Genomic DNA, 55,819 nt, shown 5'->3' with positions numbered 1-55,819 from the left:
AGCACCTTCTTATTTGACTCCTCCGGGAATCTGGTTAAAGAGTGGCGTGGTCTTAAAGTTCCTGGTCATGTGACAGAAGTATTACAAGCAGCCCAAGCAACCAAATAATTTTTACAATAATTTGTTCTGAGGTGCTTGCAAACCCCAAAATTTGGGGTAAAGTAATTCATATGCACCGTAAACGACGGGAAAGTCTGACAATCCGTTTGAATCAGAAACCTGAATATTTCAGATCAGGTGCGGAGAGTAACCCCCTCCGTTTTTCAGTCTTCACTACAAACAGTTTCGCAATAAACCGTCAATGCAATCCGCTTGGCGGTTTTTTCTTTTAGGAGAGTCCATGCCACTGCCCCCAATCCCCACTCAAATTGCTGATCAAGTGAAGCTCAGTCGCAAAGATACTCCCGACTTAAAGAAGCGTCCTGCTCCAGCAAAACCGGTGGTAGTAGAAGCAGTGGATTGGACTAATGATGTAGAAGAAGATTTAACCGAGGCGGAAGTAGCCCTCGAGAAAATTAAGTTAGATCGCAACCCAATACGTAGCGAAGCCAAAGCCCCTACGCCTGCAAAACCAAAACGTGTAATACGTACCGGACCTCCAAGTTTGTTTGTTTTGGATACCAACGTCTTAATGCACGATCCAAGCTCCCTATTCCGCTTCTCAGAGCATGATCTGTATCTGCCGATGACCACTCTAGAAGAGTTGGATAACCACAAGAAGGGGATGACCGAGGTAGCGCGCAATGCGCGTACCGTCAGCAGATCCCTGGACCAGCTTATTGCTGGCACTAGCGGCACCTTGGATGATGGTATCCCACTCAATAAACTTGGGAATCAAGATGTCACAGGCCGTCTATTCTTTCAAACCAAATTAACAACACAAGCACTACCTGAAGGTCTACCTGAGGGCAAAGGTGATAACTTGATTCTGGCAGTAGTGAGTGAGCTACAAAAAACTCGCAAGGGCCAGGAAGTCGTACTGGTATCCAAAGATATCAATATGCGCATTAAAGCACGCGCATTGGGATTGCCTGCTGAAGATTATTTTAATGACCAGGTTTTAGAAGATCGCGACTTGATGTATGCCGGCGTGATGACATTGCCAGCAGATTTTTGGCCTAAGCATGGTAAGGATATGGAGAGCTGGGCGGACTCCAAATCTGGCACGATGTTCTATCGAGTGACCGGCCCTTCTGTTAATAGCATGTTGGTAAACCAATTTGTGTATCAAGAAAATCCTGATGGCTCAACACCGTTCTATGCCCAAGTAAAAGAAATTAATGGCAAGACTGCCCTCCTACAGACATTAAGAGACTTCTCTCACCAGAAAAATAATGTGTGGAGCGTGACAGCCCGTAATCGTGAGCAAAACTTTGCCATGAATTTACTCATGAACCCAGATGTGGACTTTGTAACCTTGCTAGGCCAAGCAGGAACAGGTAAAACCTTGCTGGCCTTAGCAGCTGGCCTTGAGCAGGTTCTCGATAGTAAGCGTTACAACGAGATCATCATCACACGCGCTACAGTGCCTGTTGGTGAAGACATTGGCTTCCTCCCGGGTACCGAAGAAGAAAAGATGCAACCCTGGATGGGCGCATTTGATGACAACCTCGAAGTCTTACAACGCAATGATGATGGCGCTGGTGAGTGGGGTCGTGCTGCTACCCAGGAATTAATTCGTTCGCGCATCAAAGTAAAGAGCATGAACTTTATGCGTGGCAGAACATTTGTTAGCAAGTTTGTCATCATTGATGAAGCTCAAAACCTCACACCAAAGCAAATGAAAACCCTGGTTACTCGCGCAGGACCAGGAACCAAAATTGTTTGCTTAGGAAACATTGCTCAGATCGACACTCCATACTTAACCGAGGGCTCCTCTGGCTTAACGTATGTAGTTGATCGCTTTAAGGGCTGGCGTCATGGTGGTCACGTGACTCTGGCTCGAGGTGAGCGCTCCCGTCTTGCGGATCATGCTGCTGACGCACTCTAAGCAAACTCTCTCATGCCGCACTCTTCTGGGGTGCGGCATTTTTATTTGCAGCTTACTCATCCTAAGCGGATGCAGCACGTTCAGCGGTAAATCAGGGTCCTCCTCCAGAGTCTCTCAATTCAAGCAAGACACTAGTGTTGGTACTGAAGATATCTCCATTGCAGCAGTAGGCTTAGTGGATGTGCCTTACCGCTATGGGGGCAATACACCAAAAGGTGGTTTTGATTGCAGCGGTCTGATTGTTTATGTCTATAGCAAAGCGGCTGGCATCAAACTGCCTCGCACTATTCAGCTAATGAGTACCAAAGGCAAAAGCATAGAAGGACAACCTCCCGCTCCAGGCGACTTGGTATTCTTTAACACTACTGGTGAAAAATATTCCCATGCGGGGATCTACGTGGGACAAGGCAGATTTGTTCATGCCCCAAGCGCAGGTGGAACCGTGCGCCTCGATTACATTACCTCGCCATATTGGGCGGCGAAGTTTACTGAAGCACGCCGTATGGCGCCTCAGTAAACCAAGTAGAGCGCCATCTATTTAGAAACGGGTCTGCAGACCAATTCTGCCTGAATAGGCTTGATAAGTTCCCACCAAAGAGTTATCAACAGCCAAGTTCAGGAACAGATTAGTGTCTTTTGTAATACGCGCGTTTACTTCAGCATCTACCGTCATCCAGCGTGAGTTTGCTTGTGATTGGAATGTAATTGGGTTGACACCATATAGCGAAGCCATTGTGGTACTTGTACCGGCATTAAAAATACTCCAATAACTTGCACGTAAATACGCGAAAACTGGAGTGCTACCAATCACATCTTTATGACCTGCTAATAAACCCAAACGACCACGAGTCATCTCACTCTTATTAAAGTTCACCTGACCATAAGCATCAGTTGCGTTATTCATACCAATGGCGTCATAAACAATTTGTGCTTGCGGAGAAATCAAAAACTTATCTACGTTCCAACGACCACCACCCTCAAGTGAACCAGTAAATCCTGTGCCTTGCGTTCTCAGCTGAGCACCTTGCACTGAACTGGCTCCAGCATTTAGGTAGCGAGTACCTTGAGCAAGAGCATCCACATATAAGCCGTTGCTTGCAAAATGGGTGCCATATAAACCTAATGAATAGGCCTGCATGCCGTTGATGCTGCCGGTAGAGATGCCGCCACTCTGGCTGGAGGTATTTGCATTAGCACTACCAATAGTGACATAAGGACCCACATAGGATCTTGAGCCACCCTGCTCTTCATTCTGATAAACATCTACGCCAAGCTGTAATGCGTAGGCATTGAAATTCATCTTCGGACCTTCGCTTACGCTAGATGGAGTGGATGTACCTGTCTTGCCAATAATGCGTGCCCAATCAATTGAATTCTTCTTAGCACCGCCTTGAGGATCAACTAAATTCAGATCACCACGACGTTGATCTAATGTATCCACAGCGGTTTGTGCGTATAGCTGCACCAATGAAGGTACTGCTGGATAGACAGCAACCTCAATACGCTCGCCAGCAGCCGGGGTTAAAACTGGAGCAGGAGGCGCATCAGTCGTTGGTGTGGATGAGCCGCTAGAAGAGCCTGATCCAGATGATCCCGAAGTTGTCGCTGGCGCTGGCGCCTGAGTTGATAAGTACCAAGAATTGCCAGCACCACTTGCGCCACCTTTATATAGCTTGTACTCATAGGCACCAGCTGCAACGCGCTGATTTAAGGCAAAAGCGCTAGCTGTGGAAGTGCCATTCACAATCACCACAGGAATACCATTGCCAGTAGTGCGATTACCAAGACCGCCTTTATCAGTAATCGTCAGCCCAGTAGAACCAGAGGTATTTCCAGAAACAGTCAATGTATCGGCTACAGGTGAAGCCGCAGGAGCATACACACCACCAACAAAGTTACCGCTGTTGCCGATGTAGTTACCATTGATCGTTAAGTTAGTTGGAGCACCATTAAATGAAGGCGTGATAGAGCCTGAGTTAATCACATTGCCGTTAATAACGCCGCTACCTTGTAAGTTCGCGCCAGCAGCGATAGAAGTATTGGATGTTGTTGAACCAGTCAAAATGAGACTACCTGCATTAATACTTGTATCACCCGTATAGGTATTGGTATTTGAAATAGTTACTGCACCAGCACCATCCTTAACCATAGAACCAGAACCACTCATTACGCCTGCATAAGCTCCATTAGTAGACTGACTGAAATTAACTATCGCATTGTTAACTACATTGCCTTGAATACTTGATGTTGTTCCTGCCAAGGCACCAGCTGAAACAGTTGTGCCACCGCTATAACTATTGGCACCGGATAGTGTCAGTGTTCCATCACCTGTTTTTGCAAAGCCACCATTACCCGTTATATTTCCGGACAAGCCCATATTGTTGCCGTTGGTGCTGATGGTGCTATTACCTGTTAAACCAACATTATTTGCAAGATTTACTGGAGCATTTGCTTGTAATGTAGTGCCGTTAGCCATTGCTAAGGAACCCGTTCCCAATGCAGCATTATTCGCCACCGCAATAGTTCCCGCATTTAATACTGTGCCACCCGTGTAGGTATTGGAGCCTGACAAAACTAAAGTGCCTACGCCATTTTTCTCGATGCTAGAAGCAACGGCACTTGGGCTGGCCTGATCTTTAATGACACCAGAGATAGCAAGGCTAGACGTACCGTCAACTGCAACTTTTCCAGAAACCAATTCATAACCTGAGGTGCTGTTCATCACAACGTTAGCACCATTAGTAGCATTAATAAGGTTTAAACCAGTTACAGCATTATTAAAGTTTGAATTTGAAAGGCCATTAAAGCTCAAGGTTTCTTGAGTGTTTCCCTTATTAAAACTAATTCCGCCCAACAAAGTAGAGCCGCCATATAAGGTCACCGTGTTATTGGATCCACCTGTCGTTGCACCTACAAAATTAATTGCAGTAGCAGAAGCATTGGCGGCATTAATTTTTCCGTAGTTATAAATATCTACGCCAGGTTGCTGCGCACTATAAATTGCATAATTGGCTGTTGTGGGTGCGCCAATCAAGCCTGACGAAGTGTTGGTGATTGTCGTACGATTGGAATTGGCATTGTTATCGATCTGAATACCATTGCCACTACCAGCTCCACTTGCAGCACATACCCCTCCAACTACGGTTGATGGGCATATTGTTCCTGAATTGGTAATATTTGCTGCACCTGTTACTTGAATTCCATTCGAATTAGCGCCTTGAGCGGATATAACTCCTGAGTTATTTATAGCAGCAATAGCCCCGCCATTGACAACCTGAATACCATTTGCACCAGAGCCCGCTGTTGTTATTGATCCAGTATTGGTAATCGTGTTTGCTGCAGATCCCGCATTGGTAGCGCTGATGTAAATACCGGAAGCATTGGTGCCGCCTGTATAAATAGTGCCATTATTGGTAATTCTGCTGTCGCCAGCCTGTGATCTTCCGTTTGCACCCGATGAAATGCCGTAGCCATAATAAAAAGCACTGGTATTTAAATTGCCATCATTCACCACAGTTGCCGCACTACCTATACCTACAGTCGAGCCATTAATGATTAATGAGGTACCAGAGTTGATATTGACGGTTACGCTATTACCCGCTGTTGTATTTGATTGAGATGAAATAACGCCAGCAGATGTGCTTCCAACGCCGGTACAAGTTACCGTAGTTCCATTCACATCCGGAGTGTAGTTATCACAACTGCCTGCCGCCATCAAAGGCGAAGAAAAACTGAGGAGGGTATACGTAATCCCAAAACTCAGGAGGCTGCGAAATAAAAACTTACTTTTCATTGAATTGGCTCTAGCGGATTTACAGGGAAAATATGTGGCTAAGCCACTGATATCAATAGGGATAATGATAATTACCCGCATGGTTAATATCTATTAACTCTAGGGCTAATACTTCCACCCCACATAATCATCAATAATAGTTTTGAGAACTAAAGTAAGCTTGAATCAAACCAAATCACCCACCTGGAGAATGAGCATGAAAAAAATCATCGTCGCTTTAAGCATTGCATTGAGTTTTGCAATCCCTACTTATGCATTTGCTGATCAAGCAGCCTGTGAAGCTAAAGCAGTCAGCAAGGAAGGCAAGCCACTGTATGGCGCTGCTAAAGATGCCTCTATTAAGAAATGTATGGGTGATGCTAAGCCGAATGATTGCGAAGCTAAGGCAGTAAGCAAAGATGGTAAGCCACTGTATGGTGCAGCTAAAGATGCTTCCATCAAAAAATGCATGGGTGGTAAATAAGATTACTTTTACGATCTAATTTTTAATCCATTAAAAAAGCCTCACACTGTGAGGCTTTTTCTTTATCTACTTATCTTTCAGTTTATTTTTTTATTATTTCTTTACTTAGAACGGCTCGTAACCGCCAGAAGAGTAACCGATTGATCCCATCGCCAAATTATCAAACTTGGTATACGGACCTTGCCAACTTAGTCTTATCGTACCGATAGGGCCGTTACGTTGCTTACCAATGATGATCTCAGCCACACCTTTGTCGGTTGTAGTGTCTGGGTGATAAACCTCATCACGATAGATGAACATAATTAAGTCGGCATCTTGCTCAATAGCGCCTGACTCACGCAAGTCAGACATAATCGGACGCTTGTTAGGGCGCTGCTCAAGACCACGATTTAACTGGGAGAGCGCAACAACAGGACACTGCAATTCTTTTGCAAGAGACTTCAGTGAGCGAGAGATTTCTGAAATTTCTGTTGCGCGGTTTTCTGATCCAGAACCACTCATAAGCTGTAAGTAATCAATCACCACCAAACCAAGAGTTCCGCCAAAGTTTCTAGCAATGCGACGTGCACGTGCACGCAACTCTAGACTTGATAAAGAGCCAGTCTCATCAATCAAAATTTGGGTATTACTTAAACGCGCAATTGCATCAGTAACACGTGGCCACTCATCGTCTTGCAACTTGCCAGTACGCATACGGCCTTGGTCTACGCGCCCAACTGAACCGAGTAAACGAGCAGCCAATTGCTCACCGGACATCTCCATTGAGAACACGACGACTGGCAATCCTTCAGCAAGCGCAACGTTCTCAGCGATGTTCAATGCAAAAGCGGTTTTACCCATAGAAGGACGACCAGCAACAATCACGAGGTCGCCTTTTTGTAGGCCGCTAGTTTGCTTATCTAAATCTAAGAATCCAGTTGCAATGCCAGTAATGTCGCTACCGCCTTGGCGGTTATAGAGCTCATCAATGCGGGCTACAACAGCCTTGAGTAGAGGCTCAATCTCGAGGTAATCCGCTTTGCGGCTACCCTCTTCGCCAATTTGCAAAATGCGTGACTCAGCTTCATCCAAAAGCGTTCTAACAGTGCGCCCCTCTGGAACGAATGCTGAATTAACAATGCTGTCTGAAACTTCAATCAAGCGACGCAGAATACTGCGGTCACGAACAATGTCGGCGTAGCCTTTAATGTTCGCTGCACTTGGTGTGTTTTGCGCTAATGAATTGAGATAGTCAATGCTGACCAAGTCTCCACCCTGTTCGGACTTCACTGCATCATAGACAGTGATCACGTCAGCAGGATGATTGTCACCAACCAAACGTGCAATGACCTTGTAGATCAAAGCATGTTCAGGGCGATAGAAATCTTTATCGTTTAATACTCCACCAAGATTATCCCAAGAGGAGTTATCGATAAGTAGACCGCCGAGCAGTGATTGCTCGGCTTCTACTGAATGCGGCGGGACTTTTAAAGCCTGCACGACTGCATCCCCAGAACCCATCATGCCGGGATTCAGCGTAACGGAACGTGAACGGGATTCAGCCATGAGGCTAGTTTACAGAGTTAAAGCTTAAGCTTGCTCGCCAACTACACGAATAGTGATGTCTGCAACTACGTCGGTATGAACAGCAACCGCTACAGGGTGATCACCAACCATTTTCAATGGGCCAGTAGGCATGCGAACTGAAGACTTCTCAATTGTGAAACCTTTAGCTTTCAAAGCATCAGCGATGTCGTGATTGGTTACAGAACCAAACAAACGACCGTCAACACCCGCTTTTTGACCGATTTCGAGAACCATGTCTTTGAGCTTGATGCCAACAGCTTCAGCAGCAGCCAATTTCTCAGCAGCTAATTTTTCCAACTCAGCACGACGAACTGCAAAGTCAGCAATCGCCGCTTCAGTTGCACGACGAGCTTTACGTTGTGGGATTAAGAAGTTACGAGCGAAACCGTCTTTAACGCGAACGATGTCGCCGAGGTTGCCCAGGTTTGTTACTTTTTCTAAAAGAATGATTTGCATTGAGGGCTCCCAATTATTTCTTATGTTGATCAGAGAATGGCAATAAAGCCAAGTAACGAGCACGCTTGATAGCAGTGTCTAACTGACGCTGATATTTAGCTTTAGTGCCTGTCAAACGAGCAGGAGTGATCTTGGCGTTTTCGCCAATGAAGTCCTTCAATGTATCTACATCTTTGTAGTCAATCTGTTCTACGCCAGCAACAGTGAAACGGCAATAACGCTTACGCTTGAACAATGGGTTCTGAGCTGGTTTCTTTTTGAAATCGGGTTTCTTTCCAAACGCCATGATGATTTCCTCTTTAATTTTTCAATTGAATATGGGTAATATGGAAAACAAGTCTTTGATTACGTAGAGTCTTGGGTGCTAAGAATCCTTCAAACACTGCCTCAGCTCCTAAATCCATTCGCTCTAAATCCTTTTGTATCGGACCGATTGTGATGGCTTCAACGTTCATCTGAATTTTCCTTGCCACTCCTACCTCGTTTGCTTGGCCGCTATGTTCTAGCTGGCAATGCATCACCGGTATTCCTGCAGGTGTAAATCGAATCGCGTCTTTAGATACCAAGATCGCAGTGAGGGTGAAATGATTCAACGCCGCTCCGCTTCTCTGATACGTTTTCTAGTCTGTGTATTCCTCTTCAAATTTCTAACTTAGGCTGCCGCTACAGGAGCGTCAGATTGAGCAGATTTACGCGCTTCTTCACGTTGCACTTCTTTCATCATGATTGAAGGCTCTGTTTCAGCTTTCTTAGTCTTGATGATGAGGTGACGCAAAACTGCATCGTTAAATTTGAACGCATGCTCGAGCTCTTCCAGAGTTTTCTGGTCGCACTCAATGTTCATGCAAACGTAATGGGCTTTAGCAAGCTTGTCGATCATGTAAGCCATCTGACGACGACCCCAGTCTTCCATACGATGAATTTTGCCGCCCGCAGCTGCTAATGTAGCTTTGTAACGATCGATCATCGCTGGCACTTGCTCGCTTTGGTCCGGATGGACGATAAAGACGATTTCATAATGACGCATCAAACACTCCTTAAGGATTGAGTCACCTGGGCGTCTTGCTAAGTTCTGATGGTTGTGAACTCAGCGCCAGTGTGACAAGGTAGTAACAAATTGTAGGTACTGCTTACAACACTTTTACAGCCGCTTTGCAGCGCTTACCGAATTACTGGCAAGACCGCTATTCTAGCAAAAAAATCCTGCCAAGTCAGGGATTTACCTGCTGCTTGCGCTTGTTTCTCGGCATTGAGGGACAACTGAAGAGCAATTCTGGCCCTAGGCGCAGAAAGACTCCCTGAGGCCAAGCATCCGCCAATATCCTTCTCAGGAAGGTCGGGCAAGGTTTCTCCCGCCCCTGTTCTGGTAGTTCTAACCAAGGCAATGCCATGTTTTACCGCAGCCACCAAGGAATCGCGCCAAGCATCATGAAATCCACCCATACCCGTACCAGCAAGGACTAAACCCTTCACTTTGGAGTTCAGCCAATGGGTAATTGTTTCTGGGCGCGCCCCAGCATGACTGGTCAATATCTCCACCCAAGGCCATTCATTCTCCTTAGGAATCGGCAAATCCTCAGTCCAGAGCTCCTGAACCGCCTTTACGCCTGAAAGCCAAGAGGGATTGATGAGTCCAACCGAGCTGCTTGGAGAGGTCTGAATGGGTGCATTGAGGGCGCTGCCGTGGCGCTTAGCCAAATCCATAGCCAAACAGCCTCTGCCATCCATTACGGCATAAATCCCGCCTGGACAGTTATCAATTGGGGTGGAGGCCCAACGAATCGCATCCAAAAGGTTTGATGGGCCATCAGACTTAGGCGCATTTGAGGGCAACATAGCGCCAGTCAGGATGACTCTTTTGCCTAAATTTTGAGCATATTTGCCACAAGTCATCTGTAAAAAGACGCCCGTTTCTTCAATCGTGTCAGTTCCGTGAGTGACCACTACGCCTTGAACCAAGGAATTAGCAAGGGCCTCTCTCACAGCCTCGCCCAAAAGCGTCAATAAAGACTCTGTGAGGTTACGGCTATTAATGTTGGCAACCTGCTTTGAAACCAGACTAATGCCTTCGGGGATAGCAGATCGAACATGAGCCAGCAAAGAAGCAACTTCGACTTGGCCCGCCTCATATTGCAGCGGCTTATCGGCAGGACTGGGCGCTAAACCAGCGATTGTGCCGCCCATACCCAAAACTAGGATGTGAGGTGAATTTTCTGAAAGATTTTCAATTGTGCTCATACCCCCATTATCCCCTCTAAATCGCTTGATCTATCAAAAAAAGCTGTATACAATCCCAGTATGGACATAAACACAGTCGATTTTCCGGAGGAGCTGACTGCCCTCCCCAAGCTCACTCCACGTCAGAATGAGATTTTGGAGTTGATTACTAAAGCCATCGATGAGAGCGGTCTTCCGCCAACTCGCGCAGAGATTGCTACGCAACTGGGATTTGCTTCTGCCAATGCGGCGGAAGAACATCTTCGTGCACTAGCTAAAAAAGGTTATATCGAATTAACGCCAGGAACCTCACGCGGGATTCGCATTCCACAGCGATTTAATCAAACACACAATAGCAATAAATATCGCCAGCTCTCTTTACCATCAGGTGCATTACAGCAACTTACATTGCCATTAATTGGGCGAGTTGCTGCTGGATCACCAATCATGGCTGTTGAGCATATTGAGAAACATGTTCCGATTGATCCAAGTTTGTTCAGTAAGGGTGCTGATTACTTATTAAAAGTAAAAGGTATGAGCATGCGCGATGCTGGAATTTTGGATGGCGATTATTTAGCCGTAAGAAAAACAACTGAAGTACGTAATGGCGATATCGTAGTTGCTCGACTTGATGATGAAGTGACAGTAAAACGTTGGCAACAAAAGAAAACTGCCAATGGCATGGTGATTGAACTTCAAGCAGAAAATCCAGACTTCAAAAACATTTTGGTAGACGATCGTCAACCTAACTTTGCAGTTGAAGGTCAAGCCGTTGGCTTGATTAGGGCTGAAGGGCTATAAGCTCAGCCCCTAAAGCAAAAGGCCTCTTGTAAGAGGCCTTTTTTATTGAATTCGATTAAGCAATCAAATTAATTGCTGAGCTTACTTGCGTGTTGGAGCAACCACGTTGGCATTCTTCGGTGAAGAGGTCACGATGATGACCGACTTAGGTCCACCAAGAGATCCATCAACAATTTCAACGGTAGCAGTTCTATCACCTTTAGTGAAAACCAAGATGCTGGTTTTTGCTTTCACAGCAGTAACAGTTGTCCAGCCACCTTTTGGATATTCTGATTGGAAGAAAGCGTAAACATCAGTTGCACCTTGCAGCGCATTCACTACCGCTCTACCAACCCACTCATTGCCGCGACCGATAATGATAGAGTCGCCACCAGATAGACGTGCACCCTGAGGCAAAGGCATATCACCTAAAAGTTGACTCTGAATTTCTTGAATCTCTTCTGCAGAACCAGTTGGAGAATCTCCAGAGCTTGCACAGGCACCTAAGAGCGCAGCTAAAAATAGTGCGAGAGCGCTAACTTTAAGAGTTTGAATTTTGATCATGTGTTTTATTTGATTAAGGTGGTTGACGCTTTTTTACTTACATTAGTTAAAAGTATTTTAGGTGATGCACCTAATACGTCAAGATAAATTACTGGAGGCGCGTGAGGGAATCGAACCCCCGTACGAAGCTTTGCAGGCTCCTGCCTAACCACTCGGCCAACGCGCCAAACACTTGAATCAAAAATGGGAAGCTTTTTAGGGCTTCCCATCGAACTTGGAGCGGGAAAGGAGGTTCGAACTCCCGACCTATACCTTGGCAAGGTATCGCTCTACCAGCTGAGCTATTCCCGCATAACAGGGCAGTAGTTTAACAAACAATCGCGAAGAAAGCATTATTCCTTGTAAAGCCTAAAAAATAGAGGATTGAAACTACCTTGAAAGCCTTAACTGGCTGGGCTTTTGCATGCCTAGTCGATTTTTCCAACCAACTGCGGCAAAGCCTTTTTCATGTAATAGAACATCGACCAAAGCGTTAAAAAGGATGCAATCCAAATTAACCAGGTACCCACTTGCGCACAATTTAGCCAACCAAATAAGGTGTCATTAAGCAATAAAAATGGAATAGCTACTAGTTGAGCAGTCGTTTTAAGCTTTCCAACCATGTGAACTGCCACACTTTTTCCAGCACCTAATAAAGCCATCCACTCTCTCAGCGCAGAGATTGTGATTTCTCTGCCAATAATGATGAGAGCTACCCAAACTTGCACGCGATCCATATTGAGCAAAACCAATAGCGCAGCAGCAACAATTAACTTATCAGCCACAGGATCCAGAAACTGCCCAAATGCAGACTCTTGTTTTAAGCGACGTGCTAAAAAACCATCTAACCAATCTGTAATAGCAGCAGAGATAAAGATAATTGCTGCAAATAAATTCTTTTCAAATGGGGTGAGCCAAGAATTGGGGAGGTAAAAGATTGCAACTAACAGCGGGATTGCTGCAACACGCAACCAGGTTAGGGCAATAGGTAAATTGAAAGGCATTCGTTAAGCATAAACCAAGTAGCTTCGCCCTAGTGAAGCTGGCGATATATTTGTTCGGCTAATGTCATAGAAACACCCTCTACGCTGGCTATCTCCTCAATACTGGCATTAGCAACCCCTTTAAGACCACCAAAACGTGCCAGCAGCTTTTGACGGCGCTTGGCACCAATGCCCTCGATCTCCTCAAGGCGAGAAATCGTTCTAGCCTTAGCGCGCTTAGCGCGCATACCAGTAATTGCAAAGCGGTGTGCCTCATCCCGTATCTGCGCCACCAATAACAATGCTGCGCTATCAATGCCCAACTCAAGAGGCTCACGTCCATCCGCAAAAATAAGCGTCTCAAGCCCTACCTTGCGTCCCTCACCCTTAGCGACACCAACAATTAAGCCTACGTCCATACCAAATTCAGACAAGACTTGGCGCGCCATCTCCACCTGCCCCTTGCCACCGTCAATCAAAATCACTTGCGGAATTTTTTCTACCGGTAACTCCTGAAAATTAGCATAGCGTCTTTGCAAAACTTGACGCATTGCTGCGTAATCGTCGCCCGGCGTAATGTCATTGATATTGAATCGTCGGTATTCACTAGACTGCATTGCATTCTTGGCATAGACAACGCACGATGCTTGTGTTGCTTCACCGGATGTGTGGCTAATATCAAAACACTCGATACGTAATTGCTCGAGGCTTTCTAATTCAAGACTGAGAATATCTGCCAAGGCACGCGCCCTTGCCAGCTGCCCACCCGTCTCAACCAAACGTTTTGTCAATGCGATCTTGGCATTGCCTTCAGCCATAGCAAGCCAATGACGTCTTTGACCTTGAGGTTGATGCAGGAAGGTGATTTTTCTTCCTGCCTGTGTATTTAATAACTCATGCAAATCTTCAGGTGGAGATTCATCCAATTGAGTAAGGTCATCACCGGCTGACTGCAGGGCGTGGTTTAAAACCAATACCGGCGGAATCAAATTGGTTGTCGTCTCCTCAATATGCTCCTCTAAATAATGCTGCGTAATAAAGGCTTCCAATATCTCTGCGGGAGACGGCAACTCGCCAGAAGTAGTGCGCAGGCCCTTAGGAAAATATGCTCTGTCACCAAGATGACGACCACCACGAACCATGGCTAGGTTCACACAAACCATACCTTCCATTTGCGCAACAGCGATGATGTCTACATCACCTTCACCCTCCGCCACCACATCCATAGATTGCTGCTGCAAAACACTGGATAAATCTGCAATGCGATCACGCAAGACGGCAGCCATTTCAAATTCCATCGCCTCGCTATGTTTGTGCATTTCTTTTTCAAGCTCAGATAAAACACGACTGTGATCGCCCTCTAAAAAACGGGTTGCTTGAGCAACATCTTGGCCGTATTGCTCAACACTGAGACGGCCCACACACGGAGCGCTACATCGATGAATCTGATGTAATAAACAAGGGCGACTGCGATTCTTAAATACTGAATCCTCACAAGTCCTCAAGCGAAATACCTTCTGCAGAATCTGCACGCTATTACGCACTGCCCAACTATTTGGGAATGGCCCAAAGTAATGATTGCGCTTGTCCACTTTTCCGCGATATGAAGCTAACCTTGGGAACTGATGGCCCGTTAGCATCACATATGGGTAGGACTTATCATCACGAAACAAGATGTTAAATGGGGGTGCCAACTCTTTAATGAGATTGTTCTCTAGAATGAGGGCTTCAGTTTCAGTCCGTGTTACCGTTGTCTCGTAACGGGCAATTTTGCCCACCATCAGCTCGATACGCGGTGACAGTTGTGTGCGCTGAAAATAACTTGAGACACGCTTTTTAAGGTTGCGAGCTTTGCCTACATACAGAATATGCCCCGCTTCATCAAAGAAGCGATATACCCCCGGCAATCCGGGTAGCCGTTTAACATCCTGCTGAAGGGTTTCAAAAAGCGAATTACTCATGCGTTGGGATATTTTCTGTCAAATCGTCGATAACTATGGTGATGCCGGTGTTTGCTGGCGTCTAGCCCGAAGCTTAGCAAGCATTCATGGGCAAGAGGTGCGTATTTTTTGCGATGATCTGCCAACCCTTAATTTACTCGCTTCGGGTGTAGATCCCGCCATAAAGCAAAAAATTGATACGCAACCATGGGATACCAGTCATAACAATGCCAGACACCCTGTACAACCGCCCGATGTGGTGATTGAAGCATTTGGCTGCGAACTACCTGAGCGTTATCTTGCCGGTTTGTTTATAGCCTCCATCAAGCCCATCATCATTAACCTGGAATACCTCAGCGCTGAACCCTGGATAACGGAGTTCCACGGCAAAGCATCACCCCAGTCTCACGGCATTCCCAAGTATTTTTTCTTTCCTGGATTTCAAGAGGAAGTTGGCGGGCTATTGCTAGATCCTATTCCAGCAGAGGGTCATCTCACCGACAACAACATTCCGAATGATCTCAAAACTGTCTGGTCTAACTTACGGCCTGGAGCAAAGCGAATCAGTGTTTTTTGCTACCCAGGGGCGCCGCTAAAAAAATGGCTAGAGGACTTAGGAAGCCTTGGTGAAGAGGTTGATATCCTGCTGGCCCATGGTCATGCGGAGCAACTCAACTTATATGGCGAACAACCTATCTCGCTACCTAAGAATCTACAACTTCTCTCTATGCCATTCGTTTCTCAGGACGAATACGATTGGGTGCTTTCACAGTGTGATTTCAACATTGTGCGTGGAGAAGATTCTTTTGTACGTGCACAACTGGCAGGCAAACCATTTATTTGGCATATCTATCCCCAAGAAGATCGCGCTCATGAAGTGAAATTAGCTGCCTTTTTGGATCTCTATCTTGAGGAAGCTAGCCAAGAATTAAGGCTGGCCACTATTGCCGCAATGACCTGGGCAATGCCAAGTGAATGGTTTGGCAAGCTAGGAGTCTGGGATGCGCATGCTAAGCGCTGGCGCACCCATTTACTCGAAAAACAAGCGGATGGCGGCTTGCCAGCACGTTTAATCCGCTTTGTCGCCTAATCCCAAGCAATAAAGGCTTGCGGGCGGTTACAATCTTGTTTTTGATAAAAACCGCAGAAAAATAGCTCTGCCCCCAGGAATAGCAAGATGAAAACAGCACAAGAACTCCGCGTTGGTAACGTAGTAATGATCGGCACTGATGCCCAGGTCGTTTTAAAAGCCGAATATAGCCGCTCTGGCCGCAACTCCTCTGTTGTGAAAATGAAATTTAAAAACTTGTTAACTGGCGCGCCGAACGAAGGCGTTTACAAAGCCGATGACAAATTTGATGTTGTGATTCTCGACAAGAAAGAGTGCACTTACTCTTACTTCGCAGATCCAATGTATGTATTTATGGATGGCGACTACAACCAATATGAAGTTGAAGCTGAGTTCATGGGTGATGCATTGAATTACCTCGAAGAAAGCATGCCATGTGAAGTGGTGTTCTACGAAGGTAAAGCGCTTTCAGTAGCAATGCCAAACTCATTGGTTCGTGAAATCATTTACACAGAGCCAGCAGTTAAAGGTGATACCAGCTCAGGCAAGGTATTGAAGAACGCAAAATTGGCAACTGGCTATGAATTGCAAGTTCCATTGTTCTGCAACACTGGCGACAAGATTGAAATCGATACTCGCACCGGTGAATACCGTAGCCGTGCTAACTAATTTGTAATTAGCTAGCTACGAAGTAAAAAGCCCGGCATGCCGGGCTTTTTTATTTCTACGAATTAATTGAACTTACTCAGCAATCAAGCCTAACTGTGCAAGCAAGCCTTTAGCATGCTGGTACTGAGCCTCGTTTTGCAATTCACCCCATGTCGGCGCTGCCGACAATGGCATGAGACGGTTTAAACGTGTTGCAGATTCTGCTTGCTTTGCTTTGGAGACCTTGAGCTTAGAGAGTAGTTGATCAGCAAGATCAGGGCGATTACAGATCAGCACTGCGTCACAACCAGCCTCTAAGGCCATTTCAGCGCCCTTCACTACTGAGCCAGCAACACTGGCGCCTTCCATCGAAAGGTCATCACTAAAGATCACGCCTTCAAAGCCCAACTCTTGACGCAAGATAGAGTGGAGCCAGACTTTAGAAAAGCCGGCTGGGTTCTGATCTACCTTTGGATAAATAACGTGTGCCGGCATTACTGAAGCCAGGCTAAGATCAAGCCACTCATAAGGCTTGGCATCATCATTCAAGATCTCTTTTAAGTTACGCTCATCCACTGGAATTGCCACATGAGAATCAGCTTCAGCCCAACCATGACCTGGAAAGTGTTTGCCACAGTTAGCCATCCCAGCAAGGCGCAAACCTTCATTCAAACTTTTCGCTAGAGCAAAAACAATTTGTGGATCACGACTAAAAGACCGATCACCGATCACACCGCTTCTACCAAAATCTAAATCCAGAACCGGCGTAAAACTGAAATCTACACCACAGGCACGTAATTCAGCTGCCAACACATAGCCACAGGCAGTGGCTGCAGCCATAGCGATCGCAGCGGATTCCGCAGGATGAGTGGACTTACTTTTTGCACCCCATAACTCACCTAGTTTGCGCATTGCAGGCAGGTGAGTAAACCCATCAGTCCTAGCGCGCTGCACTCTGCCGCCCTCATGATCAATCGAAATCAAGACATCAGGACGTAGTTTTTTAATAGCGGCGGTAAGTTTTGTGAGCTGCTGACGATTAGCAAAGTTACGACCAAACAAAATGACGCCGCCAGTCAGTGGATGCAAAATGCGTCGACGATCTTCAGCATTTAATTCCAAACCAACTACATCTAAGGTGATTGGGCCTGGGGCCATCTTTGACTTACTCATCTCTTCCTCTTATTTTTGAGTAACAATTACATGCGCAATTGCCATATCTTGCTCATCACTCACAGTCACGTGAGCTTCCCAATTTTTTTCTTGCATGAATTGCGCCAGCGCACCTAAATAGCTCGTTACCGGCTTGCCGCTCGGCTCATTCAAAGTTTGAAGCGAGCGCCAAGTCATCGGCATTCTCATGCCAAGCCCGATTGCTTTTGAAAAAGCTTCTTTGGCGGCAAAACGTGTAGCCAGGAAAGCAATGCCCCGCTTATGATTTCTGGCGAGACGATGCTGAAATACCAGCATCTCATCTGGACCCAGAATTTTTTCGGCTAAGCGACCATTCGTGCGGTCGTAAGCCGCTTGTAAGCGCTCAATCTGCAGAATGTCTGTGCCGATACCAATGATCATTTTTTATTTTGTAGCGATTGATTATTCTTAAGCGAGCGCTCTACCCTGAGCCATCAAGGTTTTCATATCGATGATTGCCTTTTGCCAGCCTTTGAACAGGGCCTCAGCAACAATAGCATGGCCAATATTGAGCTCTGATAATTCAGCTATTGCTGCGATAGGTTTCACATTGCCTTCGTGCAAACCATGACCGGCATTGACTCTTAGCCCGATACTTTTTCCAAAGACTGCAGCCTTCCGAATGCGCTCCAATTCTTTCGCCTGATCGGCACCCGATAAATCAGCGTAACGACCAGTATGCAATTCAACTACAGTCGCGCCCACATCTTTAGCCGCCTGAATTTGCTTCTCTTCGGGATCAATAAATAATGACACCCGAATGCCGGCATCGACCAATTTCTTTGTGGCTGCTTTTACTGCATCGAAATGACCTAAGACATCCAATCCACCTTCAGTTGTCACTTCTGCACGCTTTTCTGGGACTAAGCAGACATCATGCGGCTTTACTTGGCAGGCAATGTCAATCATCTCAGGAGTGACTGCGCATTCGAGATTCATGCGGGTTTTAATGAGTGGGCGTAAAGCCAATAGGTCGGCATCTTTAATGTGACGACGATCTTCACGCAAATGAAGAGTGATGAGATCTGCGCCTGCTTCTTCAGCCAAAGCAGCTGCCCTTAATGGATCGGGATAGATCGTGCCACGCGCATTACGCAAGGTGGCGACGTGGTCAATATTGATGCCTAGTTCAAGGCTTGGATGGCTGCTCATCTCTGTAGATTACTAGATTTTCTTCAGATCAATCAAAATTTGACGCGTGGTGAGAACTTGATCCTGCAAATGTAGGCCCAACAGAAAACGCATTAACTGCTTACTTTCGGAAAGTGTCTCTGAATCGGAAAAATCACCAACTGCAATCGCCAATAAGGATTTTCCAGTCAGGACTGGCCAGTGTCCCGGATCATCGACCTGGACGGGACGAACACCACGCTCAGGCTGATAAACATATTGCTCATGAGCCAAAGGAACTTCATTAGTCTCAACACAGCGATCTAATGCTGCAGCATAACCAGTCTCTTGCAAGAGTGATAACTCAAAAGGACGTAGGATTTCTTCTAAACCTTTGGACTCAAACTCTAAATTTGATAAGGCGTTAATCGTTTCTGCATAGCGGTCATAAAGCTTTTCGTAATCATCTTCACGCGCTAAAAACTTTACAAGCAATTCATTCAAATAGAAGCCGCAGAGTAAGGCATCGCCAACCAAAGAAGGCATGCCACCTACCCACTCTGACTTCGTTAAGGTACGTAGCTCAGATTTACCACTCCAAGAAACCAGCAATGGCTGAAAGCGCTGCAATACAGGTCTTAGCGTCGAATGCGGACGTTTAGCACCTTTGGCAATTAAAGCCATGCGGCCATATTGCCGTGTAAATACATCCAGAATTAAGCTAGTCTCTTTATAGGGGATGCTGTGCAATACAAAAGCAGGTTCGTCAGCAACTCGAATCGAGGCCATTGAATTTATTCCAACCCTTGCGCCCGCAATTCAGCGCGATCATCAGCCCAGCCACGCTTGACCTTAACCCAGGTCTCCAAGAAGACCTTGCCATCAAAGAGCTTTTCCATGTCGATACGGGCATCAGTAGAAATCTTTTTAAGGCGCTCGCCCTTTTGACCAATGATCATGGCCTTATGACTATCGCGATCAACCAAAATGGTTGCCGCAATACGGCGCATCTTACCGTCCATCTTGAACTGATCGATCACTACCGTGCTGGTGTAAGGCAACTCCTCGCCAGTAAAGCGGAATACTTTTTCTCGCAAAATCTCAGCAGCCAAGAATCGCTCACTGCGATCAGTGATGGTATCGCCATCGTATACAGCTGGCGCTTCAGGCAAATAACCCTCAAGCACATCTAGCAATCTTTCAATATCCCCTGGGCTTTTAGCGCTCATCGGTACAATTTCAGCAAACTCGCATTTTTGGTCTTCGTGACCGCCTAACTCACACCAAGGGCGAGCCATATCTTTAATGAAGTTCAGCAAAGCCTGATCGCGCTCTGATGGAGTCTGAAAGCGACTATTAAATAAGTCCAACTTATTAAGTACAAGCACTACCGGCAAATCATCTGGGAGCAACTTCAAAACTTTTTTGTCATCCTCACCAAAGTAACCAGCCTCAACTACAAAGCAAGCCACATTCACATCCTGCAATGCAGTCGTTACCGTGCGATTAAGCGCTTTGTTTAGGGTATTCATCAAACGCGTCTGAAAACCTGGCGTATCAATAAAAATAAACTGAGCTTCTTCACGATTCTGGATTCCCAAAATACGATGGCGTGTAGTTTGAGCCTTGCGTGAAGTAATACTGATCTTTTGACCAACCAAAGCGTTGAGCAAGGTTGATTTACCCATATTAGGACGCCCAACAATGGCGATGGTGCCGCATCTAAACACGATTAGCCCTTCAGCTTAAGATTGAACTGCTCTTCGGCCACTTCTTTTTTTGCTGCTTTCTTTTTCGCTGACCGAGTTTTCTTGGGTTTACGAGATTCTTGTGGCAAAGCTTTTAACATCGCAATCAAAGCCAACTTAGCTGCAGCCTGCTCAGCAGCGCGACGTGATGCGCCTTCGCCTTTGACCGCCACCTTATGACTAGGAATTAAACATTCCACCTCAAATTGCTGGTTATGCGCTGCGCCAGTAGTGCCAGTAACGTTATATGCTGGTAAAGGCAACTGATAGCTCTGCAAACATTCTTGTAAAAGTGTTTTATCGTCTTTGCCCAAAGTTTTTGGATCAACATGCTCCAAGATGATGGAGTAGAGCTTGCGCAAGCTTGCCTTGGCCGCTTCAAATCCACCATCCATAAAGATAGCGCCAGTAACCGCCTCTAGGGTATCTGCCAAGATTGAGGGGCGACGAAATCCACCGCTCTTCAACTCACCCTCACCTAGACGCAAGTAGTCTGACAAGGAAAGGGTTTGGGCGATTTCATATAAAGCTTGTTGCTTTACCAAATTCGCACGCACGCGAGACAAATCACCTTCATCCAAATCGGAATAGCGCTCATAAAGCATCTCTGCTACTACGCAATTGAGAATAGAGTCACCCAGAAACTCCAAACGCTCATTATTTTTCTTGCTATGACTACGATGAGTTAAAGCTTGATTCAGTAGCTCGGGCTTCTTGAAGGTGTAGCCGAGGCGCTCTTGCAGCGGTCCAGTTTCGATAACGGCGCGCGCATTCATGATATTTACTCGAATCCGCCTATGCGACCAAGATTACCGAGATTAAGCCATACAAAGAAAGCTTTACCTACAATGTTTTTATCTGGCACAAAGCCCCAGTAACGAGAGTCTGCGCTGTTATCGCGGTTATCACCCATCGCAAAGTAATGGCCTGCTGGCACTTTACAAGTCATACCTGACTGTTGATATTGGCAGAATTCAGATCCTGGAAAACGCTCGGTCGGGAACACAGTAGCCGGACGATCTGGGTCATTCAGGATCTCATGACGATTGCCGCCCAAGTCTGCGGGGAAAGTTTCCGTGAAACGTTTGGCATAGCGCATATTCTCTGGATCGAGATAAGACTCGCCACCACTGTATTGCAATGGTTGGCCATTTATGGTCAGGCGCTTATTTTCATAAGTGATTTCATCACCTGGCAGGGCCACTACGCGCTTAATGTAATCCACTGACTCATCGCGTGGGTAGCGAAACACCACGACATCGCCACGCTTAGGCGTGCCTAGGTCGACTACTTTTTGATTGAGCACTGGTAGACGAATTCCATAGGTAAATTTATTTACCAAAATGAAATCCCCAATTTGTAAAGTCGGAATCATTGAGCCCGATGGAATCTTGAATGGCTCAGCAATGAAAGAACGCAATACAAATACAGCACATATAACCGGGAAGAAGCCTGCGGTGTATTCAAGCCATAAAGGCATGCGGTCATTGCCTGCCAAACGTCTTTGCGGAGCAAAGTGCAATTTATCAGCGACCCAGGCGATGCCAGAAATAATCACCAGGATAAAAAGGACTAGAGCAAAGTTCATTAATCTTCCACCTGCAAAATAGCTAAGAAGGCCTCTTGTGGAATCTCCACATTACCCACCTGCTTCATACGCTTCTTACCTTCTTTTTGCTTCTCTAATAACTTGCGCTTACGGGAGATATCACCGCCATAGCACTTAGCCAGAACGTTCTTGCGTAATGCTTTGACGTTTTCACGAGCAACAATATTGCTACCGATCGCCGCCTGAATAGCCACATCAAACATTTGACGAGGAATGATGCCGCGCATCTTCGCCACAACCTCACGACCACGATGTTGACTATTACTACGGTGAACAATTACGGAGAGCGCATCTACCCGCTCGCTATTAATCAGGATATCGACTTTCACTACGTCAGCGGGACGATATTCCTTGAACTCGTAATCCATCGAGGCATAGCCACGTGAGATTGACTTCATTTTGTCAAAGAAGTCTAAAACGATTTCAGCCATTGGTAGCTCATAAGTAAGCTTGACCTGGCGACCTAGGTAATTCATATCCATCTGAATGCCGCGCTTACCAACGCACAAAGTAATAATCGCACCCACATACTCTTGGGGCATGTATAAATTGACTGTCACGATAGGCTCAAGAATCGTATTGATCTTGCTAGCCTCAGGCATCTTCGACGGGTTATCTACAGAGATAATTGAACCGTCCGATTGCTCTACCTGGTACACCACCGTTGGAGCGGTAGTGATGAGATTCATGCCGTACTGACGCTCTAAACGTTCTTGCACAATCTCCATGTGCAACAAACCCAAGAAGCCGCAACGGAAGCCAAATCCAAGCGCTTGTGATACCTCTGGCTCATACAAGAGCGAAGCATCGTTGAGTTGTAACTTTTCTAAAGACTCGCGTAGCTGATCGTATTCACTCGATTCAACTGGATATAAACCCGCGAACACTTGCGGTTTAACTTCTTTGAATCCAGGTAATGGCTCAGACGCAGGAACACGACCTTGTTGTCCAGGAGAATGCGTGACGGTGTCACCAACCTTAGCAGCCTTTAATTCTTTAATGCCGGCAATCACAAAGCCTACTTGACCAGCAGATAGCTCAGGGCGATCTACCGACTTCGGACTAAACACGCCTACGTGCTCAACTAAATGGCTTGAACCGTTGGCCATTAAAGTAATTTTTTCTTTTGGTTTTAAAGTGCCGTTCACAACGCGCACCAGCATGACAACACCAACATAGTTATCAAACCAAGAGTCAATAATCAAAGCTTGTAGTGGATCTGCTGCGTTGCCTTTTGGCGGAGGCACTCTAGCAATCATTTCTTCGATCACATCCTGAACACCTAGACCTGTCTTGGCTGAACAGGTTACGGCCTCTGAAGCATCTATACCAATCACATCTTCAATTTCTTTTTTCGCGCGCTCAGGATCAGCCTGCGGCAAATCAATCTTATTGAGAACCGGAACAACCTCAACGCCTAACTCAAGAGCCATGTAACAGTTAGCAACTGTTTGCGCTTCAACGCCCTGGCTAGCATCAACAACTAATAAAGCACCTTCACAGGCAGATAAAGAACGGCTAACCTCGTAGGAGAAGTCGACGTGGCCCGGGGTATCAATCAGGTTAATGTTGTAAATCTTGCCGTCTTTGGCTTTGTAATTCAAAGCAGCGGTTTGCGCCTTAATCGTGATGCCACGCTCACGCTCAATATCCATTGAGTCGAGTACCTGAGCTTCCATTTCGCGATCAGAAAGACCGCCACACAGTTGAATAATGCGATCAGCAAGCGTCGATTTGCCGTGATCGATATGGGCGATGATAGAAAAATTGCGGATTAAATCCATAGCGTCTTAATAGGTCATTCAAAAAACGCCTTGTCAGAACGCACCACAATGATGCGCTGCAAAAAGTCGTCTTAAAGTGATTGTAATGGGTGGCGCCCAAAAGGCGCCAAACCCCATTTCTAGACCCAAAATAGGGTTATTTGGGCCTTACAGGGACTACCAAAGTGCTATCAGCACGGCGTATAAAGACCGGGACGGCCTTGTTAGCATCTAGGCCCTTAACCAAGGCCTCAAACTGCTTAACGCCCGTAATATCAGCATCAGCAACCCGAATAATGACATCTCCAGGGCGAATTCCGGCTCTGGCCAAGGGACCTTCACCTAAGCCGGTCACTTCAACCCCGCCCTTGATATTCAAATCCTTCTTTTTACTATCGGATAACTCACTCACAGCCACACCTAGAGCATTTGCGCTATTGGTATTTGGAGCTGGGGCATCCGACTTCTTATTTGCCGCCTGAGTAGACTCGGCATCAGTTACGGTCACCGTTAAATCTCGAGTACCACCCTTGCGCCAAACTTGCACTGGAGCTGAAGTACCCGGCTTTGTTTCGCCAACCACTCTTGGTAAGTCAGTTGATTTAGCAATATCGCGCCCGTTGAAACTCAGAATCACATCGCCGGACTCAATTCCACCTGCAGCAGCTGGTCCACCTGGCTCAACGTTACGAACGTATGCGCCACGCGGTTTACCCAAACCTAAACTCTCAGCAACATCTTTGGTCATCTCGCCCAAAGCAACACCAATACGACCACGCGTCATCTTGCCATTGGTACGCAATTGATCAGCAACACGCATTGCCTCATCAATCGGAATAGCAAATGAAATTCCCATATAGCCACCAGAGCGACTAAAGATTTGTGAGTTGATGCCAATCACCTGACCGGCGGTATTTAATAAAGGGCCGCCAGAGTTGCCTGGATTAACCGCCACGTCCGTCTGGATGAAAGGCAAGTAGTCGCCAGTATCACGACTCTTAGCAGACACAATCCCTGCGGTGACCGTATTCTCAAGGCCAAACGGGGAACCAATTGCTAGAACCCACTCACCCACACGCACTCTTGAAGAATCGCCCAAAGGCAACTTAGGTAAATCGCGAGCATCAATTTTGACAACAGCAACATCAGTACGTTTATCCATACCGAGTAACTTTGCTTTGAACTCGCGCTTATCAGTCAAGGTCACATAGATAGTTGTAGCACCCTCAACCACATGCGCGTTTGTCAAAATTAATCCATTGGATTCAATAATGAAACCAGAGCCAACACCACGATCTGCTTCTTGCGGCTTACCGGGATTTGGTTGCGCTTGTTTTGGGCCATTTGGCATTCCGGGAATGGGCACCCCAAAGAAACGACGGAAGAATTCTGCTTGATCCTCAGGCATTCCAGGAATACCGCCTTGAGCTTGCTGCACCACCACTTTTTCAGTGGTGCGAATATTCACGACCGCTGGACTGGCACGCTCAACCAAATCAGCAAAATCAGGAATCGTTACCCGAGGATTTTGTGCGGAGACAGGTTGAATAAATGCAAACTGCCCAAGACTAAAAATAGTCATGAGCGCAATTAAGTACTTTTTCATAATGCTATAGACCTACTTGGTAAAGACCAACAATGGAGATACTTAGAATATTAGGTCAGTTTGCCAAAAATCAAGGTACCGTTAGTACCCCCAAAGCCAAAATTGTTTTTGACTGCATGGTCTATCTTCACATCCCTAGCGGTATTGGCGCAGTAGTCCAAATCACACTCAGGGTCTTGATTAAAGATATTGATAGTAGGTGGCGACTTCTGGTTATGGAGGGCCAGGATCGTAAATACAGACTCTAAGCCGCCAGCGCCGCCCAAAAGGTGGCCGGTCATCGACTTAGTGGAATTAATTAAAGCCTTTTTGGCGTGATCGCCTAAAGCTGCCTTGATCGCCTCAGTTTCATTCTTATCACCTAGCGGTGTAGAAGTTCCGTGAGCATTTAAGTATTGAATTTGATCTGGGTTGAGTTTGGCATCGCGCATTGCATTGACCATGCAACGACGTGGACCATCCATATTTGGAGCAGTCATGTGATACGCATCACCACTCATACCGAAGCCGAGTAGCTCACAATAAATTTTTGCGCCACGTGCTTTTGCGTGCTCGTATTCTTCAAGCACTACAACACCAGCACCTTCGCCAAGAACAAAACCATCGCGGTCTTTATCCCAAGGACGTGATGCAGTTGCAGGATCATCATTGCGTGTGGAGAGTGCTCTCGCAGAAGCAAAACCACCAACACCCAAAGCAGAGATAGTAGATTCAGCACCGCCGGCAACCATCACATCAGCATCGCCGTACTGAATTAAACGTGCGGCCAAACCAATGCTGTGTAAACCCGTTGTACAAGCAGTCACCGCAGCCACGTTTGGACCTTTGAGACCAAACAAAATACTGAGATGACCAGAAATCATATTGATGATTGAGCCTGGAACAAAGAAAGGTGAAATACGACGAGGGCCGCGAGCCAAGAGCTCAGCGCCTGTTTCCTCAATCATTGGGAGGCCACCAATACCGGAGCCAACCATGACACCAACGCGCTCGGCGTTTTGTTCTGTGATCTCTAAACCACTGTCGCGAAGAGCTTGCGTACCAGCAGCGATACCGTAATGGATAAAGGTATCCATATGGCGCGCCTCTTTGGCAGAAACATATTCTTCAACGTTGAAATCTTTCACCTCTCCAGCGAAATGAACGCTAAGCGGAGTGTGGTCAAACTTGGTGATGGTAGCAATGCCTGATTTGCCCGCGAGCAAATTAGACCAAGCTACATCAACTGAATTACCAACAGGTGAGATGAGACCAAGGCCGGTGACTACTACCCGGCGTCGGCCATTTGATGCTGACACAGTAATACCTAGGCTAGGGAATTAACCCTGAGCTTTTGATTTAGCGAAGTCGATCGCGAGCTGAACTGTGGTGATCTTCTCAGCTTCCTCGTCAGGAATTTCGATGCCGAATTCATCTTCCAAAGCCATAACCAGCTCAACAGTGTCAAGAGAGTCAGCGCCCAAGTCGTTCACAAAAGAAGATTCATTTTTGATCTCTGCTTCTGCGACGCCTAATTGCTCAGCGACGATTTTCTTAACGCGTTGTTCGATGTTGTCCATTAATTTCCCCAGGGGTTGTAAAAAACGATGAAAAGGATTTTATCAGTTTGGCGGACCGAATTAGCAAATTCGCCTAAAAATGATCAAATCCTTGCTTTGCCGTTAGGCTAAATATAGTCCGCCATTGACGTGTAGGGTATTACCCGTAATGTAACCAGCCGCCGGAGAGGCCAAAAATGCCACTGCCTGGGCTACATCCTCAGGACTACCCAATCTAGCCAAAGGAATGTTCACTTTTAGGGCATTTTGCTGCTCTTCGCTCAAAGCGCGGGTCATATCAGTATCAATAAATCCAGGAGCCACGCAATTCACGGTGATGTTACGGCTACCGATTTCGCGAGCTAAGGCACGAGTCATGCCAGAAACGCCTGCTTTTGCAGCTGCGTAATTTGCCTGACCAGGATTTCCCATATGACCAACAATAGAGGTGATATTGATAATGCGGCCGCCACGAGCCTTCATCATCGGACGCATCACCGCTTGAGAAAGGCGGAAGACTGAACTTAAGTTGGTATCAATCACATCGGTCCACTCATCGGACTTCATACGCATCGCCAAGTTATCGCGCGTAATGCCAGCGTTGTTCACCAAAATATTGATGCCGCCATATTCTTTAACGATCAAATCAATAATTTCTTCGCAAGCATTTGGTGCGGTGACATTCAATACCTCACCTGCACCACCAGAAGCTTTCAGACGCTCATCAATGGCTTTAGCACCACTCTCCGAAGTAGCAGTGCCAATGACTTTGGCGCCGCACTTTACTAACTCATCCGCAATTGCTTGACCAATACCGCGTGAGGCGCCAGTTACTAAGGCAATTTGTCCGCTTAAGTCGAGATTCATATTTGTCTTCCGCTGTCTTATTTATTTCTGTAATCTGGATTTTATTTAAGGCTTGCAAGAACTTCAGTCAAGCTAGCTTCATCAAACACTGGCACGCCAGTAACTTGATCATTAATCCGCTTGGTAAGGCCAGCCAATACTTTGCCAGGGCCGCACTCCACCACTTGAGTGATGCCTTGACCAGCCATCGCCTGAATCGTTTCTTGCCAACGCACAGGCTTAGCTGCTTGACGCACCAAAGCATCTTTAATGACAACCGGATCATTCAAGATTTCAACATCCACGTTATTGATAACAGGAATGTTCGGTGCTTTAAATTCGATATTCGCTAAGTAGCCTTGAAGCTTTTCTGAAGCAGGCTGCAATAAAGAAGAATGAAATGGTGCGGATACTGGCAACGGCAAAGCACGTTTAGCACCGGCCGCTTTTAATAACTCGCATGCTTTGGTAACGGCATCACTTGCACCAGCAATCACGACTTGTCCAGGCGCATTGAAATTCACTGCCTCAACTACGCCACCAGAAGCAGCGCTTGCCTCAGCACAAACCTTAATCACGGTTGCATCATCTAAACCCAAAATAGCAGCCATACCGCCAGTACCGACTGGAACGGCGCTTTGCATTGCTTCAGCACGAAAACGTACCAAAGGCACAGCATCTTTAAACGAGATTACGCCGGACGCAACCAAAGCAGAATACTCACCAAGACTATGACCCGCCATGACCTTAGGGGCAGCGCCACCGGCAGCTAACCAGGCGCGATAAAAGGCAACGCCTGCGGTCAACATCACAGGCTGAGTATTGGTTGTTAAAGACAATGCTTCAGCAGGACCTTCAGCAATAAGCTTTGTGACATCCTCACTCAAGGCATCAGATGCCTCTTGCAATGTTGTACGTACTTCTGGACGCTGCGCAATGGAGTTGAGCATGCCAACAGATTGAGAACCTTGACCGGGGAATACGAATGCAAATGTCATGTGATTAATTCGCTAATGAAAGAAATTAAAGGGATAGATAAATAAAAGTAAATTATTCTTAGTATTTAATGGCTACCGCGCCCCAAGCAAAGCCACCACCAACACCTTCTAATAAAAGATGTTGGCCACGCTTAATTTGTCCGGAACGCACACCAGAATCTAATGCCAACGGAATCGATGCGGCGGAAGTATTGCCGTGCTCGTGCACAGTCACAATCACTTTATCCATGGACATGCCCATCTTCTTGGCAGTGCCTTCCATGATGCGAATGTTTGCTTGATGCGGAACTAGCCAGTCAATTTGCTCAGGCTTGAGGTTGGCTTTATCAAGCGCCTCGTGAGCGACTTGCTCTAAAACTTTCACGGCCAACTTAAATACTGCTTGACCATCCATCGTCATAAACGGTGAACCGTGCACCTCTCCGTTGCCTGCACGACCAGGAACACACAAGATATCGCGCTGACTACCATCAGCATGCAATGCGGTAGAAAGAATGCCAGCTTCTTTGGAAGCCTCGAGTACAACCGCTCCAGCGCCATCACCGAACAAAACGCATGTGCCGCGATCTTGGAAATTCAGAATACGCGAGAAGGTTTCAGCACCAATCACCAAAACTTTTTTGTATGAGCCAGAACGAATAAAAGCATCTGCAATTGCAAGCGCATAAGTAAAGCCGGCACAAACCGCCTGCACATCAAATGCTGCACAAGAAGTATGCGCACCTAATTTATCTTGAACTACACAAGCAGTGCTTGGAAATCCACCCAAATGATCTGGTGTAGAAGTGGCCAAAATAATGAGATCTAAATCTTCAGAGGTAATCCCAGCGCTACTGATTGCGGCCTCTGCAGCCTTTACCGCTAGATCGCTTGTGAGCTCATTCTCGGCCGCAAAGTGACGTGCAGAAATTCCGCTACGCGTCTTAATCCATTCATCGCTTGTCTCCAGGCCAGTTTTGGCGAGGCGCTCTACCAAGTCCTGATTAGTTAGACGCAGCTCAGGAAGATAGCTTCCAGTGCCAGCTACTCTTGCAAAGATACTCATACTTTTGTCTCCACTACAAAGGCTGCGGCAATGCGCTCTACCATGCGATTTTTAGCTGCTTCATAAGCACGGTCCAAAGCAAAGCCAAATGCATAACTGTCCGCGGAACCATGACTCTTAATCACGCAGCCGCGCAACCCTAACAATACCGCACCGTTATAACGACGATGATCAACGCGCTTACGCACTCTGAGCAAAGGGACCATTGCGCAAACAGCCATAATCTTAGTCATCAATGAGCGATTAAATTCTTCACGAATCATTCCACTCATCATCTTAGCCAAGCCTTCGCTAGCCTTTAATACAACGTTACCCACAAAGCCATCACACACCACAATATCGGTAGTGCCCTTAAAGATGTCATTGCCTTCTACGTTGCCATAAAAGTTTAAGGAAGTTTGACGCAGTAGCTCGCTGGTTTGCTTAACCACTTCATTACCCTTAATCACTTCTTCACCAATATTGAGAAGACCGATCGAAGGGTTTTGTTTGCCATCCACCACTTGCACCATCACGTTTGCCATTTGAGCGAACTGAACCAAGTGCATTGGCTCACAGTCAGCATTCGCGCCCAAATCCAGCATAGTCGTGCCACGCCCCAATTCATTGGGAATAGCAGTAGCAATTGCAGGACGATCAACGCCCTCAAGGGTTTTTAAGATGTAGCGAGAAATCGCCATGAGCGCGCCCGTATTACCGGAAGAGATGACTGCATCAGCAGCACCCTCTTTCACTTGCTCAATAGCAACACGCATTGAAGAATCTTTTTTGCGACGCAAAGCAACCTCAATGGGATCATCCATCAAGACAACTTCACTAGCGGGAATAATTTGAATTCGCTCCATCGGAGCTTTAGGAGATTTACTCAAGACTTGCTTGATTAAATCGGGATCACCTACCAAGGCAATCTTCACATCTGCATGTTTTTCTAGAAAATCGCAGGCAGCTGGAACCGTCACGACGACTCCATGATCTCCGCCCATGGCATCAATAGCAAGAGTAACGCTCATAAACTCATTGATTGCTGCAAGTGATTTATCCAAGAAAAAAGCGGCTTTTACTGGAGCCGCTTCTATCTGTTTAGACTAAAAAATTAGTCGTTTTTAGTTTTAACAACTTTACGACCACGATAGTAGCCGTTAGGTGAAATGTGGTGGCGCAAATGAGCCTCACCAGTTGTGGCTTCAACAGCCGTAGCAGGTGCGGTCAAAAAGTCGTGCGCACGATGCATGCCACGTTTGGAAGGTGATTTTTTGTTTTGTTGAACGGCCATATTGAACTCCTAAGCAAGGCGACATTCTAGCATGGAAAAGCACCTAAATGCTTGATTCATTGACAAAACATACTCAAAACAACAATTGAAATAAAGCTACTGATTTCAGTTTTTCTTCATATTTTTCAATATGTTAAAGGGATTTTCACGTTCATTTGACGTCTCTTCATCACCCTCATCCCCGAAAGTAGAGGCATGAGGCTCACAAAAACCTTCTGGATGCTTGGGAATGAGGGGTAAAGACAGCAAAACCTCGTCCTCAATGGTTTCCAGGAGGTTGAAATGCTGGCTCACAACCAGGGGCTCCTGTTCTTCATCCTCCAAGGGATAGGCGTCAGCCTCTTCGTCAGTGGCCACAAGAACAAAACGCCGCTTTTCCTCCAAATCCACCGCGCAATCCTGTAAACAGCGCTGGCAGACTAGGTGCAGACGGCCTTTTAGGCCTAATTCGAGGATTTGATGCGACTCACTACCGGGTGAGTCTTCAAAATGCGTTTGAACCGACCAGTTAAACCCGTCGCCCGGATTGATGGTTGAAGCCTCCTCAGCCACTCTTGGCAGATCCGGGATGCTTAAAAAACCAGCACCCTTATAAGATTGAGGGGCACAAAAATCTATCCTCTTTAAGGCGCTAGGCTCAGAAGATAGTTCGACTTGAGGTAAAACTTGATTACGATTCATAGCATCAGTCTAAATGAAGCGGCACTAGAAAGCATAGAACACGATGAGTAGTTTCCAAAACCCACCCTTGATTCTGGGGTCTACCTCCAAATATCGCCGCGAACTCTTAGAGCGTCTGCGGATTCCTTTTGAAGTCATTTCACCCAAGGCAGATGAAACACCTCTCACTAGTGAGAGCACTCTCGATTTAGCAATGCGTCTAGCATATGCAAAAGCAGCTGCAGTTGCCAAAGAGCATCCTGATGCTTGGGTGATTGGATCTGATCAAGTTGCAGATCTTTGTGGCGCAGCAATTGGTAAGCCGGGTAATTTCGAACGAGCGTTAGCGCAATTGCAACTCATGCGTGGTCAAACAGTCATTTTCCACACTGCTCTATGCCTGATGAAGGGCGATACCCAAACTACTTTATGCATTCCTACCGAAGTCACCTTTCGTAAACTTCCAGACAATGTCTTAGAGGCCTACTTGCTGGCCGAAGAACCATATGATTGCGCTGGTAGCGCCAAGTCTGAAGGCCTTGGTATTAGTCTGCTGGAATCCATTAAGAGCGATGATCCTACGGCACTCATTGGTCTACCTCTCATTGCATTAACAGGCCTACTGCGCGATGCAGGCTTTGCAATTCCATCAAAAAACTAAGTAAAAAATAAAAGAAGTTATTTATGAGCAAACTCGGCACTCTGTATTTGGTTCCAAACACCTTGGGCGATGACGGCCGCGCTGAACAACTACCTTGGGTGCTTCCTGCGGAAACGATTGCGCAATCAGCCAAGCTCAAACATTGGATTGTGGAAGACGCTAAAACAGCACGCGCCTTATTAAAAGCAATTGATTCTGTTTCACCATTAGCCTGCACTATTCAAGAAATGCAGATGAGCGAATGGCGCGGTGCAGCGCGCAATGCAAAGTATGGCGATTCAGTAAAACCTGCTGATTTACTCAAACCCTTACTTGCCGGAAACGATATGGGCCTCATGTCAGAAGCGGGAGTACCTGGCGTGGCCGATCCAGGCGCGGAATTAGTTCTAGCAGCACATAAGTTAGGCGCACAAGTTAAGCCATTGGTTGGGCCAAGCTCAATTTTGCTAGGACTAATGGCTAGCGGGCTCAATGGCCAGCGCTTTGCATTTCAGGGGTATTTGCCTCATGACGCTCATGAACGCACAGCAAAACTGAAGCAGCTAGAAGTTGAGTCTCGCAAATTGCAACAAACCCAAATTTGGATTGAGACGCCCTATCGCAATACTGCGATGCTGATGGCATGTATCAATTCACTGGCACCGCAAAGCCTGCTGTGTCTTGGTGTAGACCTGAGTCTTCCATCAGAAATGATTACCACTCTATCAATTGCAGACTGGCGTAAACGCTATCCGAATGAAGCCGCATGCGCCTCATTACAAAATAGGCCAACAGTATTTCTACTATTGGCCTAAGTCTTTAATGCGTTAGTTTTGCTTTTTGCTTTTTGCTTTTTGCTTTTTGCTTTTTGCTTCTTTTATTTCAAATCAGGCGTCTTAACCAGCGCTTTGCCAGCAGCGGCTCCAGCTTCTGCGCCAAAGCGCTTAGCAACACGTTCAGCAAAATTCTCTTTCATGGTGTAGTCCAGAATATCTGGCGCTTTAAATACATCGCGCGCAACGGTATCAACTGTGCCATAACCATCAACTAAACCAATCTTGACTGCTTGCTCGCCATTCCAAATACGTCCAGAAAATAAATCCGGAACATCTTTTAAGCGATCGCCTCGGCCCTCTTTAACCACCGCAATAAATTGTTGATGAATTTCATCAATCATGGTTCTGACCATTTCCACTTGCTTTGGATCCTCTTTGCTAAATGGATCAAGCATGCCTTTATTAGAGCCAGAAGTAATCATGCGGCGAGTCACGCCTAACTTATCCATTAAGCCTGTAAAACCAAAGCCTTCCATGATCACGCCAATGGAGCCTACCAAGCTCGCTTTATCTACCAAGATTTGATCTGCTGCTACAGCAACGTAGTAACCACCAGATGCGCAGATGTCTTCCACAACCACATAAAACGGTTTTTTGGGATAAAGCTTACGCAGACGATGAATCTCGTCATTAATCATGCCAGCCTGCACCGGGGATCCGCCAGGGCTATTGATGCGCAATACAACACCGGCACTGCCTTCATTCTCAAACGCAGCTAATAAAGATGAATTGACATCCATTGCATTGGCCATTGAACTCGAGGAGATTTCTCCTTCAAGAGTTACTAGTGCGGTATGTTTTTCAACCCCCATCCCTTTGCCCGGAAGATGAAAATCAAATATCGATAGCAAGACACCCACGATCACTAACAAAGTCAGGACTCGCAATACAGCCTTCCAACGACGCGCTTTACGAGTCTCTTTTAAATTCTCCAGCAAGAGATGCTCTAGAGCCTGACGCTCCCAATTTGGGTTTGGATTGTTTTCCATCTTTTTACTTCCTTAGTGTTGCAGGTTATTTTTAAGCCATTGCGAAAGCTGCGCAACATCATCAACATGAACCAATGATGGCGATTCTTTCAGAGTGCTTGGTGGATGTGCGCCATAAGTAACAGCTACAGCATCTACACCAGCATTAGCGGCCATGTCCAAGTCATGCGTGGTATCGCCAATCATGAGCATGCGGCGCGTGGGCACCTGGGTGACATCCGACAACTCCAGCAACATTCCCGGGTGGGGCTTAGAGAATGACTCATCAGCTGTGCGGGTCTCATGAAAGAGATGGCCAATCTGATGATGCTTGAGAGAGCGATCCAAACCTACGCGAGATTTGCCAGTAGCTACCCCTAATAAATATTGCTGAGCATGCAATTCTTCTAAAAGCTCACGAATGCCAACAAACAAATCGAGCTCGTGATCTTTTGCTAGGTAGTGATATCGAAAACGTTCAGTCAACTTTGGAAAATGAATCGGCTCGATCCAAGGAACTGCTCTTCTCAATGAGTCCTGAATTCCCAAGCCAATCACTGAACTTGCTAAGGTGTCGTCTGGCGCCTTAAATCCCAAATCACGACAAGCCTGCTGAATGCAATGCACGATCGTTGGTGTGGAATCCATAATAGTTCCATCCCAATCCCAAACAATCAGGTCATACGGTCTATTCAATTTATTTGTTTGAGGCATTTTTATTTTTACTGCTCAAAGGTTTTCATCATGGCGGTAAATTCTGGAGGCAGTGGTGATTCAATGCGCATCTTTTCGCCAGTGCGTGGATGTGTAAATCCAGCTAGATGGGCATGTAGATAAAGGCGCTTGGATTTAATCAGCTTATCTAAATCTTCAAAACCATACTTATCATCACCCAAAATTGCGTGTCCTAATTTTTGCAAGTGCACACGAATCTGGTGAGTGCGCCCCGTTTTGAGTTGAGCCTCTGCAAGCGTAATATCAGCTCCTTCACGCTTGAGTACTTTGGTTACTCGCAAAGCGGTGTGACTTGGCAAGCCATCTGGGTCAACTCGCACACGGCGCTCGCCATTCGGGAGTAGATATTTGTGCAATGGATACTTGAGCTGCATGGTTTGCGCGCCCTGAACAATTTCACCATGTGCAAGCAAGTAATAGCGCTTATCGGTTTGACCTTCACGAATTTGGCGATGCAGCTCAACCAACGCACTTCGCTTTTTAGCCAAAAGCAAAACGCCTGAGGTATCTCGGTCTAAGCGATGTACCAATTCCAAAAATTTGAGTTCGGGGCGAGTAATACGCAGAGTTTCGATGACGCCCAGAGCAATACCTGAACCACCATGCACAGCCAAACCGGCTGGCTTGTTCACTATTAAGAGTGCTTCATCCTCAAACAGAATCGGCATTTTGTCTGAATAGCCATGTGCCCGAGACTTGGTTTGGGCAGAGTTAACAGCGGCCATTTGGGCTGGTTCGGCAATGCGAACAGGGGGGAGGCGCACCACATCACCCTCAATCAGTCGGGTTGTTGGTTCAGCCCGCTTTTTATTAACCCGGACCTCGCCAGATCGAATAATTCGATAAACGTGGCTTTTTGGCACCCCTTTTGCCCAACGCAGTAAATAGTTATCCAGGCGTTGACCAGCCTCTTCCGGACCAATTGTCTGGAGGTGAACTGCTGCGGGGGCGGAGGTTTTTACCTTGGAAGGCTTGGAAATGGGTTCAGATTTCATGATTTATCTCTCTTGTGACCCCGGCGGGGGACGACAAGGGACTCAACAATACCCCATTGTCACGCAACTTGTGCCGTATAATCAACGCTCTAGCCAATTTATTGGCCCGAGACCAACCTGAAGTCAGGTTTGAATCGTGGAGCTTGGAGTCGCCCTTTAAAAGACTCCCGGGGTTGCCCCTCCCCCGTTGTAATGAGGCGCAGGGTTGGTGTGCCGTATGCCGCGACCCGCGATTAGAAGACAGTTTTCAGGCGCGCGCCTGCATTGATGACCTAAAGGAGGTCTCTGCGGCGATCGTCAAGTGTGGCACCGATTTAACCAACCGTTAACTGGGTGAACTAAGCAAAAAGTGCTTAGATTTGCATGATCCACACTCATAAACCGCCTTAGGCTCAGTCCTAAGTGGTTCTTAACTTGTCCCCTAACGCAGCGCGCAACGACGCCCTCCCCCATAGGAGAGTGTTATGAAACGCATGTTGTTTAATGCAACTCAACAAGAAGAGTTGCGAGTTGCCATCGTTGATGGTCAAAAACTCATTGATATCGATATCGAAGCTGCCGGCCGTGAACAACGCAAAGGCAATATCTACAAAGGTGTCATTACCCGTATTGAACCTTCCCTTGAGGCCTGCTTTGTCAATTACGGCGAAGAACGTCATGGCTTCTTGCCATTCAAGGAAGTTGCCCGTAGTTACTTTAAAGAGGGTATCGACGTCCGCAATGCTTCCATTAAGGATGCCTTGCGTGAAGGTCAAGAAATTATTGTTCAAGTAGAAAAAGAAGAGCGCGGCCAAAAAGGCGCTGCCCTCACCTCCTTTATCTCCTTGGCAGGCCGTTATTTGGTCTTGATGCCAAATAACCCACGTGGAGGTGGCGTATCCCGCCGTATTGAGGGTGAAGACCGTCAAGAACTCCGTGAAGCCATGTCTCAATTAGAAGTAGCTGATGGTATGAGCATCATCGCTCGTACCGCAGGTATTGGTCGCGATGCTACTGAATTGCAGTGGGACTTAAGTTACCTCATGCAATTGTGGAAAGCGATTGATGAAGCCGCTAAAGGCAACTCAGCACCATTATTGATCTACCTCGAATCTAGTTTGGTGATTCGCGCAATTCGCGATTACTTCCAACCAGATATCGGCGAGATCCTCATCGATACCGATGACATCTACGAACAAGCTGCTGCATTTATGTCTGTTGTAATGCCAGACAACTTGCCACGCGTGAAGCGTTATCAAGATGACGTGCCTTTGTTCTCACGTTTCCAAATTGAGCATCAAATTGAAACTGCATACTCACGCACTGTGCCATTGCCATCGGGCGGCGCAATCGTGATTGACCACACTGAAGCTTTGGTTTCAGTGGACGTGAACTCAGCACGCGCAACTCGCGGTTCTGATATCGAAGAGACTGCAACCCGCACCAACTTAGAAGCTGCCGATGAAATCGCCCGTCAAGCACGTTTACGTGACTTGGGTGGCTTAATCGTTATCGACTTTATTGATATGGAATCAAGCAAGGCCCAGAAGGATGTTGAGAATCGCCTACGCGACGCTCTTCGCCATGACCGCGCACGCGTTCAAATGGGCAAGATCTCCAAGTTTGGCTTGATGGAAATGTCACGTCAGCGCTTGCGTCCAGCTCTGTCTGAAGGTAGCCATGTAACCTGCCCACGTTGTAACGGCACTGGCCACATTCGTGATACTGAATCTTCTGCATTGCAAGTTCTGCGCATCATCCAAGAAGAAGCAATGAAGGAAAACACAGCAGCGATTCATACTCAGGTACCAGTCGAAGTGGCTGCATTCCTCTTGAATGAAAAACGTGCTGAAGTGATCAAGATTGAGACTCGCTTCAAAGTGAACGTCTTGATGGTTCCAAATAAGCATTTGGAAACACCGCATTACAAACTAGAGCGTTTACGTCATGACGACCCACGTCTTGACGATCAAAAAGCAAGTTATGTCATGGCTGAAGAAGCTGCTCGTGAACTCGAGACAGACACAACCGTTAGCAAGAAAGATGCTGATGTCAAAGTGCGTCCAGAGGCAGCAGTTAAAGGCATTACACCAACACAACCAGCGCCAATTAGCCAACCACGCCCTGCTCGTACTGAAACAGTAAAAGCAGAAAGCTCTGGTGGTTTCTTTGGATTTATTAAGAGTCTCTTTGGCTCATCTCCAGCGGTTGAAGAAAAGCCTGCGCCAAGCAATAACCGTGGCCGCAACCAAGGCCGTAATGGCAATGGCGGTGATCGTAATCGTGGTCGCAACCGACGCGGTGAACGCACTGAGCGTCCAGCAGCAACTGCAGCCGAGGGTGCTCCAGCAGAAGGTGGCAATAACAATCGCGGACGTAACAACCGTAACGGCAATCGTAATCAAAACGGTCCTAAGCCAGAACGTCAAGAAGGTAATCGCAATCAAGCCAATGCTGCAGCAGTAACACCTGCAACAGAAGCTGCTCCAGGTAGCGAAGCTACTACAGGCGCAGATGGTGAAGAGCGTCGTGGTCGCGGTCGCAATCGTCGTGGTCGCGGTCGTGGTCAGCGTGAACGTGGCGAACGCACTGAAGGTGGTAACGATGGTGCTGCACCAGCAACAGCCGCTTCAGCAAGTCCTTTTGCGGGCCCTCCAGTAGGAATGGCTGGTGCATCTGCAAGTATGCCGATTCAGAACCTTGCCAATAGCTTTGGAAATGTAAAGCCTGCTGCGGAGAAACAAGAAAGGCAAGAGCGTGCACCACGTGCTCCACGTCAATCCAATCGCCCTACACAAAACACTGCACCTGCCTCAGCTCCAGCTACCCAAGCAGCAGCGCCTGTTGCAGTAGTAGCTGCTGCCTCAGTAGAAGTCATTAGCAAGCCTGCTCCAGTACTTCCTAAGGTTGCCTTCCAGGCGCTTGAGGAAACCCCATTGCATAGCGTTGTGCAATCTGCGGGCATGATCTGGGTTGCTACAGACTCATCTAAGCACGCTGAAGCTCAAAATCAGATTCAGGCTGAGCCTGTGGCACATAACTTAGGCAGAGCGCCTAAGCCTGCTGCTCAGCTTCCTGACGGCCCAATGGTTTTAGTTGAAACCGGCGGCCAAGAAAAAACGGTTTAAGCCATCTAAAGCTTTTTCTCCAGACCGCCATTTATCCCAAAAGGATATTTGGCGGTTTGGCAGAAACCCCGTTTCACAGCCATAATTGCGAACATGGTTGAAAAAGTAATCCCCATCCGACTTGACGAAGGCAAAGGCCTGACGCCATCTATTGGCGCGCAGCTTGTCACGCCTCATGGCCATACCAAAGATACTCGTGGGCGTACCTTAAGAGATCTGCGCATATCTGTTACCGATCGTTGTAACTTCCGCTGCACCTATTGCATGCCCAAAGAAGTCTTTGATCAAAACTACCCATATCTTGCGCACAAAGAATTACTGAGCTTCGAAGAAATTGCTAGACTCACTTCCATCTTTTCTACCTTAGGCGTTGAAAAAATTCGACTAACTGGTGGCGAGCCCTTGCTACGTAAAAACTTAGAAGTGCTCATCGAGATGCTGGCAAAAATTCCGACATCCGACGGTAAGCCGCTAGACCTTACCCTCACCACCAACGGTAGTATCTTGCGGAAAAAAGCTGCGGCGTTAAAAGCGGCTGGCCTGCACCGATTAACTGTCAGCCTTGATGGTTTGGATGACGCCATCTTCAAGAAAATGAATGATGTCGATTTTCCGGTGGCTGATGTGCTTGATGGAATTAAGGCCGCTCAAGAAGTTGGCTTTCAGAACATCAAAGTCAACATGGTGGTGAAAAAAGGAACCAATGATCATGAGATCGTTGCGATGGCCAAACACTTCAAGGGCAGCGGCGTCATTCTGCGCTTTATTGAATTTATGGATGTTGGCAGTTCTAACGGCTGGAACATGGAGCAAGTGCTGCCCTCTAAAGAAGTCATTGCCAGAATTAATGAGGTCTTCCCTTTAGAACCAATTGAAGCAAACTACTCTGGAGAAGTTGCACAACGCTGGCGTTATGTCGATGGCTCAGGCGAGATCGGAGTGATCTCTAGCGTCACGCAGACCTTCTGTCATGAATGCTCTAGAGCGCGCATCTCCACTGATGGGCAAATGTATCTGTGCCTCTTCGCTAATGAAGGTTTTGATTTCAAAACATTATTGCGCTCAGGCAAATCCGATTTAGAAATTGCCAACGCTGTCATGAATACCTGGGCAGCCCGTGAGGATCACTATTCTGAGATTAGAGGTTCCAATACCGCAAAACTAGCCTCAGGCAATCGCAAGGTTGAAATGTCTTATATTGGTGGTTAATGATTTCAACTAAAGATATTACTGGGCTCATACTTGCTGGCGGACGCGCACAACGCATGGGTGGCATAGATAAAGGTCTAATTCCATTTCATGGCAAACCACTGATCGAGTCAGCAATCGCAAAACTCAAGCCGCAGGTACAAACCATTGTGATTAATGCCAACCGTAGCATCACAAAGTACGCGACTTATGGCTACCCAGTCGTCATGGATGAGACGCCTGATTTTTCAGGGCCCCTAGCTGGATTCTCAGTAGGTTTGAAGGCCTGTAAGACACCTTACCTTCTAACGTCACCATGCGACTCACCATTACTCCCCAACAATCTCGCCGAGCTATTAGCGACCGAGATGGAGCGTGGTGACTTTCAATTGGTTTACGCCTCCAGCAAAGAGGCAGATGGTAAGGTCTGGGCACAACCCGTTTTTTGCTTGATGCGCAGCAATTTACAAGACTCCTTGAATCAATTTCTACAAAAAGGCGATCTCAAAATTGATCGTTGGTTTAAAGAGTTACGCAGTAGTACGGTGGTTTTTGATGATCCTCAAGTATTTGCCAACGTCAATACTCCTGAAGAACTCAAAAAACTCGAGGAAGTGTCTGCATGAGTCATTCCCCAAATCAACCTATCCTTTTGACTTCATCACTGCATGTTGATGATGCTCGCAAAGCAATTGTAGCGTTAGTGGATGACCTTATTCAAGAGTCCAGAGCCATTAATGATCCCGCTGATATTGAAACAGTAGCTCTAGATAAAGCCATTGACCGCATCCTAGCTGTAGACCTACTCTCGCCAATTGATGTCCCTGCTGCAGATAACTCAGCAATGGATGGCTTTGCATTTGATGGCAAGTGCCTTAATACAACTAGTCCAACAATTTCATTGCGGATCGTGGGCACCGCCTTTGCAGGCAAACCTTATGAAGGCAAGGTTGGAAATGGCGAATGCCTGAAGATCATGACGGGCGCAGTGATGCCTGCTGGCTGCGATACAGTAATTCCACAAGAGTTCACCACCGCAAAAGACGAGCTCACCATTGAATTTAAACAAGATCAACTAAAGCTTGGTGAGAATAGACGCTTACGCGGCGAAGATCTGCAACAAGGTAAACCCGCTATTGCTGCGGGCCGCTTGCTCCGTCCATCCGATTTAGGTCTCGCAGCTTCTTTAGGCATTCCAACACTCCAAGTAAAACGAAAACTGAAAGTAGCGATTTTGTCTTCGGGCGACGAGCTATGCTCTTTAGGGCAAGCGTTGAATGCTGGCAGCATTTACGACAGTAATCGCTTCAGCCTCACAGGCTTATTGAATCGCTTAAATCTAGAAATCATTGACTGCGGCATTGTGCGTGATGATCCCGCTTCTTTGAAGCAAGCATTTATTGAGGCTTCTAATAAAGCAGATGTCTTAATTTCTTCTGGCGGCGTTTCAGTTGGCGAAGCAGATTTCACAAAACAAATCATGCAAGAGTTAGGTGATGTTGGCTTCTGGAAAATCGCCATGCGACCAGGGCGGCCAATGGCATTTGGCGTACTCAAGCCAGTCGCTGGAAAATCACCCGCTCGCAAAACTCTCTTCTTTGGTTTGCCCGGAAACCCAGTGGCAGTCATGGTGACCTTCTATCAGTTTGTTCGTGCCGCCCTCTTGCAACTCAACGGCGCCAATCAAACACAGCCGCCATTGACTCAAGCCATGGCCGAGGCCCCCATTCGGAAAAAGCCTGGTCGCACTGAGTTTCAGCGCGCCATCTTGGGACGTAGTGCTGATGGCAAGCCAACAGTCAAACTCACTGGCAGCCAAGGTGCCGGGATCTTACGCTCCATGAGTGAGGCAAATTGCTTTGTCATCCTAGGTCATGAACAGGGAAATGTTGCCGCTGGAGACTGGGTAGATATAGCGCTTTTTGATGGACTGCTTTAAGATTGCGTCATCATGAAACTCACCAAAAAAGAACTGGTCTTCCTCGACCCAATGCATACCGCCAAAACCTTGGTTTTGGTTTACCTCTGCTTCTCCGTTCCAATCGTTTTGTTGGCATTGTTTGTTGCCTTCATTCGTGATGGCGCCATCCCTGGATTTACTGTGCTGTCAGCCCTGATTCTCAATGCCTTATTAGGCTTTGGTTTGCTATGGATTGCATGCAAAGTCTACAACTGGGTTGCAGGTAAGTTCGGTGGTATTGAATTAGCAATGCGCGAGCTACCAGAAGAAATTGACGCAGAATAAAAGGGTCAATTTCCGGAGTTACGCTCCAACCAATAAAGCCGAGTTCTCACTCGGCTTTATTTTTTACTACTTATTTTTAGTGCTGAGTTAATTTAATAAAGTTAAGGTTTATAAACTTCCGCATTAATCAAGCTGGGTGGTTTTTTACCATCTAACGCAGCGCGTAAGTTGTCTACCGCTAGATCAACCATCGCTCTGCGTGTTTTTTCTGTTGCACTAGCAATATGTGGAGCCAACACAACATTGCTTAACTTGAGTAACTCCGGATGTACCTTAGGCTCACCCTCGAAGACATCAAGACCAGCTGCAAAAATGCGTTTTTCTTTGAGAGCTTGAGCAAGCGCTGCATCATCCACAATACCGCCACGGGCAATGTTTATCAGGGTTGCAGTCGGCTTCATGAGGGCGATTTCTTTGGCGCCAATAGTGTGGTGACTTTCAGCGCTATAGGGCAATACCAAGACCACATGATCTGCAGTGCGCAGCAATTCTTCTTTGGAAACATACTTGGCACCACAGGCTTTTTCATCAGCATCGGATAGATGGCTGCGGTTGTGATAGATCACATTCATTCCAAAACCTAATGCACGCTTAGCAATGCCTTGACCGATACGACCCATACCAATAATGCCAACAGTGCTGTGATGCAAATCCATTCCAAGGGGGTTATTCACAATCGACCACTTATCCCAATGACCAGCACGCACCCAGTGCTCTGATTCAGTAATGCGTCTTGCAGTTGCCATCAGTAGCGCAAACCCAAAGTCAGCAGTTGTATCCGTCAATACATCGGGAGTGTTGGTAGCCATCACTCCCGCTGCAGTAATTGCTGGAACATCGAAATTGTTATATCCCACCGAGATATTGGCCACGATCTTCAAATCTTTGGCATGCGCCAGTGCATTTGCATCAATTCTTTCGCTGCCTGCTACTAAAGCCCCTACAACTCCCGAGAGTTCTTTTTGCAACTCTTCTGGACTAAAAATACGATCCTCTTGGTTGGACCGCACATCAAATGACTCTTCCAGTTTGGCCAAAGCCTCAGGAAAAATGGCTCTTGCCACCAAAATTTTGGGTTTTTGCATGTTTACTTGGGTATTGGGCTGTGTATTCATAGGGGAACTTTACCTCAAGTAAATTAACCCTTTAGCCTGAAAAATAGGCTATTTCGGCTAAAATTGAGGTTTTATAACTTAGCGCCCAGCTTTTGGGGCTCTTGAAACAAAACTGCCATGACTTACGTTGTTACCGAATCCTGTATCCGCTGCAAATATACCGACTGTGTTGATGTTTGCCCAGTTGACTGCTTTCGCGAGGGTCCTAATTTTTTAGTGATCGATCCAGATGAGTGCATCGATTGCGCGGTTTGTGTTCCAGAGTGCCCAGTAAATGCTATTTATGCTGAAGATGATGTGCCTGGTGATCAACAAGCATTCATCAAGCTCAATGCAGAACTCTCCCCTTCTTGGACATCTATCACCAAGTCCAAAGCGGCTCTTCCAGATGCTGAAGAATGGAAAGACGTTAAGAACAAACTCGACCAGCTAGTAAAGTAATTTTCTAGCAAAAGTATTCGTGTCAAACTCACCCACACAAACCGATGCTGTCATCATTGGCGCCGGTCCTGTGGGTCTCTTTCAGGTCTTTGAGTTAGGCCTACTAGAAATCAAAGCCCATGTAATTGATTCGCTGCCAGAAGTTGGTGGTCAATGCATCGAGCTTTATCCTGACAAACCCATCTACGATATTCCCGCTATTCCAGTGTGCACTGGACGCGAACTCACGAATAATTTGCTCAAGCAAATTCAGCCATTTGACGCCCAGTTTCATCTTGGCCAAGAAGTAAGCAAGCTAGAGCAGCAGGCTGATGGTCGCTTTCTAATTAGCACCTCACAAGACAAACACTTCCTCAGCAAGACTGTATTTATTGCCGCTGGCGTTGGCGCTTTCCAGCCTCGCCTCCTGAACCTAGAGGGCATAGACCGCTTTATAGGCAAGCAACTTTTTTATCACGTTAAAAGTCCTGAGCAATTTGCAGACAAAAGAATTGTGATTTGCGGAGGTGGCGATGCTGCACTAGATTGGGCAATTCATTTTTCTGAAATTGCTGCTAGCGTGACATTAATTCATCGCCGTGATGAATTTAAGGCTGCTCCCAAATCAATCGTAAAAATGCGTGAACTTTGTGCGAGCAATCAAATGCAATTACTTATCGGACAAGTGACTGCTTACGAAGCACAAGATGATCGACTCGCAGAAATTACCTTCACCAATATTGACGGCGAAACCAAGCAAATTCCACTCGATGATCTTTTGGTATTTTTTGGTCTTTCCCCAAAATTAGGACCCATCGCTGATTGGGGTCTCAATATCGATCGCAAACAAATTTGCGTGGATACCCAGAAATTCCAAACCAGTATCCCGGGCATTTATGCGGTTGGCGACATCAATGTCTATCCGGGCAAGAAAAAACTCATTTTGTCTGGATTTCATGAGGCAGCTCTGGCTGCCTTTGCAGCCGCAGAGTACATGAACCCAGAAAAGCAGATTCCGCTCCAATATACGACCACTTCAACCAAGCTCCACAAGGCGCTGGGAGTGAAGTCGCCCACATTCGAGTAAGCTATCCCTAATTCGTCTACATATAACTCCATTTAGCTGATACATATGCGCCAATATCACGATCTCATGAAAGAAGTCCTCGCCAAGGGGGTTCAAAAGTCCGATAGAACGGGAACTGGCACAGTCTCCGTATTCGGACACCAAATGCGCTTTAACTTGGCAGATGGCTTTCCGATGGTGACTACTAAAAAGCTGCATCTCAAATCCATTATTTATGAATTACTCTGGTTCCTTAAAGGAAGCACAAACAATAATTGGCTCAAGGAACGTGGCGTTTCTATTTGGAATGAATGGGCAGCACCCGATGGTGATCTAGGCCCAATCTATGGTTATCAGTGGCGCTCATGGCCTGCGCCAAACGGACAGCATATCGATCAAATCTCCGAAGTGGTGGAGACCATCAAAAAGAATCCAGACTCACGTCGCATTATTGTTTCCGCATGGAACGTTGCTGATATTCCCCGTATGGCTTTAGCGCCCTGCCATGCCTTCTTTCAGTTTTATGTAGCAGATGGCAAGCTATCATGCCAACTCTACCAACGCAGCGCGGATATTTTCTTGGGTGTGCCATTTAATATCGCCAGCTACGCCTTGCTCACTCACATGATGGCGCAACAATGCAATCTAGAGGTGGGTGACTTTATTTGGACTGGCGGTGATTGCCATCTTTACAGCAACCACTTAGAGCAGGTAGAGCTTCAGTTATCTAGAGATTTCTTCCCATTGCCTAAGCTCAATATTTTGCGCAAGCCTGATTCGATTTTTGATTACGAGTTCGAAGACTTCGAAATCGTAGGTTACGAATCTCACCCTCACATTAAAGCTCCTGTAGCTATTTAAGAATTAAGCATATGACTCAACCTGCCATCTCCATGATTGTTGCGCGCTCACGTAATCACGTGATTGGACGCGATAATCAAATGCCCTGGAAGATCTCTGCTGATTTGCAATTCTTCAAACGCGTGACGATGGGTCACCCTGTCATCATGGGCCGTAAGACCTGGGAATCTATTGGCCGCCCGCTTCCCGGCCGTCGCAATATCGTGGTGAGCCGGAATGCAAACTACCCAATAACTGGCGGTGAATTAGTTGGATCTCTGGATGAAGCCTTGGAGAGTCTTAGCGAATTTCCCCGGGTCTTTGTTATTGGTGGCGAACAACTCTTTACCCAAGCATTTGATAAGGCCGATCGTCTTTACATCACTGAAATTGATTTAGATATTGAAGGTGGCGATACTTTCTTTGAAGTACCAAATGCATCGGACTGGAAAGAGGTAGAGCGCACTCCCGGATCCGAAGGTGATATCACCTTTAGCTTCATTACCTTGGAGCGCAAATAAAAAGGACCCCGCGGGGTCCTTTTTTCTTCAGCGTAAATTCTTATTGCTGAACAATAATCTTTGCATCTTTTGCGAGTTGACTTAAAAACTCAAACTGCTTTCTTTGCGTCATACCAGCACGAATAGCTGGCTTTGCTTGTTCAAATGAAGGCGGCTTGCTCGACTTTTTATCTTCTAATTTGATCAAGTACCAACCTTGCTGCATCTGGATTGGTGCAGGCGATACTTGCCCTTTAGAGAGCGTGATAAGCACAGATGCCAACTGAGGGGCAACCTGACCAGGCTGGATCCAACCTACTGCGCCGCCCTGAACTTTGTTTGGAGCCAAGGAAACGCTCTTGGCAACCTTATCAAATGACTCGCCCTTTTTGATGCGTGCCAAAGCGGCTTGTGCATCGGCTTCACTGGCTACTGCTATATCACTTACCTTGTACTCCGAAATCATCCCTTGAGGGCCTAAGGATGCAATCTCTCGGTTGTATTCAGCCTGGAGATCTGCATCAGTAATTGGGTTTTGAGCCATGTATGTAGATAGCTCAAGATCAGCTAAATAATTTTGACGAATCATTGCGAGCTGCGTATTGGCTTTCTCAGAAGTTGCTAAGCCATCCTTTTCAGCTTGCTGAGAAAGTAATAAGACCTCAACAAACTTCTCAATCACAGCACCACGTAACTGAGGCGATTCTTTTTGACCCTGAGAAATAGCAGCTTTGATTCCTTGCTCAACCATATCATTAGTAATTAAGGCACCATTAACAGAGGCTGCAACATTAATTGGTAAACCACTCTGCTGCGCATAAGAGCTGCCAACAAAAGCACTAGCTAAGATACCGGCAGCAATAAAGCGCACTACCATTGGATTAAATACAGAGGAAAAAGGTTTCATGATGGGGAGATCTTTCTAAAATTTAGCCTCAATACTACCAGCAGGCATGAGCTCAATCTCAATAAGCCACAGTAAAATAGTGGCATGTGTGTTCAATACCTCACCACGGTCAATACAGATTGGGTTAAAACCCACTTTGACCTGGATTTACCGGCGTCTCCCGCGCATGATGTATTTCCAACTTATCCAGGACCTATCGTCCTCAAAAGTCACAACACTGGACGCACTGCAACTGGCTTAGCTCGCTTTGGCTTATTGCCATCCTGGGCTAAAGAGGAAACCTTTGGAAGAAAGACCTACAACGCCCGGGCTGAAACAGTGGCTGAGAAACCATCTTATAAGAATGCCTGGATAAAACGGCATTACGGATTGGCTTTAGCAGATGCTTTTTATGAGCCTTGCTATGAATCTGGCAAAGCGGTGCGCACCGCCATTAAACAAGCCAATCAAGAGCCAATGGCGATTGCTTCAATCTGGGACACCTGGACAGAGCCAGAAACAAGGGAACTCATCGTCTCATTTTCCATGCTCACGATTGAAGCTAGCAATCATCCAGTAATGAATCGTATGCATAAGCCTGAAGATGAAAAACGTACTGTGGTTCCGTTACGTCCCGAGCTTTTTAATGCATGGCTCAATGCCACACCGGAAGAAGCGCAAGCATTACTTCAGTTGGAGTCAATCCCTGAGCTTGTACTTGCCTAGAAAGTTAAAACGGGCTTGGTCGCTTGATAGGGGTCGGCCGATTGCATTTCTAGCGCCTCAGCCTCCTGCTCGCCCTTAGGCTGGTTATAGAATTTTGAATCCAATGCACGCTCTTTAGATAGGCGAAGATCTTCTGCTCTTGGATCCACTGGGCCAAAAGGCCCCTCCACCGGAGAAAGTGTCTGACTATTAAACTCTTTGATCTGCTGCGGGGTATATGGAGAGTTCGTTGTAGACCCAGGTGGCAAAGGAGGCGCTTGAGTACAGGCTGAAATGCCCATAAACAATAGGCATGGACTCAGCCTCAAGAAGAATGTATTCATACATCCCATTGTATGGTAACTACATGCATCTTGTTTTTATATTAATTACAATACTCCAATGAATTTATCCCGCGCTCTCGCAACTGCTTTATTGATGCTGCCATCAATTTGCTTGGCGATTGATTTACAGCCGAACGATATTGTTGCTCCACTACCCGGCAAAAATCATGCGATGATCAGCTATGTCAATGCTGAAAGTGGCACTTACTACCGAAATGGCTCTGCCGTTTCCTCTAGGCCATTTAGCAGCCCTGATATTGGCATTCAAAGTGCAATTGCCCGCCTCAGCACCAGCTACTCAATTACCAATTTACCTGCCATCTCTTACCTCCAGTTACCTTACGGCACCATTAAGCCAGCCGGATCACTGGCATCTTTACCTGCAAGCACTGGCATTGGCGACCTCACATTTGCAACAGCTATTTGGCCGTATGCCGATAGAGAAAATAGAAGATACTTTGGCGTTGCTGGATATCTAACTGCGCCGACCGGCAGCTATAACAGTCAACAAGCTTTTAATCTGGGTGAGAATCGCTATCGATCAGATATTCAGATGGGATATCAGCAGCCCATTATTGGTAGCTTAGATGGGATGGTCGCCGTCGACACCATGTGGTTTGGAGGCAATAGCCAATGTGCTGCAGCCTGCTTATCCGCAAGTAATACCTCCTTAAATCAGAAGCCTTTAACCACCACTCAGCTGGGCCCAATTTACAAGTTCAATCAAACTTACACACTGGGCGCCTCCTATTTCTATGTAGCTGGTGGGGCAACGACCATTGGCAATACCTACCAAAATAATGTCGTTAACACTCAGAGGTTTTTGCTCAGCGCGTTAGCTTACTACCCCTTTGGCAGGATAAGCCTCCAATATGGACGTGATACAGAAATCAAAAATGGCTTTGTAGAATCACGGCGCCTTGCCATTCGTTATACGACTGAGTTTTAAGTTCTCAAATCACTTAATTTCTGAGTTTTTGCAGAAAGCTCTTTACCATTGGCAAGCGACAAATAAGCAATATCAATATGACCGCTCCATAGATTGAGACGGTATCCAAATCATTTTTACCAGCTTTATGCCACCAGTAGTGGGCTATTGCAGTACATGCAATGATGTAAACCAGCTTGTGCAATACAGACCAGCGCTTTCCTAGCTGACGTACCGACCACTGGTTAGATGTAATGGCTAAGGGAGTAAGAAGTACCAGCGTCAGAAAACCCATCGTAATAAATGGACGCTTTACAACATCGCTCCACATCGATTGAATATCTAGATTCTGATCCAACCAAAACCAAATGGAAAAATGGATACCGGCATAAAAGAAACAAAATAATCCCAGCATCCGACGCAACTTAATCCAAATGGTCCAGCCCGTTATTAGGCGCAAAGGGGTCATTGCTAGCGTAATGCACAGAAAGACAAGCGCCCAGGTACCGGTTGAACGGGTAATGAATTCAATGGGATTGGCACCTAGATCGCCATAAACACCAAGCCAAACCAGGCGGGCCAGCGGCACTAAGCAGAAAATGAAAATGGCTGGTTTTAAGAACTTCATAAACAGCACTTTAAACCAAGCTAAGCAAAGAACTGATACATGCTTTTTGCCATTAAGGCTAAACAATGATGATCGGAATAATGACAAACTATTTAGACCTATCGATTTAGGCTGTAATTTGCTATCCTGAGCGTTCAATTAAGGATAAATATGACCGAAGAGAACCAAACCCAGAACGACGAAGACTTTGACTATGGGTGTGAGTGTGCAATGACCTTACTCAACGAGCCCACTGAGGACCGTCTGAATGACTTAATTGATGAGCTTGATGAAGATGGCATGATCTCCACCGAAGTGGTCTATGGCTTACTCGCAACCATCCTCATGAGCATGAATGAGGAAGAACACGAAGGCGACGAGCACTAATTTTTAGAGCTCACTTGGGAGGCAAAAGTATCCATTGCTTTTGCCAACTGAATATCTAACTTGGTCAGTGCGCCAGCTGAATGAGTTGATAGGGATACCGATACCTTATTCCAAGAATTTGACCAATCGGGATGATGATCAATTTCTTCTGCGTACTTGGCGCACAGAGTCATAAATTCAAACACTTGCTTAAAGTTTTTAAAGACAAACTCACGCTGAATTGTCTTACCCTCTAGAGCCCAAAGAGGAATTTCCTTCTCTATATTTAAGCCATCAATAATCAAGGCAGACTCCTTTAACTAGCAACACTTTGTGAAAGCTGCTTTAAATCTTCTGGGTAAAGCCAACGCCATTCACCCTCTGCGAGATCAGTAGGCATCTGATAGGCACCGATTTCAGTGCGATGTAATTGGGTAACGTGATTGCCGACCGCAGCCATCATGCGTTTCACCTGGTGATAGCGTCCTTCAACAATGGTCATTGCTAAAACATGTTCTGTTATTTGTTTACAGGCAGTCGCAAAGCACGGCTTTGGGTCATCATCTAATACAACACCATTTAACAAGTGATCGATTTGCTTCTGAGTGATGGGTTCTGGTGTTGTAATTTGATATACCTTCCCAATGTTTTTCTTCGGAGTGGTCATCTTGTGGATAAATTGACCATCATCAGAGATCAAAAGCAAGCCAGTAGTGTCATAGTCTAAGCGCCCTACGCATTGCAAACCTCTTTCTACAAAGGGGCTGGGCAACAAGCTATAGACACTGGGATGATGAGTCGTTTTATGTGAGCACTCATAGTTAGCTGGCTTATTAAATGCCAAATATGCTTTCTCGTGATACTCCCAATCCTTGCCTTCTACATTGAGAATGAGGTTCTCGGGAGCAACTCTTTCTTCTGGGTCTTCAGCCAATACGCCATTCACCTTCACCAGCTCGGCATACACCAAATCACTACAGTAGCGACGAGTACCAAAGCCTTGGCTAAAGAGAATCTTTTCGAGAGAAATAGGTTTTGCCATATGCTGCAAAGCATACTACAGAGCAGGACTGCATTGAGTCCGTCGGTTCATTCGCCAATTCATTATCATTAGGTATTCACGCCATTACCCAAGGCAATTGCCCATGTTATCCGCCCCAAAACCACGCTCCTTATTACACACCCGAGAAATCACATTTCAGGGGTATGCACGAGAGGATGGGCTGTGGGATATTGAAGGGCATCTTAAGGATTTCAAAACTAATCCCTTTCAGACCAGCGCAAAAGTCTGGCAGCCTGGCGAGGCATTTCATGACATGTGGGTGCGCGTCACACTGAATAAAGAATTTGTGATTCAAGATATTGAAGCAGCCATGGATGGCTATCCACACGCAGAGTGCACTGCTGTCATTCCACCAATGGACTCACTCATTGGTGCTCAGATAGGTAAAGGTTGGCGCAAGACAATAGATACGCATCTTGGTGGCATCAAGGGCTGCACTCATTTACGCGAACTGCTCACCAGCCTTGCCACTGCTGCCTATCAATCCATTCCAGGAGCATTTTTCGATCCCACTGGAGAAAAGCCGCCGCTCTATTTGGGTACCTGTAAATCCTGGGACTTTAATGGTCCAGTGGTGATGCGCGTCTTCCCCAAATTTTATCGCTGGAAGCCTTAGACCTTAAGCAAACCCATATGATATTTCTGCGCACACTGACTTTTTTGTTGCTATGTATTTCTACTGCTTTAGCATGTGCCGCTGAGCAACCTTCTGCGCCCATTCTGGGTCTTGTTAATGCGTCTCAGAATAGATCGCAAGACCGCACCTTGGAATTCTGGGGCTACCATGAATACGACGGCTCGCAAAACTATACCGACACACTGAAGTTACGTTACTACAACCCTTTAAATGTCGGCGATTGGCATGGCACACTGAGGCTTGACACTGCTTATACATCCGCTTACGGGCCTCTATTACCGGCACAATCTTCTGGCACGTATTCTGCAAATAATGCAATGGTCACGATTTGGGGCGGCAAGGCTGGCTGGCTTGGCAATGTGGGGGCACGAGTGGTGGCGCCGCTCAGTGATGTAGGTCAGTGGCTGGCTGGCCCTCAAGTAAGCACTTCATTCACACCAGCTAGCAGCAGCAAAAGTCTTCTGGCAGATATCTCGCCATTAGCGCGCTACATGATCGGATTTAATGCAAAGGCGCCGTCAGGCTTTTCCCCGCCACCTTTAGCAAGCCGTCTTGAACTATATCCAACAGTTGGCGTGAACTTAGGGCCTAGCACTCAAATTCGCTTTTGGGATGAAAACGGAGCCCTCTATAACGCAGCGGGTGGCGGTTGGTTTGTGCCAATTGATGCCATGGTCACTCAACGAATTAATAAAAATCTTTTACTTGCTATTGGCGGCGCAAAGCAAGTGGTTCAAACCTACCAATTCTATAACTGGACAGTGTACGGAAAAGTCTCACTTACTTTTTAAATAAACCAATCAAGCAAGATCAACCAAAGTTTCACCTTCTAATTTTGCCGCGCCCGATTTAACCAAAGACCTGGGTAGCCATTGGGTAAATTCATCCATACTCATATTGAGTAGTTTTGCTGCGCTGATCAGCGCCGGCGTATTAGCAATCCATTCATTTACTTGTTGCATCTCGCGAGTACGCCACTCTAATAGACGATATTTCAGCAAGACTTTAGCGCCATGACGGGCATTACGATCTGGGTCGGATGCTAAATAATCCAATCTTGATCGTGCTGTAGCAAGAGACTTAGCAACATCGGAAAATGGCGCGCCATGACCTGGAATTACCAAATCAATCGGTAGGGTCTCAATGAGATCTAAAGTTTGCGCCACCTCCTCAAATCCAGCCTCCCCCCAGAGCTCAGGGAAGATCACCCCAAAACCCTCTTCCCATAAAGCATCAGCCGAAATCAATATCCGATGATCGGCTTGATACAGCATGATGGAGTGGGGGTCATGACCTGGCGCAGCCAATACTTTCCAGAGATATCTTCCTAAAATAATTTCCTCACCAGGAACCAAGAGATGATGATGAGCAAACTGTGGGCACTCTTGCCCCAAGTTGTCATAACTTAATAAAGCGCTATCCCAATTTTTGACTGCCACTTCTTCAGCCGCTGGAATATATACCTCACAATAAAATGCTTCTGCTAAAGCAGCATTCCCACCACAATGATCAGAGTGAAGATGCGTATTCACTAACTTATTTAATGTGCTTAAGCCATGTTTTTTAAGGGCACCGCTCACTAAATCCAAAGTCATTTTTTGGTGGGCGCAATAACCTGAGTCCACCAAGGAGACATCATCCTTGCCATAGTGGAAAATATTATTCGCGGAGAGCCACCCTCTTTCAAAAACTTCAATACCAGGCGGCAATAAATGCGCTGTCATACTTTAATTCTTTAAAGGAGTAGCTTGGACTGTTAGTTCTAGCTTACGCACATCAAACTGCTGATCCCGTATGCGCTGCAGCGTTTCGTCATAGACTTTTTTATCTAATTGCGGTGTTCTCGACAGAATCCAGAGGTATTCACGGCGTGGATCACTCACTACTGCCACTTGATATTGAGGATCTAGATCAATGACCCAATAATCACCCCACACCATAGGTATAAAAGCCAACCAAGCGGGTGCAAAGCGCACCTCCAATTTAGGCGAGTCTTTTGCCCCTATTTGGCGAGCGGTACCCTCTGCCTCAGAAACCTCACCATCAGCAGTTTTGCAGCTATTCAAGACCTTGAGAGTTCCGTCGCCCCTGGCCGAATAAACCGCTTTGGTATTGCTCGCGCACTTCTTCTGGAACCAGTTTGGATACTTTGCAATCTCATACCAAGTGCCCAAATAGCGTGACACATCCAAAGAGGGAATTGTCTTTACCGCTATATCAGACGTCTGAGTATAGGCAGAGAAGCTAGTTAAGAAAATACAAGCGCCAAATAATACTGAATAAATTTTGTTCATTACTAATAGTACTTCTTCAGATCCATACCGGCATACATGCTGGCTACCTGCTCACCATAGCCGTTAAACATTTGGGTTTTAATCTTGGGTGCAAACATCCCTTTAGGATCACCAATACGACGCTCCATTGCCTGACTCCAGCGCGGGTGATCCACCTGAGGATTGACGTTGGAGTAGAAGCCGTACTCTCTTGCATCAAACTGACTCCAGCTGGTCTTAGGCATCTCTTCAGTAAAACGAATTTTGACAATTGACTTGGCGCTTTTAAAGCCATACTTCCACGGCACCACAATACGGACTGGGGCACCGTTCTGCTTTGGCAGAACCTCGCCATATAAACCTAAGGTAAGAAGCGTAAGGGGATTCATAGCCTCATCCATGCGCAAGCCTTCACGGTAAGGCCATTCAATAATGTTGCTTTTAATTCCTGGCATTTGCTTGCGATCAGCCAAAGAAACAAACTCCACATACTTTGCAGACCCTAGGGGCTCCACTTTATTGATCAACTTAGAGAGTGAATAGCCATCCCAAGGAATGACCATCGACCAACCCTCGACACAGCGCATCCGATAAATACGCTCTTCGATTGGCGCCAACTTGAGCAGCGCATCAATATCGAGCGTCATTGGCTTTTTTACTAAGCCTTCAATTGATATTGTCCACGGACGAGTTTGCAAACTTCCAGCATGGGCTGCAGGATCTTCTTTGTCCGTACCAAATTCATAAAAGTTGTTATAGCCAGTGACAAACTTATATGGCGTGAGACCTTCTTTGTCGGCAAACGCTGGGTTCAGCGTTGCTGCCAACTTATCTGGGGATGCTGCAAGTGCCTGCCTTGAAAACCAAGGAGCCAAGGCCATGCCAAATCCGCCTGCGGCCGCAGTCTTAATGAGATTTCTACGGTTTTCAAAAACAGCTTGTGGAGTAATGTCACTCGCAAGAATAGTCTTATCGATAAAACGCATAGCGCACCCCTTGGGAATGTAATGCTTCTATTTTGCTACCGATAAGTATTTCTTGCTTAAGTCTGGCTGGTGCGCATCTTATTCATTAAGGCAAGGCTATGTTTGTCCATGCCGCCGACCATCTCAGCAAGAGCTGGATAGTCTCGAGTGAGCGTTTCACCACCATAGAAGCGCAGCAACCAATCTGGGAAACTGCGCTCTGAAATTTCCCGAATCTCCAAGAGCTCAACTCGATGATGACGCTTATCATCCTGAATGCGTTTCCAGGCCTTCATCACGCTTGCGCGCTCACCTTCAATGATCTGACCAAACTGCTGGTTGTCATATAAGAGAATCCCAGAAATACCATTCTGCTGATTAAATGCGCGAGCAGATTCCAGCAAACGCATTAAGCCAAGAAAAGACATATCCGAGATTGCTTCACTCAGATAACTCAATTCAACCAGGTCTTTTGGTTTAGGCATCACGCAAAAATAGTAAATAGGGATTTATAAATTAAAAAGGCAAACCCAAAGGTTTGCCTATAAATAC

At 46.5% G+C, this 55,819-nt stretch carries 62 protein-coding genes, 2 tRNA genes and 1 pseudogene (1 of these 65 running past the window's edge); 23 read left to right on the top strand and 42 right to left on the bottom strand.

Going from position 1 to position 55,819, the window contains the following annotated elements; genetic code table 11:
- From ICN10_RS06940 to ICN10_RS06930, 3 genes and pseudogenes are all read left to right on the top strand, one after another.
- A protein-coding gene (locus ICN10_RS06940) for a peroxiredoxin (protein WP_216214037.1) crosses the window boundary here: on the top strand, positions 1–108 show its 3' portion. 360 nt of this gene lie to the left of the window's left edge; 108 of the gene's 468 nt are visible here — the last part of the coding sequence; the start codon falls outside the window, past its left edge; the stop codon is at positions 106–108.
- 232 nt (positions 109–340) lie between these two features.
- Positions 341–1,990, top strand: a complete 1,650-nt coding sequence (locus ICN10_RS06935) for a PhoH family protein (protein ID WP_216214035.1) — start codon at positions 341–343, stop codon at positions 1,988–1,990.
- Positions 1,991–2,117: 127 nt separating this feature from the next.
- A pseudogene (locus tag ICN10_RS06930) lies at positions 2,118–2,501 on the top strand (C40 family peptidase); the annotation flags it as partial.
- Between the two features lie 27 nt (positions 2,502–2,528).
- Here ICN10_RS06930 and ICN10_RS06925 read toward each other — a convergent pair.
- Positions 2,529–5,783 (bottom strand): autotransporter outer membrane beta-barrel domain-containing protein, encoded by a 3,255-nt coding sequence (locus ICN10_RS06925; protein ID WP_216214031.1) that lies wholly within the window; start codon positions 5,781–5,783, stop codon positions 2,529–2,531.
- A gap of 196 nt (positions 5,784–5,979) precedes the next feature.
- On the opposite strand from ICN10_RS06925, the gene ICN10_RS06920 reads away from it, so the two are divergent.
- A complete protein-coding gene (locus ICN10_RS06920; protein ID WP_216214029.1) occupies positions 5,980–6,246 on the top strand; it encodes a hypothetical protein in 267 nt (88 codons plus the stop codon).
- Positions 6,247–6,351: 105 nt separating this feature from the next.
- Here the strand turns inward: ICN10_RS06920 and dnaB are convergent, their stop codons facing one another.
- The 6 genes from dnaB to ICN10_RS06890 all read right to left on the bottom strand — a co-directional run bounded on the left by dnaB (position 6,352) and on the right by ICN10_RS06890 (position 10,506).
- Positions 6,352–7,749: a replicative DNA helicase gene (gene dnaB / locus ICN10_RS06915; protein WP_216215243.1), complete on the bottom strand. Its 1,398-nt coding sequence runs from the start codon at positions 7,747–7,749 to the stop codon at positions 6,352–6,354.
- Positions 7,750–7,815: 66 nt separating this feature from the next.
- The gene (gene rplI / locus ICN10_RS06910) at positions 7,816–8,268 is read right to left on the bottom strand and encodes a 50S ribosomal protein L9 (RefSeq protein ID WP_216214027.1); all 453 of its coding nucleotides are present in this window, start codon (positions 8,266–8,268) and stop codon (positions 7,816–7,818) included.
- Positions 8,269–8,281: 13 nt separating this feature from the next.
- Positions 8,282–8,554: a 30S ribosomal protein S18 gene (gene rpsR / locus ICN10_RS06905; protein ID WP_011902267.1), complete on the bottom strand. Its 273-nt coding sequence runs from the start codon at positions 8,552–8,554 to the stop codon at positions 8,282–8,284.
- A 13-nt stretch (positions 8,555–8,567) separates the two neighbouring features.
- Entirely contained in the window at positions 8,568–8,861 is a 294-nt protein-coding gene (priB, locus tag ICN10_RS06900) for a primosomal replication protein N (RefSeq protein WP_215321607.1), read from the bottom strand.
- Between the two features lie 59 nt (positions 8,862–8,920).
- Positions 8,921–9,295, bottom strand: a complete 375-nt coding sequence (rpsF, locus tag ICN10_RS06895; protein WP_068322189.1) for a 30S ribosomal protein S6 — start codon at positions 9,293–9,295, stop codon at positions 8,921–8,923.
- A gap of 134 nt (positions 9,296–9,429) precedes the next feature.
- A complete protein-coding gene (locus ICN10_RS06890; RefSeq protein WP_216214025.1) occupies positions 9,430–10,506 on the bottom strand; it encodes an asparaginase in 1,077 nt (358 codons plus the stop codon).
- Positions 10,507–10,566: 60 nt separating this feature from the next.
- Between ICN10_RS06890 and lexA the strand changes: the two genes are divergently transcribed.
- Positions 10,567–11,286, top strand: coding sequence for a transcriptional repressor LexA (gene lexA, locus ICN10_RS06885; protein WP_068322174.1), 720 nt, complete (start codon positions 10,567–10,569; stop codon positions 11,284–11,286).
- 81 nt (positions 11,287–11,367) lie between these two features.
- Here lexA and ICN10_RS06880 read toward each other — a convergent pair whose 3' ends face one another.
- From ICN10_RS06880 to uvrC, 5 genes are all read right to left on the bottom strand, one after another.
- Positions 11,368–11,829: a hypothetical protein gene (locus ICN10_RS06880; RefSeq protein WP_216214022.1), complete on the bottom strand. Its 462-nt coding sequence runs from the start codon at positions 11,827–11,829 to the stop codon at positions 11,368–11,370.
- A 92-nt stretch (positions 11,830–11,921) separates the two neighbouring features.
- A tRNA-Cys gene (locus tag ICN10_RS06875) sits at positions 11,922–11,995 on the bottom strand.
- Positions 11,996–12,044: 49 nt separating this feature from the next.
- Positions 12,045–12,120 (bottom strand) — tRNA-Gly (locus ICN10_RS06870).
- A gap of 116 nt (positions 12,121–12,236) precedes the next feature.
- Positions 12,237–12,812 (bottom strand): CDP-diacylglycerol--glycerol-3-phosphate 3-phosphatidyltransferase, encoded by a 576-nt coding sequence (pgsA, locus tag ICN10_RS06865; protein WP_216214020.1) that lies wholly within the window; start codon positions 12,810–12,812, stop codon positions 12,237–12,239.
- Between the two features lie 29 nt (positions 12,813–12,841).
- On the bottom strand, positions 12,842–14,752 hold the full coding sequence (gene uvrC / locus ICN10_RS06860; RefSeq protein ID WP_216214016.1) for an excinuclease ABC subunit UvrC: 1,911 nt from the start codon (positions 14,750–14,752) through the stop codon (positions 12,842–12,844).
- Here uvrC and earP point away from each other — a divergent pair.
- Positions 14,751–15,821, top strand: a complete 1,071-nt coding sequence (gene earP / locus ICN10_RS06855) for an elongation factor P maturation arginine rhamnosyltransferase EarP (RefSeq protein ID WP_216214014.1) — start codon at positions 14,751–14,753, stop codon at positions 15,819–15,821. The two genes, uvrC and earP, sit on opposite strands and share 2 nt — an antisense overlap.
- Before the next feature lie 87 nt (positions 15,822–15,908).
- Positions 15,909–16,469, top strand: coding sequence for an elongation factor P (gene efp, locus ICN10_RS06850; protein WP_012357464.1), 561 nt, complete (start codon positions 15,909–15,911; stop codon positions 16,467–16,469).
- 72 nt (positions 16,470–16,541) lie between these two features.
- On the opposite strand, the gene nagZ is transcribed toward efp, so the two are convergent.
- The 17 genes from nagZ to ICN10_RS06765 form a co-directional block, all read right to left on the bottom strand.
- The gene (gene nagZ / locus ICN10_RS06845; protein WP_216214012.1) at positions 16,542–17,621 is read right to left on the bottom strand and encodes a beta-N-acetylhexosaminidase; all 1,080 of its coding nucleotides are present in this window, start codon (positions 17,619–17,621) and stop codon (positions 16,542–16,544) included.
- Between the two features lie 9 nt (positions 17,622–17,630).
- The gene (gene acpS, locus ICN10_RS06840; protein ID WP_216214010.1) at positions 17,631–18,023 is read right to left on the bottom strand and encodes a holo-ACP synthase; all 393 of its coding nucleotides are present in this window, start codon (positions 18,021–18,023) and stop codon (positions 17,631–17,633) included.
- 27 nt (positions 18,024–18,050) lie between these two features.
- Positions 18,051–18,794, bottom strand: a complete 744-nt coding sequence (gene pdxJ, locus ICN10_RS06835) for a pyridoxine 5'-phosphate synthase (protein ID WP_216214008.1) — start codon at positions 18,792–18,794, stop codon at positions 18,051–18,053.
- Between the two features lie 12 nt (positions 18,795–18,806).
- The gene (recO, locus tag ICN10_RS06830) at positions 18,807–19,541 is read right to left on the bottom strand and encodes a DNA repair protein RecO (RefSeq protein WP_216214005.1); all 735 of its coding nucleotides are present in this window, start codon (positions 19,539–19,541) and stop codon (positions 18,807–18,809) included.
- A gap of 5 nt (positions 19,542–19,546) precedes the next feature.
- Positions 19,547–20,440 (bottom strand): GTPase Era, encoded by an 894-nt coding sequence (era, locus tag ICN10_RS06825; protein ID WP_216861128.1) that lies wholly within the window; start codon positions 20,438–20,440, stop codon positions 19,547–19,549.
- Between the two features lie 44 nt (positions 20,441–20,484).
- On the bottom strand, positions 20,485–21,276 hold the full coding sequence (gene rnc, locus ICN10_RS06820) for a ribonuclease III (RefSeq protein ID WP_216214003.1): 792 nt from the start codon (positions 21,274–21,276) through the stop codon (positions 20,485–20,487).
- 5 nt (positions 21,277–21,281) lie between these two features.
- A complete protein-coding gene (lepB, locus tag ICN10_RS06815; RefSeq protein ID WP_216214001.1) occupies positions 21,282–22,088 on the bottom strand; it encodes a signal peptidase I in 807 nt (268 codons plus the stop codon).
- Positions 22,088–23,893, bottom strand: coding sequence for a translation elongation factor 4 (gene lepA, locus ICN10_RS06810; RefSeq protein WP_216213999.1), 1,806 nt, complete (start codon positions 23,891–23,893; stop codon positions 22,088–22,090). Before lepA ends, lepB begins: the two co-directional genes overlap by 1 nt.
- Positions 23,894–24,029: 136 nt before the next feature.
- Complete coding sequence (locus tag ICN10_RS06805; protein WP_255536828.1) at positions 24,030–25,478, bottom strand: DegQ family serine endoprotease; 1,449 nt, start codon at positions 25,476–25,478, stop codon at positions 24,030–24,032.
- Between the two features lie 50 nt (positions 25,479–25,528).
- Complete coding sequence (fabF, locus tag ICN10_RS06800) at positions 25,529–26,776, bottom strand: beta-ketoacyl-ACP synthase II (protein WP_068322121.1); 1,248 nt, start codon at positions 26,774–26,776, stop codon at positions 25,529–25,531.
- Positions 26,777–26,797: 21 nt separating this feature from the next.
- Positions 26,798–27,037 carry an acyl carrier protein gene (acpP, locus tag ICN10_RS06795; protein ID WP_062311190.1) on the bottom strand — a complete coding sequence of 80 codons (240 nt, stop codon included), beginning with the start codon at positions 27,035–27,037 and terminating at the stop codon, positions 26,798–26,800.
- Positions 27,038–27,139: 102 nt separating this feature from the next.
- On the bottom strand, positions 27,140–27,883 hold the full coding sequence (fabG, locus tag ICN10_RS06790) for a 3-oxoacyl-ACP reductase FabG (RefSeq protein ID WP_216213997.1): 744 nt from the start codon (positions 27,881–27,883) through the stop codon (positions 27,140–27,142).
- Between the two features lie 41 nt (positions 27,884–27,924).
- The gene (gene fabD, locus ICN10_RS06785) at positions 27,925–28,860 is read right to left on the bottom strand and encodes an ACP S-malonyltransferase (protein ID WP_216213995.1); all 936 of its coding nucleotides are present in this window, start codon (positions 28,858–28,860) and stop codon (positions 27,925–27,927) included.
- A 58-nt stretch (positions 28,861–28,918) separates the two neighbouring features.
- Entirely contained in the window at positions 28,919–29,905 is a 987-nt protein-coding gene (locus ICN10_RS06780; RefSeq protein ID WP_216861067.1) for a beta-ketoacyl-ACP synthase III, read from the bottom strand.
- Entirely contained in the window at positions 29,902–30,915 is a 1,014-nt protein-coding gene (gene plsX, locus ICN10_RS06775) for a phosphate acyltransferase PlsX (RefSeq protein ID WP_216213993.1), read from the bottom strand. The genes ICN10_RS06780 and plsX overlap by 4 nt, the downstream gene beginning before the upstream one ends.
- Positions 30,916–30,998: 83 nt before the next feature.
- Positions 30,999–31,178 (bottom strand): 50S ribosomal protein L32, encoded by a 180-nt coding sequence (gene rpmF / locus ICN10_RS06770; protein ID WP_011902241.1) that lies wholly within the window; start codon positions 31,176–31,178, stop codon positions 30,999–31,001.
- 105 nt (positions 31,179–31,283) lie between these two features.
- Positions 31,284–31,859 carry a DUF177 domain-containing protein gene (locus tag ICN10_RS06765; protein WP_216213991.1) on the bottom strand — a complete coding sequence of 192 codons (576 nt, stop codon included), beginning with the start codon at positions 31,857–31,859 and terminating at the stop codon, positions 31,284–31,286.
- Positions 31,860–31,902: 43 nt separating this feature from the next.
- On the opposite strand from ICN10_RS06765, the gene ICN10_RS06760 reads away from it, so the two are divergent.
- Both ICN10_RS06760 and ICN10_RS06755 read left to right on the top strand, forming a co-directional pair.
- Positions 31,903–32,499 (top strand): Maf family nucleotide pyrophosphatase, encoded by a 597-nt coding sequence (locus tag ICN10_RS06760; protein ID WP_216213989.1) that lies wholly within the window; start codon positions 31,903–31,905, stop codon positions 32,497–32,499.
- A gap of 23 nt (positions 32,500–32,522) precedes the next feature.
- The gene (locus ICN10_RS06755; RefSeq protein ID WP_216213987.1) at positions 32,523–33,293 is read left to right on the top strand and encodes an SAM-dependent methyltransferase; all 771 of its coding nucleotides are present in this window, start codon (positions 32,523–32,525) and stop codon (positions 33,291–33,293) included.
- A gap of 62 nt (positions 33,294–33,355) precedes the next feature.
- Here the strand turns inward: ICN10_RS06755 and sppA are convergent, their stop codons facing one another.
- From sppA to ICN10_RS06740, 3 genes are read right to left on the bottom strand one after another with little or no spacing between them, the layout of a single operon-like run.
- Complete coding sequence (sppA, locus tag ICN10_RS06750; protein WP_216213984.1) at positions 33,356–34,303, bottom strand: signal peptide peptidase SppA; 948 nt, start codon at positions 34,301–34,303, stop codon at positions 33,356–33,358.
- 12 nt (positions 34,304–34,315) lie between these two features.
- On the bottom strand, positions 34,316–34,996 hold the full coding sequence (locus ICN10_RS06745) for an HAD-IA family hydrolase (protein ID WP_216213982.1): 681 nt from the start codon (positions 34,994–34,996) through the stop codon (positions 34,316–34,318).
- An 8-nt stretch (positions 34,997–35,004) separates the two neighbouring features.
- Positions 35,005–36,012 (bottom strand): RluA family pseudouridine synthase, encoded by a 1,008-nt coding sequence (locus ICN10_RS06740; protein WP_216213980.1) that lies wholly within the window; start codon positions 36,010–36,012, stop codon positions 35,005–35,007.
- Positions 36,013–36,476: 464 nt separating this feature from the next.
- Between ICN10_RS06740 and ICN10_RS06735 the strand changes: the two genes are divergently transcribed.
- The 5 genes from ICN10_RS06735 to ICN10_RS06715 all read left to right on the top strand — a co-directional run bounded on the left by ICN10_RS06735 (position 36,477) and on the right by ICN10_RS06715 (position 42,552).
- A complete protein-coding gene (locus tag ICN10_RS06735; protein WP_216213978.1) occupies positions 36,477–39,119 on the top strand; it encodes an Rne/Rng family ribonuclease in 2,643 nt (880 codons plus the stop codon).
- A gap of 93 nt (positions 39,120–39,212) precedes the next feature.
- Positions 39,213–40,328, top strand: coding sequence for a GTP 3',8-cyclase MoaA (gene moaA, locus ICN10_RS06730; protein WP_216213976.1), 1,116 nt, complete (start codon positions 39,213–39,215; stop codon positions 40,326–40,328).
- On the top strand, positions 40,328–40,933 hold the full coding sequence (gene mobA, locus ICN10_RS06725; protein WP_216213974.1) for a molybdenum cofactor guanylyltransferase MobA: 606 nt from the start codon (positions 40,328–40,330) through the stop codon (positions 40,931–40,933). The genes moaA and mobA overlap by 1 nt, the downstream gene beginning before the upstream one ends.
- Positions 40,930–42,246 (top strand): gephyrin-like molybdotransferase Glp, encoded by a 1,317-nt coding sequence (gene glp / locus ICN10_RS06720; protein WP_216213972.1) that lies wholly within the window; start codon positions 40,930–40,932, stop codon positions 42,244–42,246. Before mobA ends, glp begins: the two co-directional genes overlap by 4 nt.
- 12 nt (positions 42,247–42,258) lie before the next feature.
- On the top strand, positions 42,259–42,552 hold the full coding sequence (locus ICN10_RS06715) for a hypothetical protein (RefSeq protein ID WP_215400911.1): 294 nt from the start codon (positions 42,259–42,261) through the stop codon (positions 42,550–42,552).
- A 101-nt stretch (positions 42,553–42,653) separates the two neighbouring features.
- Here ICN10_RS06715 and ICN10_RS06710 read toward each other — a convergent pair whose 3' ends face one another.
- Positions 42,654–43,637: a D-glycerate dehydrogenase gene (locus ICN10_RS06710; RefSeq protein ID WP_216215237.1), complete on the bottom strand. Its 984-nt coding sequence runs from the start codon at positions 43,635–43,637 to the stop codon at positions 42,654–42,656.
- A 147-nt stretch (positions 43,638–43,784) separates the two neighbouring features.
- On the opposite strand from ICN10_RS06710, the gene fdxA reads away from it, so the two are divergent.
- The 4 genes from fdxA to ICN10_RS06690 are packed head-to-tail and all read left to right on the top strand — an operon-like array spanning position 43,785 to position 46,514.
- A complete protein-coding gene (gene fdxA / locus ICN10_RS06705; protein ID WP_068322070.1) occupies positions 43,785–44,108 on the top strand; it encodes a ferredoxin FdxA in 324 nt (107 codons plus the stop codon).
- Between the two features lie 19 nt (positions 44,109–44,127).
- A complete protein-coding gene (locus ICN10_RS06700) occupies positions 44,128–45,174 on the top strand; it encodes an FAD-dependent oxidoreductase (RefSeq protein ID WP_216213971.1) in 1,047 nt (348 codons plus the stop codon).
- A 45-nt stretch (positions 45,175–45,219) separates the two neighbouring features.
- The gene (locus ICN10_RS06695; protein WP_068322059.1) at positions 45,220–46,014 is read left to right on the top strand and encodes a thymidylate synthase; all 795 of its coding nucleotides are present in this window, start codon (positions 45,220–45,222) and stop codon (positions 46,012–46,014) included.
- An 11-nt stretch (positions 46,015–46,025) separates the two neighbouring features.
- A complete protein-coding gene (locus ICN10_RS06690) occupies positions 46,026–46,514 on the top strand; it encodes a dihydrofolate reductase (RefSeq protein ID WP_216213969.1) in 489 nt (162 codons plus the stop codon).
- Between the two features lie 40 nt (positions 46,515–46,554).
- On the opposite strand, the gene ICN10_RS06685 is transcribed toward ICN10_RS06690, so the two are convergent.
- Positions 46,555–47,400, bottom strand: coding sequence for a peptidylprolyl isomerase (locus ICN10_RS06685; protein WP_255536827.1), 846 nt, complete (start codon positions 47,398–47,400; stop codon positions 46,555–46,557).
- Between the two features lie 84 nt (positions 47,401–47,484).
- Here ICN10_RS06685 and ICN10_RS06680 point away from each other — a divergent pair, with 84 nt between their 5' ends.
- On the top strand, positions 47,485–48,105 hold the full coding sequence (locus tag ICN10_RS06680; RefSeq protein ID WP_216213967.1) for an SOS response-associated peptidase: 621 nt from the start codon (positions 47,485–47,487) through the stop codon (positions 48,103–48,105).
- Here the strand turns inward: ICN10_RS06680 and ICN10_RS06675 are convergent.
- Complete coding sequence (locus ICN10_RS06675) at positions 48,102–48,428, bottom strand: hypothetical protein (RefSeq protein WP_255536826.1); 327 nt, start codon at positions 48,426–48,428, stop codon at positions 48,102–48,104. The two genes, ICN10_RS06680 and ICN10_RS06675, sit on opposite strands and share 4 nt — an antisense overlap.
- Positions 48,429–48,486: 58 nt before the next feature.
- On the opposite strand from ICN10_RS06675, the gene ICN10_RS06670 reads away from it, so the two are divergent.
- Positions 48,487–49,377 (top strand): transporter, encoded by an 891-nt coding sequence (locus ICN10_RS06670; protein WP_216213964.1) that lies wholly within the window; start codon positions 48,487–48,489, stop codon positions 49,375–49,377.
- Between the two features lie 13 nt (positions 49,378–49,390).
- Here ICN10_RS06670 and msrQ read toward each other — a convergent pair whose 3' ends face one another.
- Positions 49,391–49,984 carry a protein-methionine-sulfoxide reductase heme-binding subunit MsrQ gene (msrQ, locus tag ICN10_RS06665; protein ID WP_216213962.1) on the bottom strand — a complete coding sequence of 198 codons (594 nt, stop codon included), beginning with the start codon at positions 49,982–49,984 and terminating at the stop codon, positions 49,391–49,393.
- Positions 49,985–50,134: 150 nt separating this feature from the next.
- On the opposite strand from msrQ, the gene ICN10_RS06660 reads away from it, so the two are divergent.
- Complete coding sequence (locus ICN10_RS06660) at positions 50,135–50,350, top strand: hypothetical protein (RefSeq protein ID WP_068322043.1); 216 nt, start codon at positions 50,135–50,137, stop codon at positions 50,348–50,350.
- Here the strand turns inward: ICN10_RS06660 and ICN10_RS06655 are convergent.
- Positions 50,347–50,634 (bottom strand): 4a-hydroxytetrahydrobiopterin dehydratase, encoded by a 288-nt coding sequence (locus ICN10_RS06655; protein WP_216213960.1) that lies wholly within the window; start codon positions 50,632–50,634, stop codon positions 50,347–50,349. The two genes, ICN10_RS06660 and ICN10_RS06655, sit on opposite strands and share 4 nt — an antisense overlap.
- Before the next feature lie 11 nt (positions 50,635–50,645).
- Positions 50,646–51,371 carry a pseudouridine synthase gene (locus tag ICN10_RS06650; protein ID WP_216213959.1) on the bottom strand — a complete coding sequence of 242 codons (726 nt, stop codon included), beginning with the start codon at positions 51,369–51,371 and terminating at the stop codon, positions 50,646–50,648.
- A gap of 103 nt (positions 51,372–51,474) precedes the next feature.
- Between ICN10_RS06650 and ICN10_RS06645 the strand changes: the two genes are divergently transcribed.
- Together ICN10_RS06645 and ICN10_RS06640 are read left to right on the top strand one after the other, a co-directional pair.
- A complete protein-coding gene (locus ICN10_RS06645; protein WP_216213956.1) occupies positions 51,475–52,008 on the top strand; it encodes a DUF2889 domain-containing protein in 534 nt (177 codons plus the stop codon).
- Positions 52,009–52,025: 17 nt separating this feature from the next.
- Entirely contained in the window at positions 52,026–52,820 is a 795-nt protein-coding gene (locus tag ICN10_RS06640) for a hypothetical protein (protein ID WP_255536825.1), read from the top strand.
- A gap of 9 nt (positions 52,821–52,829) precedes the next feature.
- On the opposite strand, the gene ICN10_RS06635 is transcribed toward ICN10_RS06640, so the two are convergent.
- Genes ICN10_RS06635 through ICN10_RS06620 form a run of 4 tightly spaced genes read right to left on the bottom strand, consistent with a single transcriptional unit; the run spans position 52,830 to position 55,752 of the window.
- The gene (locus tag ICN10_RS06635) at positions 52,830–53,753 is read right to left on the bottom strand and encodes an MBL fold metallo-hydrolase (protein ID WP_216213954.1); all 924 of its coding nucleotides are present in this window, start codon (positions 53,751–53,753) and stop codon (positions 52,830–52,832) included.
- 3 nt (positions 53,754–53,756) lie between these two features.
- Positions 53,757–54,323 carry a lipocalin family protein gene (locus ICN10_RS06630; protein WP_216213952.1) on the bottom strand — a complete coding sequence of 189 codons (567 nt, stop codon included), beginning with the start codon at positions 54,321–54,323 and terminating at the stop codon, positions 53,757–53,759.
- Between the two features lie 2 nt (positions 54,324–54,325).
- Positions 54,326–55,288 carry a protein-methionine-sulfoxide reductase catalytic subunit MsrP gene (gene msrP, locus ICN10_RS06625; protein ID WP_216213950.1) on the bottom strand — a complete coding sequence of 321 codons (963 nt, stop codon included), beginning with the start codon at positions 55,286–55,288 and terminating at the stop codon, positions 54,326–54,328.
- Positions 55,289–55,344: 56 nt separating this feature from the next.
- The gene (locus ICN10_RS06620; protein ID WP_216213949.1) at positions 55,345–55,752 is read right to left on the bottom strand and encodes a BLUF domain-containing protein; all 408 of its coding nucleotides are present in this window, start codon (positions 55,750–55,752) and stop codon (positions 55,345–55,347) included.
- Positions 55,753–55,819: the final 67 nt, after the last annotated feature.

Source organism: Polynucleobacter sp. 86C-FISCH, assembly GCF_018882415.1.
Lineage (GTDB): Bacteria > Pseudomonadota > Gammaproteobacteria > Burkholderiales > Burkholderiaceae > Polynucleobacter.
The sequence above is the reverse complement of the archived record's forward strand: the minus strand, read 5'-3'. Positions and strand labels throughout refer to the sequence as shown.

Coding starts and splice junctions, on each gene's coding strand:
- ICN10_RS06935 (WP_216214035.1), top strand. CDS start 341: ATGCCACTGCCCCCAATCCCCACTCAAATTGCTGATCAAGTGAAGCTC.
- ICN10_RS06925 (WP_216214031.1), bottom strand. CDS start 5,783: ATGAAAAGTAAGTTTTTATTTCGCAGCCTCCTGAGTTTTGGGATTACG.
- ICN10_RS06920 (WP_216214029.1), top strand. CDS start 5,980: ATGAAAAAAATCATCGTCGCTTTAAGCATTGCATTGAGTTTTGCAATC.
- dnaB (WP_216215243.1), bottom strand. CDS start 7,749: ATGATGGGTTCTGGGGATGCAGTCGTGCAGGCTTTAAAAGTCCCGCCG.
- rplI (WP_216214027.1), bottom strand. CDS start 8,268: ATGCAAATCATTCTTTTAGAAAAAGTAACAAACCTGGGCAACCTCGGC.
- rpsR (WP_011902267.1), bottom strand. CDS start 8,554: ATGGCGTTTGGAAAGAAACCCGATTTCAAAAAGAAACCAGCTCAGAAC.
- rpsF (WP_068322189.1), bottom strand. CDS start 9,295: ATGCGTCATTATGAAATCGTCTTTATCGTCCATCCGGACCAAAGCGAG.
- ICN10_RS06890 (WP_216214025.1), bottom strand. CDS start 10,506: ATGAGCACAATTGAAAATCTTTCAGAAAATTCACCTCACATCCTAGTT.
- lexA (WP_068322174.1), top strand. CDS start 10,567: ATGGACATAAACACAGTCGATTTTCCGGAGGAGCTGACTGCCCTCCCC.
- ICN10_RS06880 (WP_216214022.1), bottom strand. CDS start 11,829: ATGATCAAAATTCAAACTCTTAAAGTTAGCGCTCTCGCACTATTTTTA.
- pgsA (WP_216214020.1), bottom strand. CDS start 12,812: ATGCCTTTCAATTTACCTATTGCCCTAACCTGGTTGCGTGTTGCAGCA.
- earP (WP_216214014.1), top strand. CDS start 14,751: ATGCGTTGGGATATTTTCTGTCAAATCGTCGATAACTATGGTGATGCC.
- uvrC (WP_216214016.1), bottom strand. CDS start 14,752: ATGAGTAATTCGCTTTTTGAAACCCTTCAGCAGGATGTTAAACGGCTA.
- efp (WP_012357464.1), top strand. CDS start 15,909: ATGAAAACAGCACAAGAACTCCGCGTTGGTAACGTAGTAATGATCGGC.
- nagZ (WP_216214012.1), bottom strand. CDS start 17,621: ATGAGTAAGTCAAAGATGGCCCCAGGCCCAATCACCTTAGATGTAGTT.
- acpS (WP_216214010.1), bottom strand. CDS start 18,023: ATGATCATTGGTATCGGCACAGACATTCTGCAGATTGAGCGCTTACAA.
- pdxJ (WP_216214008.1), bottom strand. CDS start 18,794: ATGAGCAGCCATCCAAGCCTTGAACTAGGCATCAATATTGACCACGTC.
- recO (WP_216214005.1), bottom strand. CDS start 19,541: ATGGCCTCGATTCGAGTTGCTGACGAACCTGCTTTTGTATTGCACAGC.
- era (WP_216861128.1), bottom strand. CDS start 20,440: ATGGGTAAATCAACCTTGCTCAACGCTTTGGTTGGTCAAAAGATCAGT.
- rnc (WP_216214003.1), bottom strand. CDS start 21,276: ATGAATGCGCGCGCCGTTATCGAAACTGGACCGCTGCAAGAGCGCCTC.
- lepB (WP_216214001.1), bottom strand. CDS start 22,088: ATGAACTTTGCTCTAGTCCTTTTTATCCTGGTGATTATTTCTGGCATC.
- lepA (WP_216213999.1), bottom strand. CDS start 23,893: ATGGATTTAATCCGCAATTTTTCTATCATCGCCCATATCGATCACGGC.
- ICN10_RS06805 (WP_255536828.1), bottom strand. CDS start 25,478: ATGAAAAAGTACTTAATTGCGCTCATGACTATTTTTAGTCTTGGGCAG.
- acpP (WP_062311190.1), bottom strand. CDS start 27,037: ATGGACAACATCGAACAACGCGTTAAGAAAATCGTCGCTGAGCAATTA.
- fabG (WP_216213997.1), bottom strand. CDS start 27,883: ATGAATCTCGACTTAAGCGGACAAATTGCCTTAGTAACTGGCGCCTCA.
- fabD (WP_216213995.1), bottom strand. CDS start 28,860: ATGACATTTGCATTCGTATTCCCCGGTCAAGGTTCTCAATCTGTTGGC.
- ICN10_RS06780 (WP_216861067.1), bottom strand. CDS start 29,905: ATGAGTATCTTTGCAAGAGTAGCTGGCACTGGAAGCTATCTTCCTGAG.
- plsX (WP_216213993.1), bottom strand. CDS start 30,915: ATGAGCGTTACTCTTGCTATTGATGCCATGGGCGGAGATCATGGAGTC.
- rpmF (WP_011902241.1), bottom strand. CDS start 31,178: ATGGCCGTTCAACAAAACAAAAAATCACCTTCCAAACGTGGCATGCAT.
- ICN10_RS06765 (WP_216213991.1), bottom strand. CDS start 31,859: ATGAATCGTAATCAAGTTTTACCTCAAGTCGAACTATCTTCTGAGCCT.
- ICN10_RS06760 (WP_216213989.1), top strand. CDS start 31,903: ATGAGTAGTTTCCAAAACCCACCCTTGATTCTGGGGTCTACCTCCAAA.
- ICN10_RS06755 (WP_216213987.1), top strand. CDS start 32,523: ATGAGCAAACTCGGCACTCTGTATTTGGTTCCAAACACCTTGGGCGAT.
- sppA (WP_216213984.1), bottom strand. CDS start 34,303: ATGGAAAACAATCCAAACCCAAATTGGGAGCGTCAGGCTCTAGAGCAT.
- ICN10_RS06745 (WP_216213982.1), bottom strand. CDS start 34,996: ATGCCTCAAACAAATAAATTGAATAGACCGTATGACCTGATTGTTTGG.
- ICN10_RS06740 (WP_216213980.1), bottom strand. CDS start 36,012: ATGAAATCTGAACCCATTTCCAAGCCTTCCAAGGTAAAAACCTCCGCC.
- ICN10_RS06735 (WP_216213978.1), top strand. CDS start 36,477: ATGAAACGCATGTTGTTTAATGCAACTCAACAAGAAGAGTTGCGAGTT.
- moaA (WP_216213976.1), top strand. CDS start 39,213: ATGGTTGAAAAAGTAATCCCCATCCGACTTGACGAAGGCAAAGGCCTG.
- mobA (WP_216213974.1), top strand. CDS start 40,328: ATGATTTCAACTAAAGATATTACTGGGCTCATACTTGCTGGCGGACGC.
- glp (WP_216213972.1), top strand. CDS start 40,930: ATGAGTCATTCCCCAAATCAACCTATCCTTTTGACTTCATCACTGCAT.
- ICN10_RS06715 (WP_215400911.1), top strand. CDS start 42,259: ATGAAACTCACCAAAAAAGAACTGGTCTTCCTCGACCCAATGCATACC.
- ICN10_RS06710 (WP_216215237.1), bottom strand. CDS start 43,637: ATGCAAAAACCCAAAATTTTGGTGGCAAGAGCCATTTTTCCTGAGGCT.
- fdxA (WP_068322070.1), top strand. CDS start 43,785: ATGACTTACGTTGTTACCGAATCCTGTATCCGCTGCAAATATACCGAC.
- ICN10_RS06695 (WP_068322059.1), top strand. CDS start 45,220: ATGCGCCAATATCACGATCTCATGAAAGAAGTCCTCGCCAAGGGGGTT.
- ICN10_RS06690 (WP_216213969.1), top strand. CDS start 46,026: ATGACTCAACCTGCCATCTCCATGATTGTTGCGCGCTCACGTAATCAC.
- ICN10_RS06685 (WP_255536827.1), bottom strand. CDS start 47,400: ATGAAACCTTTTTCCTCTGTATTTAATCCAATGGTAGTGCGCTTTATT.
- ICN10_RS06680 (WP_216213967.1), top strand. CDS start 47,485: ATGTGTGTTCAATACCTCACCACGGTCAATACAGATTGGGTTAAAACC.
- ICN10_RS06675 (WP_255536826.1), bottom strand. CDS start 48,428: ATGAATACATTCTTCTTGAGGCTGAGTCCATGCCTATTGTTTATGGGC.
- ICN10_RS06670 (WP_216213964.1), top strand. CDS start 48,487: ATGAATTTATCCCGCGCTCTCGCAACTGCTTTATTGATGCTGCCATCA.
- msrQ (WP_216213962.1), bottom strand. CDS start 49,984: ATGAAGTTCTTAAAACCAGCCATTTTCATTTTCTGCTTAGTGCCGCTG.
- ICN10_RS06660 (WP_068322043.1), top strand. CDS start 50,135: ATGACCGAAGAGAACCAAACCCAGAACGACGAAGACTTTGACTATGGG.
- ICN10_RS06650 (WP_216213959.1), bottom strand. CDS start 51,371: ATGGCAAAACCTATTTCTCTCGAAAAGATTCTCTTTAGCCAAGGCTTT.
- ICN10_RS06645 (WP_216213956.1), top strand. CDS start 51,475: ATGTTATCCGCCCCAAAACCACGCTCCTTATTACACACCCGAGAAATC.
- ICN10_RS06640 (WP_255536825.1), top strand. CDS start 52,026: ATGATATTTCTGCGCACACTGACTTTTTTGTTGCTATGTATTTCTACT.
- ICN10_RS06635 (WP_216213954.1), bottom strand. CDS start 53,753: ATGACAGCGCATTTATTGCCGCCTGGTATTGAAGTTTTTGAAAGAGGG.
- ICN10_RS06630 (WP_216213952.1), bottom strand. CDS start 54,323: ATGAACAAAATTTATTCAGTATTATTTGGCGCTTGTATTTTCTTAACT.
- msrP (WP_216213950.1), bottom strand. CDS start 55,288: ATGCGTTTTATCGATAAGACTATTCTTGCGAGTGACATTACTCCACAA.
- ICN10_RS06620 (WP_216213949.1), bottom strand. CDS start 55,752: ATGCCTAAACCAAAAGACCTGGTTGAATTGAGTTATCTGAGTGAAGCA.